46 protein-coding genes, 1 tRNA gene and 1 riboswitch (1 of these 48 running past the window's edge) are annotated in these 54,243 nt (G+C 68.5%); of the genes, 16 read left to right on the forward strand and 31 right to left on the reverse strand.

Annotated elements, in window-relative coordinates; genetic code table 11:
- The 3 genes in view from ACWEO7_RS13425 to ACWEO7_RS13435 are tightly spaced (each overlapping or abutting the next) and all read left to right on the forward strand, a layout consistent with a single transcriptional unit that may run on beyond the window.
- Positions 1-1,889, forward strand: partial view of a serine/threonine-protein kinase gene (locus ACWEO7_RS13425; RefSeq protein WP_452423334.1) — the 3' portion only. The gene continues 667 nt to the left of window position 1, outside the view; 1,889 of the gene's 2,556 nt are visible here — the last part of the coding sequence; its start codon lies off the left edge, out of view; the stop codon is at positions 1,887-1,889.
- Positions 1,886-4,405 carry a protein kinase domain-containing protein gene (locus ACWEO7_RS13430; RefSeq protein ID WP_452423336.1) on the forward strand — a complete coding sequence of 840 codons (2,520 nt, stop codon included), beginning with the start codon at positions 1,886-1,888 and terminating at the stop codon, positions 4,403-4,405. The genes ACWEO7_RS13425 and ACWEO7_RS13430 overlap by 4 nt, the downstream gene beginning before the upstream one ends.
- Positions 4,402-5,118 (forward strand): cyclase family protein, encoded by a 717-nt coding sequence (locus ACWEO7_RS13435; RefSeq protein ID WP_452423338.1) that lies wholly within the window; start codon positions 4,402-4,404, stop codon positions 5,116-5,118. The genes ACWEO7_RS13430 and ACWEO7_RS13435 overlap by 4 nt, the downstream gene beginning before the upstream one ends.
- 4 nt (positions 5,119-5,122) lie before the next feature.
- On the opposite strand, the gene hpt is transcribed toward ACWEO7_RS13435, so the two are convergent.
- Genes hpt through ACWEO7_RS13455 form a run of 4 tightly spaced genes read right to left on the reverse strand, consistent with a single transcriptional unit; the run spans position 5,123 to position 9,428 of the window.
- On the reverse strand, positions 5,123-5,677 hold the full coding sequence (gene hpt, locus ACWEO7_RS13440; protein WP_039794624.1) for a hypoxanthine phosphoribosyltransferase: 555 nt from the start codon (positions 5,675-5,677) through the stop codon (positions 5,123-5,125).
- 1 nt (position 5,678) lies between these two features.
- Positions 5,679-6,806, reverse strand: coding sequence for a tRNA lysidine(34) synthetase TilS (gene tilS / locus ACWEO7_RS13445; protein ID WP_452423341.1), 1,128 nt, complete (start codon positions 6,804-6,806; stop codon positions 5,679-5,681).
- A 59-nt stretch (positions 6,807-6,865) separates the two neighbouring features.
- Complete coding sequence (locus tag ACWEO7_RS13450; RefSeq protein ID WP_450018102.1) at positions 6,866-7,975, reverse strand: zinc-dependent metalloprotease; 1,110 nt, start codon at positions 7,973-7,975, stop codon at positions 6,866-6,868.
- Between the two features lie 13 nt (positions 7,976-7,988).
- On the reverse strand, positions 7,989-9,428 hold the full coding sequence (locus ACWEO7_RS13455; protein ID WP_452423393.1) for a D-alanyl-D-alanine carboxypeptidase/D-alanyl-D-alanine-endopeptidase: 1,440 nt from the start codon (positions 9,426-9,428) through the stop codon (positions 7,989-7,991).
- A 221-nt stretch (positions 9,429-9,649) separates the two neighbouring features.
- Here ACWEO7_RS13455 and ACWEO7_RS13460 point away from each other — a divergent pair, with 221 nt between their 5' ends.
- A complete protein-coding gene (locus tag ACWEO7_RS13460; RefSeq protein ID WP_355079184.1) occupies positions 9,650-10,141 on the forward strand; it encodes an inorganic diphosphatase in 492 nt (163 codons plus the stop codon).
- A 124-nt stretch (positions 10,142-10,265) separates the two neighbouring features.
- Here the strand turns inward: ACWEO7_RS13460 and ACWEO7_RS13465 are convergent, their stop codons facing one another.
- Complete coding sequence (locus tag ACWEO7_RS13465; RefSeq protein ID WP_452423343.1) at positions 10,266-10,508, reverse strand: hypothetical protein; 243 nt, start codon at positions 10,506-10,508, stop codon at positions 10,266-10,268.
- A 187-nt stretch (positions 10,509-10,695) separates the two neighbouring features.
- The gene (locus ACWEO7_RS13470) at positions 10,696-11,517 is read right to left on the reverse strand and encodes a crotonase/enoyl-CoA hydratase family protein (RefSeq protein ID WP_452423344.1); all 822 of its coding nucleotides are present in this window, start codon (positions 11,515-11,517) and stop codon (positions 10,696-10,698) included.
- Between the two features lie 182 nt (positions 11,518-11,699).
- Between ACWEO7_RS13470 and ACWEO7_RS13475 the strand changes: the two genes are divergently transcribed.
- The 3 genes from ACWEO7_RS13475 to ACWEO7_RS13485 all read left to right on the forward strand — a co-directional run bounded on the left by ACWEO7_RS13475 (position 11,700) and on the right by ACWEO7_RS13485 (position 13,124).
- Positions 11,700-12,020, forward strand: a complete 321-nt coding sequence (locus ACWEO7_RS13475) for a 2-oxo-4-hydroxy-4-carboxy-5-ureidoimidazoline decarboxylase (protein WP_452423346.1) — start codon at positions 11,700-11,702, stop codon at positions 12,018-12,020.
- 54 nt (positions 12,021-12,074) lie between these two features.
- Entirely contained in the window at positions 12,075-12,551 is a 477-nt protein-coding gene (locus tag ACWEO7_RS13480; RefSeq protein WP_355079189.1) for a YbaK/EbsC family protein, read from the forward strand.
- Positions 12,552-12,656: 105 nt separating this feature from the next.
- Positions 12,657-13,124, forward strand: a complete 468-nt coding sequence (locus ACWEO7_RS13485; protein WP_452423395.1) for a flavin reductase family protein — start codon at positions 12,657-12,659, stop codon at positions 13,122-13,124.
- A gap of 160 nt (positions 13,125-13,284) precedes the next feature.
- Here ACWEO7_RS13485 and ACWEO7_RS13490 read toward each other — a convergent pair whose 3' ends face one another.
- On the reverse strand, positions 13,285-14,604 hold the full coding sequence (locus tag ACWEO7_RS13490) for an aminotransferase class V-fold PLP-dependent enzyme (protein ID WP_452423348.1): 1,320 nt from the start codon (positions 14,602-14,604) through the stop codon (positions 13,285-13,287).
- Between the two features lie 47 nt (positions 14,605-14,651).
- A riboswitch (SAM riboswitch) is annotated at positions 14,652-14,765 on the reverse strand.
- 534 nt (positions 14,766-15,299) lie between these two features.
- Here ACWEO7_RS13490 and ACWEO7_RS13495 point away from each other — a divergent pair.
- Together ACWEO7_RS13495 and ACWEO7_RS13500 are read left to right on the forward strand one after the other, a co-directional pair.
- Complete coding sequence (locus tag ACWEO7_RS13495) at positions 15,300-19,211, forward strand: Pls/PosA family non-ribosomal peptide synthetase (RefSeq protein WP_452423397.1); 3,912 nt, start codon at positions 15,300-15,302, stop codon at positions 19,209-19,211.
- Positions 19,211-20,554, forward strand: a complete 1,344-nt coding sequence (locus ACWEO7_RS13500) for a M1 family metallopeptidase (protein ID WP_452423350.1) — start codon at positions 19,211-19,213, stop codon at positions 20,552-20,554. Before ACWEO7_RS13495 ends, ACWEO7_RS13500 begins: the two co-directional genes overlap by 1 nt.
- Here the strand turns inward: ACWEO7_RS13500 and ACWEO7_RS13505 are convergent, their stop codons facing one another.
- Positions 20,555-20,740 carry a hypothetical protein gene (locus tag ACWEO7_RS13505; RefSeq protein WP_450018087.1) on the reverse strand — a complete coding sequence of 62 codons (186 nt, stop codon included), beginning with the start codon at positions 20,738-20,740 and terminating at the stop codon, positions 20,555-20,557.
- A 28-nt stretch (positions 20,741-20,768) separates the two neighbouring features.
- Positions 20,769-21,227, reverse strand: coding sequence for a DUF2752 domain-containing protein (locus ACWEO7_RS13510; RefSeq protein WP_356963532.1), 459 nt, complete (start codon positions 21,225-21,227; stop codon positions 20,769-20,771).
- A gap of 235 nt (positions 21,228-21,462) precedes the next feature.
- On the opposite strand from ACWEO7_RS13510, the gene ACWEO7_RS13515 reads away from it, so the two are divergent.
- Positions 21,463-22,515: an alpha/beta fold hydrolase gene (locus ACWEO7_RS13515; RefSeq protein WP_452423352.1), complete on the forward strand. Its 1,053-nt coding sequence runs from the start codon at positions 21,463-21,465 to the stop codon at positions 22,513-22,515.
- 316 nt (positions 22,516-22,831) lie between these two features.
- Entirely contained in the window at positions 22,832-23,260 is a 429-nt protein-coding gene (locus ACWEO7_RS13520; RefSeq protein WP_452423354.1) for a hypothetical protein, read from the forward strand.
- Between the two features lie 8 nt (positions 23,261-23,268).
- Here ACWEO7_RS13520 and ACWEO7_RS13525 read toward each other — a convergent pair whose 3' ends face one another.
- The gene (locus ACWEO7_RS13525; protein WP_452423356.1) at positions 23,269-23,634 is read right to left on the reverse strand and encodes a hypothetical protein; all 366 of its coding nucleotides are present in this window, start codon (positions 23,632-23,634) and stop codon (positions 23,269-23,271) included.
- 29 nt (positions 23,635-23,663) lie between these two features.
- Here ACWEO7_RS13525 and ACWEO7_RS13530 point away from each other — a divergent pair, with 29 nt between their 5' ends.
- Positions 23,664-23,852, forward strand: coding sequence for a hypothetical protein (locus ACWEO7_RS13530; RefSeq protein WP_452423357.1), 189 nt, complete (start codon positions 23,664-23,666; stop codon positions 23,850-23,852).
- Between the two features lie 225 nt (positions 23,853-24,077).
- Here ACWEO7_RS13530 and ACWEO7_RS13535 read toward each other — a convergent pair whose 3' ends face one another.
- The 4 genes from ACWEO7_RS13535 to ACWEO7_RS13550 form a co-directional block, all read right to left on the reverse strand.
- Complete coding sequence (locus ACWEO7_RS13535; RefSeq protein ID WP_452423359.1) at positions 24,078-25,595, reverse strand: MFS transporter; 1,518 nt, start codon at positions 25,593-25,595, stop codon at positions 24,078-24,080.
- Between the two features lie 440 nt (positions 25,596-26,035).
- Complete coding sequence (locus ACWEO7_RS13540) at positions 26,036-27,028, reverse strand: small ribosomal subunit Rsm22 family protein (protein ID WP_452423361.1); 993 nt, start codon at positions 27,026-27,028, stop codon at positions 26,036-26,038.
- Positions 27,029-27,187: 159 nt separating this feature from the next.
- Positions 27,188-28,057: an SDR family NAD(P)-dependent oxidoreductase gene (locus tag ACWEO7_RS13545; protein ID WP_452423363.1), complete on the reverse strand. Its 870-nt coding sequence runs from the start codon at positions 28,055-28,057 to the stop codon at positions 27,188-27,190.
- Between the two features lie 83 nt (positions 28,058-28,140).
- Positions 28,141-29,775: a GMC oxidoreductase gene (locus ACWEO7_RS13550; RefSeq protein ID WP_452423365.1), complete on the reverse strand. Its 1,635-nt coding sequence runs from the start codon at positions 29,773-29,775 to the stop codon at positions 28,141-28,143.
- A gap of 187 nt (positions 29,776-29,962) precedes the next feature.
- On the opposite strand from ACWEO7_RS13550, the gene ACWEO7_RS13555 reads away from it, so the two are divergent.
- Positions 29,963-31,315: a cytochrome P450 gene (locus tag ACWEO7_RS13555; protein ID WP_452423399.1), complete on the forward strand. Its 1,353-nt coding sequence runs from the start codon at positions 29,963-29,965 to the stop codon at positions 31,313-31,315.
- Here the strand turns inward: ACWEO7_RS13555 and ACWEO7_RS13560 are convergent.
- The 5 genes from ACWEO7_RS13560 to ACWEO7_RS13580 all read right to left on the reverse strand — a co-directional run bounded on the left by ACWEO7_RS13560 (position 31,268) and on the right by ACWEO7_RS13580 (position 36,856).
- Positions 31,268-31,343: transfer RNA gene (locus ACWEO7_RS13560), tRNA-Thr, on the reverse strand. The genes ACWEO7_RS13555 and ACWEO7_RS13560 overlap by 48 nt on opposite strands.
- 63 nt (positions 31,344-31,406) lie before the next feature.
- A complete protein-coding gene (locus ACWEO7_RS13565) occupies positions 31,407-32,612 on the reverse strand; it encodes a DNA polymerase III subunit delta' (RefSeq protein ID WP_452423401.1) in 1,206 nt (401 codons plus the stop codon).
- A 272-nt stretch (positions 32,613-32,884) separates the two neighbouring features.
- Positions 32,885-33,391, reverse strand: coding sequence for a mycothiol transferase (locus tag ACWEO7_RS13570; protein WP_450018066.1), 507 nt, complete (start codon positions 33,389-33,391; stop codon positions 32,885-32,887).
- Positions 33,392-33,428: 37 nt separating this feature from the next.
- Positions 33,429-36,275: a type I DNA topoisomerase gene (topA, locus tag ACWEO7_RS13575; protein WP_452423403.1), complete on the reverse strand. Its 2,847-nt coding sequence runs from the start codon at positions 36,273-36,275 to the stop codon at positions 33,429-33,431.
- A 374-nt stretch (positions 36,276-36,649) separates the two neighbouring features.
- Positions 36,650-36,856, reverse strand: a complete 207-nt coding sequence (locus tag ACWEO7_RS13580) for a cold-shock protein (RefSeq protein WP_011206895.1) — start codon at positions 36,854-36,856, stop codon at positions 36,650-36,652.
- A 436-nt stretch (positions 36,857-37,292) separates the two neighbouring features.
- Between ACWEO7_RS13580 and ACWEO7_RS13585 the strand changes: the two genes are divergently transcribed.
- A complete protein-coding gene (locus tag ACWEO7_RS13585; protein ID WP_452423367.1) occupies positions 37,293-39,677 on the forward strand; it encodes a DEAD/DEAH box helicase in 2,385 nt (794 codons plus the stop codon).
- A gap of 291 nt (positions 39,678-39,968) precedes the next feature.
- Here ACWEO7_RS13585 and ACWEO7_RS13590 read toward each other — a convergent pair whose 3' ends face one another.
- The 7 genes from ACWEO7_RS13590 to ssd form a co-directional block, all read right to left on the reverse strand.
- Complete coding sequence (locus ACWEO7_RS13590) at positions 39,969-40,391, reverse strand: Rv3654c family TadE-like protein (RefSeq protein WP_452423369.1); 423 nt, start codon at positions 40,389-40,391, stop codon at positions 39,969-39,971.
- Positions 40,392-40,636: 245 nt separating this feature from the next.
- Complete coding sequence (locus tag ACWEO7_RS13595) at positions 40,637-40,951, reverse strand: TadE family type IV pilus minor pilin (protein WP_355079237.1); 315 nt, start codon at positions 40,949-40,951, stop codon at positions 40,637-40,639.
- Positions 40,952-40,989: 38 nt separating this feature from the next.
- On the reverse strand, positions 40,990-41,175 hold the full coding sequence (locus ACWEO7_RS13600) for a DUF4244 domain-containing protein (RefSeq protein ID WP_355079276.1): 186 nt from the start codon (positions 41,173-41,175) through the stop codon (positions 40,990-40,992).
- Between the two features lie 546 nt (positions 41,176-41,721).
- A complete protein-coding gene (locus tag ACWEO7_RS13605) occupies positions 41,722-42,348 on the reverse strand; it encodes a type II secretion system F family protein (protein WP_452423372.1) in 627 nt (208 codons plus the stop codon).
- Between the two features lie 321 nt (positions 42,349-42,669).
- Complete coding sequence (locus tag ACWEO7_RS13610; RefSeq protein ID WP_452423374.1) at positions 42,670-43,464, reverse strand: type II secretion system F family protein; 795 nt, start codon at positions 43,462-43,464, stop codon at positions 42,670-42,672.
- A complete protein-coding gene (locus ACWEO7_RS13615) occupies positions 43,461-44,645 on the reverse strand; it encodes a TadA family conjugal transfer-associated ATPase (protein ID WP_452423376.1) in 1,185 nt (394 codons plus the stop codon). The genes ACWEO7_RS13610 and ACWEO7_RS13615 overlap by 4 nt, the downstream gene beginning before the upstream one ends.
- A 10-nt stretch (positions 44,646-44,655) precedes the next feature.
- Positions 44,656-45,765, reverse strand: coding sequence for a septum site-determining protein Ssd (gene ssd / locus ACWEO7_RS13620; protein ID WP_452423378.1), 1,110 nt, complete (start codon positions 45,763-45,765; stop codon positions 44,656-44,658).
- Positions 45,766-46,307: 542 nt separating this feature from the next.
- On the opposite strand from ssd, the gene ACWEO7_RS13625 reads away from it, so the two are divergent.
- Positions 46,308-47,117, forward strand: coding sequence for an HAD family hydrolase (locus tag ACWEO7_RS13625; protein WP_452423380.1), 810 nt, complete (start codon positions 46,308-46,310; stop codon positions 47,115-47,117).
- 488 nt (positions 47,118-47,605) lie between these two features.
- Here ACWEO7_RS13625 and ACWEO7_RS13630 read toward each other — a convergent pair whose 3' ends face one another.
- From ACWEO7_RS13630 to ACWEO7_RS13650, 5 genes are read right to left on the reverse strand one after another with little or no spacing between them, the layout of a single operon-like run.
- Positions 47,606-48,352: an oxidoreductase gene (locus ACWEO7_RS13630; RefSeq protein WP_452423382.1), complete on the reverse strand. Its 747-nt coding sequence runs from the start codon at positions 48,350-48,352 to the stop codon at positions 47,606-47,608.
- 51 nt (positions 48,353-48,403) lie between these two features.
- Positions 48,404-50,080: a dipeptide ABC transporter ATP-binding protein gene (locus ACWEO7_RS13635; RefSeq protein WP_452423384.1), complete on the reverse strand. Its 1,677-nt coding sequence runs from the start codon at positions 50,078-50,080 to the stop codon at positions 48,404-48,406.
- Positions 50,077-51,033 carry an ABC transporter permease gene (locus tag ACWEO7_RS13640; protein ID WP_452423385.1) on the reverse strand — a complete coding sequence of 319 codons (957 nt, stop codon included), beginning with the start codon at positions 51,031-51,033 and terminating at the stop codon, positions 50,077-50,079. Before ACWEO7_RS13640 ends, ACWEO7_RS13635 begins: the two co-directional genes overlap by 4 nt.
- A complete protein-coding gene (locus tag ACWEO7_RS13645) occupies positions 51,026-51,952 on the reverse strand; it encodes an ABC transporter permease (RefSeq protein ID WP_452423387.1) in 927 nt (308 codons plus the stop codon). Before ACWEO7_RS13645 ends, ACWEO7_RS13640 begins: the two co-directional genes overlap by 8 nt.
- A gap of 54 nt (positions 51,953-52,006) precedes the next feature.
- A complete protein-coding gene (locus ACWEO7_RS13650) occupies positions 52,007-53,596 on the reverse strand; it encodes a peptide ABC transporter substrate-binding protein (RefSeq protein WP_452423405.1) in 1,590 nt (529 codons plus the stop codon).
- A gap of 393 nt (positions 53,597-53,989) precedes the next feature.
- On the opposite strand from ACWEO7_RS13650, the gene ACWEO7_RS13655 reads away from it, so the two are divergent.
- Positions 53,990-54,243 (forward strand): acetyl-coenzyme A synthetase N-terminal domain-containing protein (locus ACWEO7_RS13655; protein ID WP_397074494.1); only part of this gene is annotated, 254 nt, incomplete at its 3' end.

Consider the following 54,243-nt stretch of genomic DNA (forward strand, 5'->3'; position numbering starts at 1 on the left):
CGCTCGACCGGATCGAGATCGGTCAGCGGATCGACGACTTCGATCTGCTGACCGGTCTGGGCAGCGGTGCGTTCGCCCGGGTCTTTCTCGCGCGGCAGCGCTCGCTGCAACGGCTGGTCGCGGTGAAGATCTCCAGCGATCACGGCACCGAACCGCAGACATTGGCCCAGCTCGACCACGACTACATCGTGCGGGTCTTCGACCAGCGGCTGCTGGACGACGCCGAGGGCGCCGCGCGGCGGCTGCGGCTGCTCTACATGCAGTTCCTGCCCGGAGGCACGCTGCTCGGCGTGCTGCGCTGGGTGCGCGCGACCCCACCCGAGGAGCGCAGCGGCAGGCTTCTGCTGGACGCCGTGGACGCGGCCATGGAGGAGAAGGGCGAGATCCGGCCGACCGACTCCAGCGTGCGCGCCGAGATCGCGGCGCTGAGCTGGCCGGAGACGGTGGCGTGGCTGGGCCGCAGGCTGGCCGAGGCGCTGGACTATGCCTCCTCGCACGGCGTGCTGCACCGCGACGTCAAACCGGCCAATGTCCTGCTCACCGCCGAGGGCGTGCCGAAACTCGCCGACTTCAACATCAGCTTCAGCCGCAACGTGGAGGGCACCAGCCCGGTGGCCTACTTCGGCGGATCACTGGCCTACATGTCACCGGAACAACTGGAGGCGTGCCATCCCGGTTTCGGCCGCAGTGCCGCCGACCTGGATACCCGCGCCGACATCTATTCGCTCGGCGTGGTGCTGTGGGAGCTGCTCACCGGTGCGAAGCCGTTCGACGACCGCACGGCGGGGGCGGGTGACCAAGGCGACGACACCACGCTGGAGGCCATGCTGGAGCGGCGCAGCAGCGGCGTGAACGAGGCCGCGCTGCAGCAGGTTCCGGCCGACTGCCCCGCCGCGTTGCGCCGCATCCTTTTGACCTGCCTCGCCCCCGAGCGGGCCGACCGGTGGTCCAGCGGCGCGATCCTGGCCAGGCAGTTGGAGATGTGCCTGGACGAACGCGCGCGAGAATTGGTCGACCCCGCGCCGAACAGCTGGCGGCTGCGGTTGCGCCCGTACATCGTGCCGGTGGCGCTGGTGGCGATGGCGCTGCCGAACGTGCTCGCCTCGCTGTACAACATTCAGCACAACCAGCACCTGATCATCAGCCGGATGACCGAGGAGGCCCAGCAGACTTTCCTCGTCATCACCGGCGTCGTGAACGCGATCTTCTTCCCGACCGGCATCGCGCTCGTGCTGTATATGGCGAGATACGTGCTGACGGTGACGCGCGGTCTACGCAAAGGACGAAGATACGATCCGGAAACCCTGCGGCGTGCCAGACGCGACGCGTTGCTGATGGGCGATCGGGCCGTGGCGGTGGCCTTCTCGCTGTGGGTGCTGGCGGGACTGATCTTCCCGATCGCGCTACAGGTGTCGACGGGAGATATATCGGCACAGGCCGTGGTGCACTTCTTCTCCTCGTTGGTGGTGTGCGGCGCGATCGCGCTCGCCTATCCCTTCTTCCTGCTGACGTTCTACCTGGTGCGGTGCGTCTATCCCCTGTTCCTCCGGCACGGGGACATCAGCCCTGAGGACGCGGTCTGGCTGCGCGGCCTGGACCGGCGCTGCAACGGTTACCTCGCGGTGGCCGCCTCGGTGCCGCTGCTCGCGGTCACCGGAGTGACCTTCCTGCCCCCGTCCGACATCCCCTCGGTCATCGTCGCGGTTCGGTTGCTGTGTGTGGGCGGCATAATCGCGTTCGTGGGCACCTATCTGCTGTTCCGTGCGCTGGAAGCGGACCTACGGGCGCTGGAGCGGGTGGTCGATCCGGAATCCGCCGAATCGGGGGCCGGCGAGGGCCGATCCGCCCGACCGACCGCGCCCGCGACCGCCGTGGAGACCGACAGGTGAGTTTGCCCCGCACCGATGCCGTCGCCCGTTTCTCCGCCGACTGGCAGCGCAGTCTCCATGGTGATCGCTTGCCGCCGCAGATCCGCGAGTACGTACCCGACGGCACGCAAGTTCGCCTGGGGGTACTCGTCGATCTGATCCGGGTGGATCTGCGGCGACGGTGGGAGCGCGAGGGGCTCGGCAAACGGATCGCCGACTATCGCGAGGAATTCCCCGATGTGGAGACCAGCCCGGAGTTGGTCGATCTGCTGTGCGAGGAATTTCTGGCGCGTCGCCGACGCGGACCGCTGCCGCTGGAGGACTTCCTCGCCGAATACCCGGACCTCGCCGGCGCGGTTCGCGAACACCTCGCCGATCTCGCCGCCGACGACGCCCACGCGGACGCCGACTCGAGCGAAGCGGTCGCCGCGCTCGCCGATCTCGCGCCGGGCCTGCGGATCGATGACTTCGATCTGCTCACCGACCTGGGCGCGGGGCTGCTCGGCCGGGTCTTCCTGGCCAGGCAGCGTTCCATGCAACGGCTGGTCGCCGTCCGGTTCTCGGCGGGCCGGGCGGGCGCGGCGCACACGATGGCCCAGCTCGATCACGCCCACATCGTGCGGGTCTTCGACCAGCGAGTACTCATCGCCGACGCCGCGCAGGCTCTGACCGTCGCGGGTCCTCCCGCGAACGGCCGCCACACCGCGGCGAATGCCACCATCGCCGCGCCACACCCGGACCTCGACGCCACCCTCGCGGCCGTCCCGTCGAGCTGGACAAGCCACCCCGGCAACGACGAGACCATCGTGGCGCCACGATCGGCCGAACCTCGTGACGCGGCCGCGGTTCCGGCTCATCCAGACGCGGTGACCGAGCGATCGAGCGATCCGGACGCGACCGTCGCGGCCCCTCCGGACGACATCGCATCCGCGCCCCCGCGACCGGCCCTCGCACCGGAGTCCAGGACGACCACCCTCCCGCGTCTGGTCTACATGCAATACCTCCCCGGCGGCACGGCGGTCGACCTGCTCGAGCAACGCCGTCGCGGCCCCGTGACCGACGGCGGCGTCCTGCTGCTGCGCGCGGTGGACACCGCCATGGAGGCCAAGGGCGAGATCCGGCCGTCGGATTCGAGCGTGCGCGCCGAGATCGCGCGGCTGAACTGGCCGGAGACAGTGGCGTGGGTGGGCAGGCGGCTGGCCGACGCGCTGGATTACGCCGCACACCATGGCGTGCTGCACCACGACATCAAACCGGCGAACGTGCTGTTCACCGCGGAGGGCATTCCCAAGCTGGCCGACTTCGCCCTCGGTGAGGTACCTGGGCGCACCGCGCCGCACGATCCCGGCGGGACCGACGCACTGGTCTACCGCTCTCCGGAGCAGCTGAGCCGCTACCTCGACCCCGACGCGCCCGCCCCCGGCGACGCCAGCGACGTCTACTCCCTCGGTGTGCTGCTCTGGGAAATGCTCACAGGCGCAACCCCCTTCGACGATCCGCCACTGGAGCAGAACGACCCCGGCACCGAGACTTACACGCGGATGCTCACGGAGCGCCGCGGCGGCGTCTCGGCCGCGGCGCTCGCGCGCCTGCCGGAAGACACGCCGGCCACGCTGCGCCGCGTGCTGCTGGACTGTCTGCACGAAGACCCGCGGCGGCGCTGGCGCGGCGGCGCCGAGCTCGCGGGACAACTCGACCTCTGCCTGGACACCCGCGCGCGCGACCTGGTCGATCCCCCGCCCGGCAGCCTCGCCCACCGTGCCCGCGGGTGGCTGCTTCCGGTCGCGGCGCTGTGCGTCGGCGTGCCGAACGTGCTGGCCAGCTTTTACAACATCCAGCTGAACCAGAGCCTCATCATCGACCGGATGTCGACCGCGGACCAGGAGAAGTTCACGGCGGTCGGATTGATCAACAACCTCATCGCGTTCCCGGTCGCCGCGCTGCTGCTGTTGTTCATGACCCGGCGGCCGCTCGCCATCTCCTACCGCCTCGGCCGTGGCGACGGCTACTCCGCGCGCACGCTCGCGCAAGCACGCCGCGACACCTTGCTGATGGGTGACTGGGCGGTGTGGATACCCTTCGGCTTCTGGCTGGTCGCGGGCATCGTCTGGCCGCTCGGGCTGGCCTTCTCCGGTGTCGACCTGCCGCGCGGCACCTTTTTGCACTTCTTCGCCGCGCAGATCGTGTGCGCGGCGATCGCACTCGCCTATCCGTTCTTTCCGATCATGGTCTACTCGGTGCGCGCGATCTATCCACAGCTGCTGGTGCGCGGCGGTATCGGTCCCGACGACGAACGCCAGCTCCGCGCGCTGGCCAGGCGCGGCAGTTTCTACCTCGGTGTGGCGGCCTCGGTTCCACTGCTCGGCGTGGCGAGCGCGACCTTCGTCGAGGCCGACGACCTGGAGCTGGTGATCGTTCCGGTGCGTGTGCTGAGCGTGGGTGGCATCCTGGCATTCGTGCTGACCTATCGACTGTTCCGGCTCCTGGAAGCGGATCTGCTCGCTCTGGCCAGGGCGATTCCCCAGCGGACGCGATGACCACACCCCGCCCGCTCGGACGGCTGGTGAACCTGTCGCACGTCCACGATCCGGTCACCACACCGCTGTACCCGGAGGATCCGGAATTCCGCACCGACATCGTGGCCACGATCGCGAACGACGGCTACCTCCTGCGCTATATCCAGCAGGGCGAACACACCGGAACCCATTGGGGTGCGCCGATTCACTTCCGCGCGGACGGACTGGCCGCCGACGAACTCGACCTCGACGATCTGCTGCTGCCCGCGGTGAAGATCGATCTCCGGCAGCGCTGCGCGAACGATCGCGACTACGCGATCACGGTCGACGATCTGAAGCGGTGGGAGGCCGAGCACGGCCGGATCCCGGACAGCGCCGCGATCGTCGCCTGGACCGGGTGGGACGCCAAGTGGGGCACGCCGGAGTTCGTCGGCACGGGCGAATCAACCGGTCGGCAACCTGGTTTCGCGGTGCAGACGGTGGAATGGCTGCTGCGCGGCGGCAGGCTCGGCCGCCGCGGCGCGCTGGGCATCGACACGTTCGGCCCCGACGTGGGCACCGACGAGACGTACGCGGTGTCGAAGCTGCTCTACGGCGAGCACCGGATCAGCTTGGAATGCTTGGCGAACCTGGCGGCACTGCCCGCGACCGGGGCGTGGGTGCTGGTGGGCGGACCGCTCTATCGCGGCGGTTCCGGTTCACCGGCAACGATTTTCGGCATCCTGCCGGGCTGACGTCTCAGCCGCCGTAGACCTTGGGATTGAGGGTGCCGATGTAGGGCAGGTCGCGGTAGCGCTCCGCGTAGTCGAGGCCGTAGCCGACGACGAATTCGTTCGGGATGTCGAAGCCGACGTGCGCGACCTCCACCGGCGTGCGTAGCGCGTCGGGCTTGCGTAGCAAGGTGACCACCTCGAGCGAAGCCGGGTTACGGGTGGACAGGTTGCGCTTGAGCCACGACAGCGTGAGCCCGGAGTCGATGATGTCCTCGACGATCAGGACGTTGCGGCCCGCGATGTCCTTGTCCAAGTCCTTCATGATGCGAACCACACCCGAGGACGAGGTCGACGACCCGTAGGACGAGACGGCCATGAACTCCATCTGGGTCGGGATCGGCAGCGCCTTGGCCAGGTCGGTCATGAAGAAGATCGCGCCCTTGAGCACGCCCACCAGCAGCAGATCGCCCTCCGGAGCGTCGGGTGGATACCGCTTGGCGATGAGTTCGGCCAGCTCCTGGGTCTTGGCGGCGATCTGTTCCGCGGTGATCAGCACCGACGCGATGTCATCCCCGTACACGTCAGCTGGATTCCCTTCCGTGGTGGTGAGCCCGTTCGGCCGGTTCGGTCTGCGGCATCGGTCCGATGCCAGCCTCACCCAGCCGCAGTGTCAGCCTGCCATGTTCGCGCCCCGCGACCAACCTGCTACCCGGCCTGCCGCCGCCGACCGCGACGCCGCCCTGCCCGCGCCAAGCCGTAACCAGTTCGTCGACTGCCTGTAAATGCTTGGTGGTCAGGGCTTTCGCACCGTACTCCAGCAGCCATGCCCGAATCGCCCGTTTCCGCAGAGCCGCGGGTGCAGTGGCGAGGGTCTCGATCACCAGCGCCCGCCCATCACCGGCGGTGTGCCGCAGCTCGGCGGCGAGCGCGTCCAGCACCGCCCCGTCCTCCCGCAGTTGTTCGGCCGTACGCGCCAGCGCCGGGGCCACCCCGCCGCCGAGGATCTGCTCCAACAGCGGCAACGCCTCGGTGCGTAGCCGGACCCTGGTGAATTCCGGCGCCGCGTTGTGCGGGTCGTCGTGCGGCGTCACGCCCAGATCGGCGCACACGCGCCGGGTGGTTTCCCGGCGCACGCCGAGCAACGGCCGCCCCCACGGCTCGGCGCACGCGGACATCCCTTGGATCGAGCGGCCGCCGGAGCCGCGCGCGAGCCCGAGCAGCACCGTTTCGGCCTGGTCGTCGAGGGTGTGCCCGAGCAGCACCGGAAGACCGTGGCGCGCGGAGTCCAGCGCGGCATATCGGGCCCGGCGCGCGGCGGCTTCCACACCGCCCTCGGAGCCGACCTGGACCGCGAGCACGCGCGCGGACCGGCAGCCGAGGGCGAGTGCCTGTGCCGCGGCCTCGGCGGCGACGGCGCCGGAACCGGGTTGCAGGCGATGATCCACCACCAAGGCGTCGACCGCGCTCGTCTCGACGACTGCCGCCGCGGTGAGGGCCAGCGAATCCGCGCCGCCGGACAGCGCCACCGCGACCGCCTGCTCACCGGTCTCACTCGGCCCGAATCTGCTCAGCCAATCCCGGACCGCTCGACGAACGGCCAGCACAGCGGCGGTCTCGGGCAATCGCCGGGCGGCGGACGGCCGCCCGGATCCGGATGTCCCGCTCTCCGGCCCGAAGCGCCCGGGTGTCGTTCCTGGCGCACGCCCCATGGGCGCAGCCTACCGGCCGACCGCGCACGGCGAGTCGCCGCCGAGCCGGAAACCCTCGTTCAGTCCAGTACTCGTTCGATCCAGCGCTGCGGCTGCTCGATCTCGTCGGTGCGCGGCAGCGTGTCGGCTTCGGTCCACACCGTGTTGAACCGCGTCATCCCGACGGTGGCGACCACCTCATCGACGAATTTCTTGCCACGCACGTACTGGGCGACCTTCGCGTCCACGCCGAGCAGCGCGCGCAGGAGTCGCTGCACCGGGTTGGTCGGACGCCTGCGGCGCTGGTCGAACGCGGTGCGGATCTGCTCGACCGACGGGACGACCGCGGGACCGACCGCGTCCATGACGTGATCGGCGTGCCCCTCCAACAGGGTGCCGAGCATGAGCAGGCGGTCCAGCGCCGCACGCTGCGGCGGCGCCTGGGTGGCACGCAGCAGCCCGACCACACCGCGCGCGGCCGGATCGTCGGAGGCGGTTCCGCGACGGCGGTCGCGCACCTCTTCGACCAGCCTGGACAGCATGTCGCTCACCGGCTCGTCACCGGCCTCGCCGAGCACCTCGACGTTCGCGCGCATGTATTCACCGAGCCAGGGCGCGGAGGAGAACTGCACCCGGTGGGTCACCTCGTGCAGGCACACCCACAGCCGGAAATCGCTCGCCGACACCCCGAGCGCCCGCTCCACCGCGACGATGTTCGGCGCGACCAGCAACAGAGTGCCGTCCGGCCCCGTGAACGGGTCGTATTGACCGAGGATCGCGGTGGACAGGAAGGCGAGCATGGCGCCCGCCTGCACCCCTGCGGGTTTGCCCGCGAGGAACTTGCGGTCGGCCTGCGCCTCATCCGCCCCGGTGAGCTGGGCCATCGAGTCGGCGGCGGCCGTGATCCACCCCGGCCGGTCGACGATTCTGGCCGCCGGGACCGGCCGGTCGTCCAGCAACCCGCTGACCTCGCGCACCGGCGCCTCGGCCCGCACGGAGGCATCGGCGAGCTCGGCGACCACCTGCTCGGCCGAATAGCGCGACGTGCGCGGACCCGCCGGCACCAGAACGGAGCCGGTCCGCGCGGCCAAACGCCAATCCACCACGCCGGACAGGCCCGAGCGGAGTTTTCGCCGCTCGACCGCGCCGGCGGAGCCGAAATCGGCTGTCTCGGAACCTTGCTGGGTCATGATCAACCACCCGTCACGAGCATCCACAGTTTCGCAGCGTGCCTGCGATCGCGTCCAACGCGGGCCTGCTCACCTCCGGTGGTCGATCGTTCGACATCAGTGCGAAGGTCAGCACCCGCCCATCGGCGTCCAGCACATATCCGACCAACGCGCTGGAGACCGACAGAGTTCCGGTCTTGGCCCGCACCCAGCCCGCCGCCTGACGATCCCGGGTGACGTAACGGCTGGTCAGCGAGCCCGTGGCGCCAGCGACCGGCAGGTTGTCGAGCATCGGCGTCAAGGTCGCCGCGACCCGGCCGTTCTGGGGCTCGGCCTTGGTGCCTGCCGGTCGCACCGCCGTGGCGCCGGTGGGCTCGGCCGCGGTCGCCACGACCCGGTCGAGCAATCGCGCGGGAATCCGGTCGTCTACCGAAAGCCCACTGCTGTCGTGCATATCCAGGCCGGACAGATCGAAACCGGCCTTGCTCAGCGCCGTGCGCACCGCGGTGACCCCGCCGGTGAACGAGGCCTCGCCGCCGGTGGCGGTCGCGATCTCCCGTCCGATCGCCTCGGCGAGCACGTTGTCGGAGTAGACCATCATGTCGCGCAGCCGGTCGCGCAGCGGCGCCGAACGCACCGAGGCGACCTCGGCCGCGCCCGCGGGTGCGGCGCCCGCCCGGACCCGCGCCGGGTCGAGCCCCAGTTCGGTGGCCAGCCGCCGTCCCGCGTCCAGAGCGGGCGTCGCGGTGCGCGGCGAGTACTCGACCAGCGGTTGCAACCGGCCGCCGTCGATCATCACCGGCTCGATCGGGGCGATGGAACCCTCGGGGATGTCGACCGGGTCCCAGCCCTGCGCCATGGTCGGGCCGGTGTAGGCGGAGAGGTCGACGACGATCGTGTCCACCGCGCGGCCCGCGGACTTGATCTGGGTGACCAGGTCGGACAGACGCGGTCCGTTCGGGTAGTACCCCTTGCCGTCCGGCTGCGCGGTGAGCGTCGGATCGCCCCCGCCGACCAGCACCAGTTCGTTCGGCGCCGCACCGGCGACCACCTTCGTGGTCACCCGTTGCTCGGCGGGCAGCGTGAGCAGAGCGGCCGCGGTGGTGAGGATCTTGGCGGTGGAGGACGGGATCATCGGCCGGTTCGCGTCGCCGCTCCACAGCACCGTCCCGCTGTCGGCGTCGGTCACCTGGCCCGCGAACGCGCCGAGGTCCGGATTGGCGATCACCGGGGCCAGCGCGGCGGCGATCCCGGCGGAACTCGGCGCGGAACCGGTCGGCCGGGCCGGGACGACCTGTCCGGACGGCGCGGGCGGCGCGGGCGGGGCGGCGATGGTCAGGCCACCGTGCCGGAACTCGTCGGTCCACGGCCGCACCGCGAGCAGTGCCACCGCGGCGGCCACGGCCAGCACGACCAGCACGGTCGAGATCAACAGCCATCTGTTGCGGCGCCGCCGGGCGGCCAGCCCACCGATGTTCTCGTTGCCACCAAACACGTCGCCGCCGCTCTCCTGACCGATTCCCGCAGCAGCCGCCTGCCGCACCCATGTCCCCGACGACCACACTATCCTCGTTGCGCAACCGTTCCCCTGAACAACCTGGCGAGTCGGCGCACTCCGCAGCGGCCGAGTCGGCAGTCGCCGAATAGCAGCCGAGTCGCAGAACTCGGCACCGATGCATACACAAAGGAGATGGCGTGGAGTTCGACGTCACGATCGAGATCCCCAAGGGTTCCCGGAACAAGTACGAGGTCGATCACGAGACCGGCCGGGTCCGGCTCGACCGGTTCCTGTACACGTCCATGGTCTATCCCGCCGACTACGGCTACATCGAGAACACCCTCGGCGAGGACGGCGACCCGCTGGACGCGCTGGTCCTGCTGCCCGATTCGGTGTTCCCCGGCGTGATCGTGGAGGCCAGGCCGGTCGCCATGTACAAGATGACCGACGAGGCGGGCGGCGACGACAAGATCCTGTGTGTGCCCGCGGGCGACCCGCGCTGGGACCACATCCAGGATCTGAAGGATGTCCCGGAGTTCGAGCTGGCCGCGATCAAGCACTTCTTCGAGCGCTACAAGGATCTCGAGCCCGGCAAGTTCGTCAAGGGCTCGGAGTGGGTCGGGCGGGCCGAGGCCGAGGCCGAGGTGCAGGCGTCCATCCAGCGGTTGAAGGATCAGGGCGGACACTGAACCCCTTCGGGCACAACGAAAGCGGGGAGTCCGGCAGACACCGGACTCCCCGCTTCCGGTCGGTGTCACGAAAGGCGAAAAGGGACACCCGGAATCCGGATGCCCCTTCTCTGTGACAGGTGGCTCAGTAGTAGATGTACAGGTCGTAGCCGTCCCAGGTCTCGATGCACTCCCAGTAATAGCCGCCGGTGCTCGGCGACTCGCCGTCGGCCCGGCACGCGCTCAGCGTGGCGTAGGTGCCGACGTAGGTGCCGCCGTAGGCGACATCCTGGTAAACCGGTGCGGCGGAGGCCGTAGCGGCCGTCGACACCCCGGCGACGGCAGCGGTGGCCAGCAGACCAGCGGCGAAGAAGGACTTGATACGCATCGCTCTTGCTCCTGAATGCGAGATGAAATTTTTGACGCTTCAAACGATATGGGCGATCGGCATCTCGCACAGCCACCCCTAGGGTGAGGGCAACGCAACCCTGAGGCGAATCACCTTGCCCACCCTCGATACCCACCCTTGGGGTCGGTGACGGCGCACTCGCCCGGGTGCGAGCGCGCCGCCGGTGTCAGTGGCCGCGGAATTCGGGCGCGCGCTTCTCGAATACGGCCTTGACCGCCTCGGCGAGATCCTCCGACGGCAGGAACGCGGCGTTCCACGCGGAGACGTAGCGCAGGCCCGCGGCGATGTCGTCCTTGCGCCGCTGCTCCAGTACGTCTTTGACGCCTTGCACCACCAGCGGCGGGTTCGCCGCGATCTCCCGCGCGGTGGCGTGCGCCGCGTCCAGCACCGCCTCTTGGTCCGAGAAGACGTCGTTGACCAGGCCGATCTTCTCCGCGCGCGCGGCGTCGATGTCCTTGGCGGTGTAGGCGAGTTCGCGCAAGTGCCCCTCACCGATGATGCCGGGCAGCCGTTGCAGCGAGCCGACGTCGGCGACGATCGCGACCTTCGCCTCGCGCAGACTGAACTTCGCCTCCGCGCTGGCGTAGCGGATATCGGCCGCCGCGATGAGATCCAGCCCGCCTCCGATGCACCAGCCGGACACCGCCGCGATCACCGGCTTGCGGCAGTCCGCCACGGCCGTGATCGCGGCCTGCATCTTGCGCACGTCGACGAGGAAGTCGGTGCGAGGGGCGGCCAGCGCGCGATCGGCCAGCAACGGGCCGAACGTGCCGCTCATCGCGGGCAGGTCCAGACCGTAGGAGAAGTGTTTACCGGAACCGGTCAGCACGATCGCGCGCACCTCCGGATCGGCGTCCAGCGCCTGGAACACTTCCGGCAGCTCGCGCCAGAAGTCGGGACCCATCGCATTGCCCTTACCGGGGCCGATCAACGTCACCTGCGCGACGTGATCCTTCGTTTCGACGGTGAAAGCCTGCCAATCTGTCATTTGTACAGCGTATCGAGACAAATCGAAGCCCGTGTCCCGACCCGGTGCTGCGCGACTCGGAAAGAAACCTCGCCGCGTGTAAACCCTGCGCAAATTTCGCAATGGTGTACTGGTTCGCGATGGGCAGAACAGCGGATCATGAGCAAGTCAGCAAACCTCATTCACCGGCTTCGGAGGACATCATGCTGATGCATCGCGGGATCGGTCTCGACCGCTTCAACGAAATGCCCCGCGGCCGCGCGGTGCACGCGCTGTACGAGTGCTGCTGCAACGTCACGTGGGCCGCGACACTGGCCGACGCTCGCCCCTATTCCGATCGGGACGCGCTGCTGAGCAAGGCCGATGTCGAACTGCTCGCGCTGTCTCAGCGGGACGTCGACCGCGCCTTCGAAGCGGTTGCGCACGAACCGGACTCGGCGCGAGACGTGACCGAACTCGCGCGGATAACCCGTGGGCGGATCGCCGGGATGCTCGGCCCGGCCGAGGGCTATCCGGAATACTGAGCCGACCGCGTGACTTCCCCGGCGTCCCGACCGCAATCGCTCTACCCTGGTGGGATGCGCAGGTCGTCATTGCCACCGGTCGCCTGCCGAGTCGCGGACACCCTCATCTCCCGGGGCCATCACGGTCTCATCGTGGCCCAGCCGGAGCCCACCCACACCGCCGACGACGCCGCGCGGGCGCTCGGCGTCGACGTGGGCGCGATCACGAAGTCACTGGTGTTCCTGCTCGACGACGACCCGGTGTTGCTGCTCGTCTCGGGCGCGCACCAGGTCGACCTAGCGAAGACCGGCGCGCGTCTGGAAGGGACGCTGACCCGCGCCCCCGCCGACATGGTGCGCCAGGTGACCGGTCAGCCCATCGGCGGCGTCGCACCGGTCGGCCACCCGACCAACCTGCCCACTTGGGTCGACAACGCGCTGGCGCACCATCGGGAGGTATGGGCGGCGGGCGGACATCCGAACACCATTTTCCGCACGTCGTTCCCGGAGCTGCTGCGGATCACCGCGGGTCTTCCGATCGACGTCGACTGACCGGCGCGAGCGTCCCAGGATCGTGGGCCACGAGACCGAGCGTAGTTTCGTGATGTGACCGAAGCGGATCCGAGCGGCATCACCGCGGAGCAATATCGTGCGTCGATGCGCCATTATCCGGCCGGCGTCACCGTCGTCACGCTGCGTTCGCCGCAAGGGCCGGTCGGCTTCACCGCGACTTCCTTCGCCTCGCTGTCGCTGGACCCGCCGCTGGTGTCGTTCAATATCGCGCACACCTCCTCCAGCCTGTCCGGCATGCTGGACGCCGAGTCCGTCGTCATCCATTTCCTCGGCGAACACCAGCAGCACCTGGCTCACCGGTTCTCCCGAACGGCGGAGGAGCGTTTCACCGACCGATCTCTGTGGACCGCTCTCGACACCGGCGAACCCGTCCTGCACGGCACCCCCATCTGGCTACGCGCCACCGTGCACCAACTGATCCCCATCGGCGACCACACCTTCGTCGTCGGGTTGGTCACCCGGGTACACGACAACACCGACGAGAAGCCCTCCGCCGCACCGCTGCTGTACTACAACGGGCGCTATTACCGGCCGACCGCCCTCGGCGACTGACCCGAGTTCGCTACGCCACCCTCGGCCGCACCTGCACCACCAACTCGGCGTCGAGCGCACGGGCCAGCCGCTCCAGCACAGGAAGGCTGGGCACCGTCCCACCCGCCTCGAATGGGATCCTTAGTGCCCTTTTCGACGAGATCGAGGAACAAGCGTTGTTTCAGCCCACCAGGCAGGGAGCCGCGCCGGTGGGGGCGGTGGAGGTGAAGGGGCGCGTTTCCGGGGTGGGGTTCCATACACCGTTCTCGGCGGCGTAGTTCCAGGTGGGGCCCGTCGCCACAAGGGTGGCGATCGCATCGATCAGGCGGTCCACATCGGCGGAGGTGGTGCCGAGGCCGATGCTCGCGCGCAGTGCGCCGTCCAAGCCGAGGCGGGTGAGCAGCGGGTGGGCGCAGAAGCGTCCGTCGCGAACGCCGATACCGTGTTCGGCGGAAAGATAGGCGGCGACCTGGCCGGGGGCGAAATCGTCCAGAGTGAACGCGACGATGCCGACGGAGTCGGGGCTGTCGGTCCAGATGCGCAACAGCCGAACGCCAGGAATCTCGGCCAAGCCGTCGCGGAGACGGTCGGCGAGCTGATGTTCGTGCGCGGCAAGGGTTTCGGCGTCGATGACACAGAGCGCGTCACAGGCGGCGGCCAGCGCGGCTGCGCCGAGCACGTTCGGCGACCCGGCTTCGTGCCGCTGCGGAGCGGGCGCCCACTCGGCCGCGTCGGTACTCACCTCACGCACCGCGCCCCCGCCGGCGAGGTAGGGCCGCGCCGCGTCGAGCCAATCCCGTCTGCCCACCAGCACACCCGCGCCGAACGGCGCGTACAGCTTGTGGCCGGAGAACGCCAGGTAGTCGATTCCATTGGCGCGCAGGCTGATTCGACGATGCGGGGCCAGCTGGGCCGCGTCGACCAGGATTCGGGCGCCGCACTGGTGCGCGACGGTGGCCAGCCGCTCCAGCGGAAGCACCTCGCCGGTCACATTCGACGCACCGGTCACCGCGAGCAGTGCGGCCGGCCTGCTGCACAGCTCGGCGACCAGCCTGCCGATGGTCTCCTCCACCGTGTCGGCGGCCTGCACGACCCGCCTGCCCTGCATGGTCCAGGGCAGGAAGTTGGCGTGGTGTTCGATGTCGAGCACCACGGTGTCGCCGGGCACGCAGGACGCGAGCAGGTTCAGCGAGTCGGTGGTGTTGCGGGTGAACACCACCACTTGATCGTCGGCGGCGTCGAGGAACCGGGAGACCGACCCGCGGGCGGCCTCGTAGCACTCGGTGGAGATCCGGGAGGCGTAGCCCGCGCCGCGATGCACGCTCGCGTAGTACGGCAGCAACTGCTGCACCCGGTCGGTGACCTGCGTCAACGCCGGCGCGCTCGCCGCGTAGTCGAAGTTGGCGTAGGTGGCCGTTCCGCCTTGCACCAGCGGAACGAGCAATTCGTCGCCGGAGACCCGGGCGAGAGCGGCACAGGTGTTGTCGACAGTGGTAGTCATCACGTGAATCCCGTCGGCTAAGGGACCCGCAATCGAATGATTCGTCGAGTCCGCGCTTGCCGCGCCCGGTCGGGCGGCGGCCGGGTCGTCACCCGGAGCACCCCACCGCGGAGGAGGGTTGCCGGCCAGCAAGCCGGGGCTTCGCGCTGGCACTCATGACCTGACCCGAGGGTGGCAGAAGCGCCCCGGCGCTGTCAACCACGTTCGACCCCGAGTCCCCAGGAGCACCGCGTGGAGATAACCACCAGGCGTGAGCCTTTACAAGCATCCCGACGACAGCACGCGAGCCGCTGCCTCGACATCCCACGCGCCCCTCGGCAACTGACGCCTTCGACCGCGCTCCGAGGCGGCGGACCGGTCGCCGGCGCCACGAGCCTCGACGCCGCACGCGCCCATCCCGAGGTCCGCACCGCTTCGATGAGCGGAATCACACCCGCACACGAGCCATCTCCCGGCGAACCCGAGGGACGACGGACCGACCAGCGATCGGCCTGTCGCGGCGGCGAATATCGATCCCACCTGCAACAACGCGCACGGCGCCCGCCGATCCGGCGCCCGCTCCGGTGAACAACGAACGACGACAACCCCGGGTACCGTGGACAACTGGCCATCGTGGCGTTTGCCCTTTGGTAACCCAGCTATGACACAACAACGGGAAAGTGTGAGGCGAGTCGATGGGAGGTGCGCAGAGCACCATGCTCGAGATAGACGTCGACGCGCCCGCGGGCCCGTTGTCGCGTGGTGACCGCGCGCCGGAGGCCAGGACACTGGTCGACATCCTGACCGCGACGGCGCTCGCCCACCCCGACGCCCCTGCCATCGATGACGGCCGAGTAGTGCTCTCCTACCTGGAGCTGGTCGTCGAGATCGAGAAGACCATGGCCCGTCTCGCCACCGCTGGTGTGCGACCGGGCGACCGGGTCGGCGTACGCGTACCGTCGGGCACCCGTGAGCTCTACGTGACCATCCTCGCCGTCCTGTACTCCGGCGCGGCCTACGTGCCGGTCGACGCAGACGACCCGGACGAGCGCGCCCAACTGGTCTTCGGCGAGGCGCAGGTCACCGCGATCGTGACCGCGGCCGGCATCGAGACCACCGCCGCGGGCATCCGCGCGGCGGAAGAGCAGCGCGAGGAAAGCTGGTCGACGCTGCCGAGTCCCCGCGACGACGCTTGGATCATCTTCACCTCGGGTTCCACCGGCACGCCGAAAGGCGTTGCCGTCACCCACCGCAACGCGGCCGCCTTCGTCGACGCGGAAGCCGACCTGTTCCTTCCGGACGCCCCGATCGGTCCGAGTGACCGTGTGCTCGCCGGATTGTCGGTCGCCTTCGACGCGTCCTGCGAGGAGATGTGGCTGGCCTGGCGCAACGGCGCCTGCTCGGTGCCCGCTCCGCGTGAGCTGGTGCGCACCGGCGCCGATCTCGGTCCCTGGCTGGTGCGGCGGCGGATCACCGTGGTCTCGACCGTCCCGACCCTGGCGGCGACCTGGCCGGTCGAGGCGCTGGAGGCGGTGCGCCTGCTCATCTTCGGCGGCGAGGCCGTCCCGCCGGAACTCGCCGAGCGTGTCGCCGGAAACGGTGATGTGGCGCGCGAGGTGTGGAACACCTACGGTCCCACCGAAGCCACGGTCGTCGCCTGCGCCGCGCGGTTGGACGGTCAGTGGCCGATCCGAATCGGATTGCCGCTCAACGGCTGGGATCTGGTCGTCGTCGATGCGGCGGGTAACCCGGTGGCCGAGGGGGAATCCGGCGAACTGGTGATCGGCGGGGTCGGGCTGGCCCGCTACCTCGACCCGGCCAAGGACGCCGAGAAGTACGCGCCGCTGGCCTCCGTCGGCTGGGAGCGCGCGTACCGCAGCGGCGACCTGGTGCGCAACGACAGCGCCGGTCTGGTCTTCCTCGGCCGCGCCGACGATCAGATCAAGCTGGGCGGGCGGCGCATCGAACTCGGCGAGATCGATAACGCTCTGCAACACCTGCCCGGAGTCACCGGCGCCGCGACGGCCATCCGCACCACAAAAGCGGGCAACAAGCTACTGGTCGGCTATCTGACCGGACCCGGACCGGATTTCGATGCCAAGGCCGCGCGCGCGGTCCTCGCCGGACAGTTGCCCGCGCCGCTGGTGCCCCGGCTCGCGGTGGTCGACGAACTACCCACCCGCACCTCCGGCAAGGTCGACCGCGACGCGCTGCCCTGGCCGCTGCCCAACGCCGCCGAGGACGACGACGACAACGACCTGACCGGCACGGCCCTGTGGATCGCCGGACTCTGGGACGCCATCCTCGGCGCGGAGGTCGGCGATCCGGACGCGGACTTCTTCGACCTGGGCGGCGGTTCACTCGCGGCGGCCCAGCTGGTCACCGCCCTGCGCGAACGGTATCCGCAGATCGCCGTCGCGGACGTCTACGACCATCCCCGCCTGGGCGCGCTCGCCGAGCTGCTGGAGCAGACCACGCCCACCGTGGCCGTCGCCGACCGGACGGTGCGGCCGACGCCACCGCTCGCGCAAGCCGCGCAGGTACTCGCCACCATCCCGCTCACCACCCTCACCGGCCTGCAGTGGCTCACCTGGCTGGCGATCGTCGGCAACATCGCGGCCTGGTCCGGGTCGCTGCCATGGCTGCCACAGCTGTCCTGGTGGTGGACGCTGGTCGCGTTCCTGCTGTTCATCTCGCCGCTCGGCCGGATGGCGATCTGCGTGGCGGGCGCGCGGCTGCTGCTGCGCGGTGTCCGGCCGGGGCGCTATCCGCGCGGCGGCTCGGTGCATCTGCGGTTGTGGGCGGCCGTGCGCCTGTCCGAGGCCAGCGGCGCGGAGAATCTGTCCGGCGCCCCCTGGATGGTGCCGTTCGCCCGCGCGCTGGGCGCGAAGATCGGCAAGGGGGTCGACCTGCACAGCCTCCCGCCGGTGACGGGGATGCTCGAACTGGGCGACGGTTGCAGCGTGGAGCCGGAGGTCGACCTGTCCGGCTACTGGATCGACGGCGACGTGGTGCATCTCGGCCCGATCACCGTCGGCCCCGGCGCGGTGGTCGGCTCGCGCTCGATCTTGTTGCCCGGCACGAAGATCGGTAAGAACGCCGAGGTGGCGCCCGGCTCCGCGGTGGCGGGCAAGGTGAAGGCGGAACAGGAGTGGGCCGGTTCGCCCGCGGTGAAGGTGGGCAAGGCCCAGCACCGCTGGCCCGCGCACACGCCCGATCGGGCCCGGCGCTGGGTCGGCGTCTTCGGCGTCACATCGGTGGCGTTGGCCGCCATGCCGATTCTCGGCATCGGCGCCGGTGGCGCGTTCCTGGCTTGGTTCATTCGCGACACCCGCACGCTCGCGGGTGGCGTCGCGCGCGCATTCGCCGTGCTGCCCTTCGCGACCCTGCTCAGCCTGGGCGTCTACGCCGCGACGACCATCGTCGCGGTCCGGCTGCTGAGCATCGGTCTGACCGAGGGCTATCATCCGGTGCGCAGCCGGGTCGGCTGGCAGGCATGGGCCACCGAGCGCCTGCTGGATTCCGCGCGCACTTTCCTGTTCCCGCTGTACGCCAGCCTGCTCACCCCGCTGTGGCTGCGCTTGCTGGGCGCGAAGGTGGGCAAGAGCGTCGAGGCCTCCACGGTGCTGCTGTTGCCGAAGTTCACCACCGTCGCCGACGGGGCGTTCCTGGCCGACGACACCATGATCGCCGGTTACGAACTCGGCGGCGGCTGGCTGCACATCGGTGCGGCAAAGGTCGGCAAGCGCGCCTTCCTCGGCAACTCCGGCATGACCGCCCCCGGGCGCCGGGTCCCGAAGAACGGGCTGGTCGCGGTGCTGTCGGCGGCGCCGTCCAAGGCGAAACCTGGCTCGTCCTGGCTGGGCAGCCCACCGGTCCGGCTGCGCCGCGCCGCGGAGAACGCCGACACGGCGCGCACCTTCGATCCGCCCGCCCGCCTGCGCGTCGCCCGCGGCATCGTCGAGACGTGCCGCTTGATCCCGGTTCTGGTGACCTTCGCGATCGGTCTCGGCGTGCTGTGCACCCTCGCGTGGCTCGCGCAAACCTTCGGCCACCTGACCGCCGCGCTGCTCAGCGGACTGGTGCTGCTGGCGGCGGGCGGCATCGCGGGGGCGGTTTCGGTGGCCGCCAAGTGGTTGCTGGTGGGGCGGATCCGCGCCGAGGAGCATCCGCTGTGGAGTTCGTTCGTCTGGCGCAACGAGGTTTCCGACACGTTCGTCGAAACGGTTGCCGCACCATGGTTCGCGCGCGCGGCGACCGGGACGCCCGTACTGAACCTCTGGCTTCGCGGCCTCGGCGCAGGCATCGGGCGCGGGGTATGGTGCGAGTCCTACTGGCTACCGGAGGCGGACCTGGTGACTCTCGGCGACGGCGCGACCGTGGAACGCGGATGTGTGGTGCAGACCCACCTCTTCCACGACCGGATCATGGCCATGGACACCGTCGCCCTCGGCGCGGGGGCCACCCTCGGCCCGCACTGCGTGGCACTGCCCGCCTCGACGCTCGGCGACGGCGCGACCATCGGCCCGGCTTCCCTGGTCATGCGCGGCGACGCGGTGCCCGCCTCGACGCGCTGGTGGGGCAACCCGATCGCGCCCTGGTTCACGGGCGATCCCGGGGCGCGCTGATGGCGGGCAAGTTCTACGAAGCCCCCATCGACGAGTACCTCCCGCAGAACGGCAACCGGGGGTATCGCGTTTCCCGGTACGAGCTGGAACTGTCCTACCGGGTGTCCGCCAACCGGCTCACCGGGCGCGCCGAGATCACCGCCGTGACCACCGAGGCGCGCACCCGGTTCGCACTCGATCTCGGCCAGGCGCTGAGCGTGTCGAAGGTGTCCGTCAACGGGGTCAAGGCCGCGAAATTCGCCCATCAGCACGGCAAGTTGGTCGTGACGCCGCAACAGCGGATTCCGGCGGGCGGCGTGCTCGCGCTGGTGGTGCAGTACGGGGGCACCCCGAAACCGGTGCGCGGGCCGTGGGGCGAGGTCGGGTGGGAAGAACTCACCGAAGGCGCGATCGTGGCCAGTCAGCCCAATGGCGCGGCGTCCTGGTTCCCGTGTGACGACCACCCGAGTTCCAAGGCCAGCTACCGGATCTCGATCACCACCGATTCGCCCTACTACGCGGTGGCCAACGGAACTCTGCTGCGCAAGCAGACGAAGGCCAGTCAGACCACGTGGGTGTACGAGCAGGCCGAGCCGATGTCGAGCTACCTGGCCACCATCCAGATCGGTCACTATCGCAAGCACCGCATCGGTTCTTCGCACGCGGTGCCGATGCAGGCGATCCTGCCTGCGCGGCTGCGCGCCAACTTCGACCACGACTTCGCTCGTCAGCCGAGGATGCTCGAGGTCTTCAGCGAGAAATTCGGCCCCTACCCTTTCGCGGACTACACCGTCGTGGTCACCGACGACGAGCTGGAGATCCCGATCGAGGCGCAGGGCATCTCCATCTTCGGCGCCAACCACTGCGACGGCCGCCGCGGCGCGGAACGGCTGGTCGCGCACGAGCTGGCCCACCAGTGGTTCGGCAACAGCCTGACCATCCGGCAGTGGCGGGACATCTGGCTGCACGAAGGCTTCGCCTGCTACGCGGAATGGATCTGGTCGGAGGCCGCGGGCGGGCCGACCGCCGATCAGCTGGCCCGCGCCGCACGGCACAACCTGGCCCGCGAGCCCCAGGACATCGTCATCGGCGATCCGGGACCGCAGCGGATGTTCGATGACCGCGTCTACAAGCGGGGTGCGCTCACCCTGCACGCTTTGCGCCTGGAACTCGGCGACTCGACCTTCTTCGACCTGCTCCGGGAATGGACCATTCGCTACCGCCACTCATCGGTGACCACCGAGGAGTTCACCGACCTGGCCGGGCACTACAGCCTGGTGTCGCTACGCCCACTGTGGGACAGCTGGCTGCTCGCCGAGCGACTACCGCAGTTGCCTCCCTACGGCGGCGCATCGACGGCCTGATCAGAACACCAGATAACGCGCGGCGAGTTCCTCGACCAGCGGATGGTCCTCTGGCACATTGGCCAGCGCGTCCAGATCGGTCTCTACGGCGATCTGCCGGGGGTCGTCGTGCTCGGTGTCCCGCGGGTCCTCGATGAGCTGGCGCAGCAGTTTCTGCTGCACCCTGGTCTTCAGCGAATCTCTCATACCTGGGGGCTGCCCGTACATTCGCGTGTTACACCGGTGTGAACAGGGTTCCCCACGGCGTATTGCGTACCACCGTGTAGATCGCCAGCAATGCGAAGAACGTCCACATGGTCGTCCGGCTGATCGACGGCAACCGCATCTTCCGGCCGCGCCACCCCTGAACCGTCCAGTCCAGCACCCACACCGCGAACGCGAGAACCAGCGGAAGCGCGAGCAAGTTGCTGTGCAGAGCATCGATGACGTGCCCGTCGGTGAGGTTGTGCACGGCGCGCATCCCGCCGCAGCCGGGGCAGTAAAAGCCGGTCAGCGCGTACACCGGACAGGTGCCGTAGGAACCCTCGACGTGCGGATCGCGCAGGTGCAGCAATACGCCGACGCCCACACCGACACCCGCCACCAGCAGCGGAAGCGCCGCCCCGCGCCACCCGGTCTTGGGCTCGGTTCCCGGGTCCGTCACGGGCCCGGAGGCAGGGTGCGCGATGTCCACGAGTCAACCGTAACCGGGCGATGAGGTGCGCCGCCACGGCAGCGCCCCGATCTCGGCATCGCGGTCCGACATCCCAAACGAAGCGCGTCCGACTTTTTCTCTCGAAATGATCTTTTGCCGTACCGAATCCGGGGGTATTCCCCGATATAGACCAGGAAGACCGTCGTACGGCGCTAACACTAGCAAGCACCGCTGCTTGCACTGTACGGTGACGGTGGACACAAAGGAGTGCCTGATGCTGGTGAAGTCGATGAGGACGCTGGCGGACGCGCATAACGGTGCGCTCACCGCCGATTACCGTGCCGGACTGCGGTCTCGCACCTTCCGTACCGCGTCGTTGAACGCGCCGACCGCTCGTCACGCGGTCATTCCGGTCACCACCAAAGACGGCGCTCGCTTGCGAGTACACGCGTACGGCCCGGCGCAGGGCGATGTCATCGTCCTGATCCACGGCTGGAGTTGCAGCATCGAGTACTGGAACCCGCAGATCAACGCGTTCGCCGACCGGTACCGCGTGGTCTGCTACGACCAGCGCGGCCACGGCGCGAGCGAACTCGGCAAGTCCGCCCCCAGCAAGGAGTCGCTGGCCGACGATTTGTCGGCCGTGCTGAACGCCACGCTGCGCCCAGGGCAGCGGGCCGTGCTCGTCGGCCACAGCATGGGCGGTATCACCGTGCAGGCATGGGCCGCTCGCTATCCGGAGCAGGTCCGTAAGCAGGCCGCAGCCGCCGTCCTGTTGAACAGTACGTCGGGCAACATCCGCTACGACACGGATCTGCTTCCGCTGCTGAACAAGCCGTTGACCTTGGCGGACCGCCCGATCACGGTGTTCGGCGCCACGGTGCGAATCCCCATGATCGTCGCCGAGACGCTGCTCACCGCCCCCGTACCGCTGCCGGGCGGCTGGCCGACGAGCGCGCTGCTCAAGGCGCGCGTGATGAACCCGCACGCGACCGCGGACCAGGTTGATTTCGCGCTTGGCATCGTGCGCTCGTGCCGGCCGCTCACCCGTGGCAGGCACGCCGCCGCACTCGCCGACATGGATCTCGCCGAATCGGCCGCCTCCCTCACCGTGCCCACCACGGTGATCGCGGGCGCACACGACCGTTTGCTGCCCGAGCGCATGTCGCGCCGCATCGCCGACGCGCTCGCGGAAACCGGTCATTTGGCCGCCTACCACGTCTGGCCCACCGGTCATCTGGGCAATATCGAAGCCGCCGACCGCTTCAACGCGGAATTGGCCGCCATCGCCGAGCGCGCCCACCTGCGCTCCGCAGCCGCCGGCTGACCCGGAGAACGTTCTCCTGGACCGGTCAACGGCGCCCGGTCCAGGAGCGGCGTCTCCCGAAGCACGGTCGGCGACCCTGTCCGCTCCGCGGCGACGTCTCCATTCAGTTTGCTAATGCGTTACCGAATCGATCGCGCCCGCGGAAAAAACCGTCGCTCATCGGAAATTTCCGGCGCGCCGACGCCGAATCGCCGCCGCGCACCGCACCCTTCGTACGCTCCCGTTAACACTCGGCGAACTCAGGTCGACACAGCAGGCAGACAATTCGTGTCCGACGAAGGGAGCAGCGGTGAATGTCCGGCATGGTGTAGCGGTCATGGCTCTGGCCATCGGCACACTCGGTGTGACCGCCCCGGTGGTATCCGCGCTTCCTCTCGGCGTCCCCCCGGCACGAACGCTCTGCGACGGTGGCGGCGCGGGCATCGGCATGATCGCCGCCTACTACGACCCCGACCGCAACTACTCCGGTCTGCCCACGCTGTGGATCCGCCCCGAGTTCGTCTTCGCGCCCGACCGCCCCGGCGGCTCCTGCGGCGTGGAAGTCACGGTTTCCTGGCGCAATTCCGACACCGGCGTGTACGGCACCCTGCCACCGATCCGGGTCGACGACAGCACACCGGCCGAGGAGAACGTGGCCGGCTCATGGATACCGGTGCCCATTCCCTCCGGGCTGGGCCGCGTGGAAGTCCTCATCGCGACGGACGCTCCCCACGTCCCCGGAAAGGGAGTCTTCGTCGTGACGTAGTCGGCGGCTCAGCCGGTGCTGCGGCGTGACTTCATCATCCGAACCCATTGAGCGATGGCCGCCACGGCCGAGAACATCGCCGTCGCACCGGCGAACAGCGCGGTACCGGTGAGTTTCGCGGTCTCGAACTCGACCTTTCGCAGCCCCGGCAGCGGATATTGCCCGTTGCCGGAAGCCCATCGGATCACGTAGCCGACTTGCGTGCCGAGGTCGGTGGGCGGGCCGGAGCCGATCATGGAGCGCAACTCCGGCCCCTTGCTGTTGAGATAGACCAGCGTGAAGGCGATGAAAACCGCCACCGCCACCGCCGAACCGGTCGTCAAACGCGCGAGTGCCTCGGTGCGGGACCAGAGATTGGCCAACGCCGCCAGCACCGTGAGGAAGATCGCGATGGTGGCGGAAAATGGCCCATGTGCCGCTGAGATTGGAGTGGGCGGGCGGATTCTTCGACCAGAGCCCCACGAGCGTGGTGGTGATGTGGGTCTGGCCGAAGGCGTTGCTCCAGATCGTGCCGTCCGGTCCGCCGGTGGCGAGCCACGGCTTGAACAGCAGGGTGAACGTGATGATGCTTCCGACCGCGGCACACAGGTAACCCGAGTTGTCCCGGAGCAAGACCACCAGCGGTTGCGCTGCCGCCCGGATTTGGGGCAACCGGGTCTGGAGTTTCGGCGGCCGCCCCCGAAGTTTCGGCAACCGCGACCGGAGTTTGGCGACGTCTACCCGGCGTTTCCGAGTACCGCCCGGCGAGCGACCCGTCGCCCCCGCCTGTTGCTGCCGATCTCGACTCGCTCGCCAAGGAGTTGGCTGCACCATGTCGCTAGTCGCCCTTCATCGATTCGACAACTGATGGGCCGCCAGATATCGGCTCGCTGGTCAGCGGCTCCTGCCCGGCTGGCTCCTCATGTCGACCGTCGACGGCCACCCCGGGAGCAGTCGCTGTCGGTTTCGCCACGGACAGCGGATCCGCGATGTCCTCCAAGGACTGCCCCTCGGCGTTCACTCCGAAGAACCAGGCGACCAGGCCACCGAAGATCATGAACCCGGCGCCGATGAGGTACCCCACCGTGAGCGGGAACCGGTCGGGGTTCGGGTTGTCCGCGCCGCCGACCAGATGCCCGAAGAGGAACGGCGCGACGACCCCGCCCGCGCCCTGCGCGATGGCGAAGAAGAACGAGATGGCCTGACCACGCAGTTCCAGCGGGAAGATCTCGCTGACCGTGAGATAAGCAGACGACGCCCCCGCCGAGGCGAAGAAGAAGATGACACACCAGAAGATGGTCTGGGTGGCGGCGTTGAGAATGCCCGCATTGAATGCCCATGCGGAAACGAAGAGCAACAAACCGGAGCCCACATACGTGGCACAGATCATCTTCCGGCGGCCGATACTGTCGAAGAGCGGGCCGAGTACCAGTGGGCCGATCAGATTACCGACCGCGAACGGGAAGAAATAGTAACCGGTGTGATCGGCCGGCACGTCGTAGAAATTGATCAGCACCAGGCCGACGGTGAAGAAGATCGCATTGTAGAGAAAAGCCTGCGTGGCCATCATCGTGAATCCGAGAAATGAACGCGATGGGTATCGTCCGAAGAAGATCCTGGCCATCCGCAGGTAGGAGAGCCGATCGGTGTCCACGATGTCCAAGGCTTTGCTCTCGTCGACCGCGGGGAGCTCGATCCCCCGACTTCGCAACTGCCCTTCGATCTCGTCGACGGTCCGCTCCGCTTCCTCGGCCCGTCCGTGGGTGAGCAGCCAGCGCGGGCTCTCCGGAATGTGCCTGCGCAGGAAGATGATGATGAAGCCGAGGACGGGTCCGATGAAGAATCCGATGCGCCATCCCCAGCCGGTCGGGATGAATTGCTCGTTGAACAGGATCAGGCTCGCCGCCGCTCCCAATGCCGCGCCACCCCAGTAGGTGCCGTTGATCGCGATGTCGACCCGGCCCCGATATCTGGACGGCATGATCTCGTCGATCGCCGAATTGATCGCCGTGTATTCGCCACCGATTCCGGTGCCCGCGATGAAGCGGAACAAGTACAGCGACCATGCGTTCCATGAGAAACCGGCCAACCCACTACCGATCAGATAGATCGCCAGGGTCAGGATGAACAGTTTCTTGCGACCGAGCCGGTCGGTGAGCCTGCCGAACACGAGTGCGCCGACGACCTGACCGGCCAGGTACCACGAGGCCATCGCGCCGACCTGCCCGGAGGTCAGATGCAGCGTTTCGACGTCTTGCAGCGGTCCACCCATGCTGCTGACGATCTGGATCTCGATTCCGTCCAGGACCCAGGAGACCCCGAGCCGACGACGATGAGCCAGTGGAACTTGGTCCACGGAAGCCGGTCCATCCGAGCGGGAACCAGACTTCGTACGACCTTGGTTTGCGTTTCCAGCACTTGACGGATCTCCTCGATTTCAGAAGAAGGCCGGACCGTCGGGGGCCTGCGCCGCGCCGCGGACCGAGCGCCACACAGGGATCACCTCGCCCCCTCACGAACTCGACCAATGGGCGGGACCGACGCCCGGAACGCGGAAGCCCCAGCACAGCGCGGTCGTGAGCCGGGATCGCGCCTCGACATCTGCACTGGTGTCGCTCCTCAACGGTCTGAGCGGAACACGGTTACGCCCGATTTACGTAAATATTGGATCGTTGTGAATTGTGCCACTGGTTGGCGGCTCAATAAACCCCGGCGTCGTGTTCCGCCCGCAGGCGACACACGGCGCAGCTTGCCGAGCGGCGGGTCAGGCGGGGATCAACTTTCGGGCAGTGGCGATCAGTCCGCCGAGCGGTGGGATGGTGGCCAGGCGTCGCCCCATTCCACGTCCCTTGCCTCGCGGTACGCCTCGCCCTGTCGCTTCGAGACGAGGGTTTGCCGCACGCCGTCGTCGGCCGTGCAGACTTCCAGCGTGACCAGGCCCTTACGTTTGAGCGGATGTCGCAGGATTCGACCCGCGGCGGGGGCGTGCGCGGTCCGAGAGGCGATCACATAGGAGAACTTCTCGTCTTCATGGCCGAGTTCGCCGCCCTTCAACCGCCGGTGCAGGGACGTCCGGTTGATTCGCGTGCTGAAATGGCACCAGTCCGTCCCGGCGGCGAGCGGGCACATCTGTTGGTGCGGGCAGGGGGCCACGACCGTCAGACCGGCTTCGATCAAGACGTCGCGGGCGGTGAGAATCCTGCGATGGCCGTCCGGGGTTCCCGGCTCGATGACGGCCACTACTTCCGCCCCCTCAGCCGCCCGGGCCACCAGATCGGCTTGGTCTGCCTCGGAAAGTTCGCTCAGCACATACGAAATCGTGACGAGGTCCGCTCCGCCGAATGCTTCCTGAGCGGCGAACGAGGTTTGCCGCCACACGGCGGAGCGCATCGCCGCGGAGGTGGCGTCGGCCGCGAGCTTGCGCCCCAGTTGGAGTGCTTCGTCCACCTGATCCAGTACGGTCGCCTCGGCCAAGGAAGGGAACAGTTCGCTCGCTGCCCACAGCGCCGCGCCGGTGCCCCCGCCGACGTCGAGCAGCGTCTCGGGCCGAAAGCCGGGCGCCTGCTCGGCGAACCGCTCGAGCGCACTGTGCACAGCAGCCCACGTCGCGGGCATGCGATAAGCGGCGTAGGCGGTGACGTCGGCGGTCGAGACGAGAATCGGCGCCGCCGCCGGGCGCGGGTCCCGGTAGCGCGCGATCAGCCGGTCGACCGAGGTGGCAAGCTGCCGCTGGGGAACGCCCGCGCATGCCCGGTCGAGGGCCTCGACAAGTTCGACGGGCAGTTCCACCCGAGATAACTCCTCTGGTCTGTAATGGCCGCCCGCCATTCTGTCATTGCGGTGCCGACCCTACTTTCCTGGCGCTGCGCGGCAGCGTTCCACCCAAGGCGAGATCTCGGTGACCCGTTCGTAGCACCCGAGGCCCGGCCCGCACCTCCGGTCCGGTGTTCAGCGGCGGAACCTACGTTCCAGAATGCGCTGGGCTTGGTCGCGGTGAACGGCAGACCAGGCTTGGACCCGGATTGCCCACCACGGGGCGATGTCGCGGGGTTTGGCCGTGACGGCGTGCGAGACGAGGTCGGAGGCTTCGTCGACAGTCAGACCGGGGGTGCGGCTGAAGTCGGTGGGCGCGCTCATTCTGGTGTGGACCAGGGGCATGTAGATCGATGTAGTGGTGACATCGTCGCAGGCGATTTCGGCGGCCACGCTGCGCAGCCAGACGTCGAAGGCCGCTTTCGAGGCGATGTAGGCCGACCAGCGAGGACTCGGCGGCAGGAGCACGCCCCAGGTGGAGATATTCACGATATGCCCCTGCTTGCGTGCACGCATATGGGGCAACAGAGTAAGCAGCAGCCGCACCGGGCCGAGATAGTTGATGTCGATGGTGCGGGTGAAATCGTGGAAACGATCGTAGGACTCGGCGATGGGCCGCCGAATCGACTTTCCCGCATTGCTGATCACGACATCTATGTGTCCATACTCGGCCAGCAGTGTCCGGCCGAGCAGGTCGACGGCATCCAGGTCGGTCAGGTCGGTCGTGTACGCGCGGGCCGTGCCACCGTCGGCCGCGATGTCGGCGGCCAGCTGTTCCAGTTCCGGGCGGGACCGGGCCACAAGCGGCACCACCGCCCCCGCCGCGGCCAGCTTCCGCGCACTGGCCTTGCCGATACCGTGCGAGGCCCCCGTCACCAACACCACCTTGCCGGCGACAGCCGCCCGCAGTGCTTCCTCGGTGGGCCGGGCTGTCGGATACAGCAACCGGATCGCCAGCCGTTCGGCGAGTGACCGTCCACTGTTCGTGGCCGGAGTCTCGTTCACAGCTCGACTGTATAAGGGCTGATCCGAGAACTCACGTGTCGCGGCTAACTCGACCCGGGCCGGCGTCGATAGGCGCTCGCCCACTACCCCCCGGAACGAATGATCTGTTCGATATTGCGCTCCGCCAGCGCGCTGATCGTCAATGAAGGATTCACTGTGCCGGTGCTACCCGGCACAGCTGCTCCGTCCATCACGTACAGGTTCCGATAGCCACGCACCCGGCCGTATCCGTCCGTCGCGCGGCCGATCACTGCTCCGCCCAACGGGTGGGAGGTGAACGAGGCGTCCGCGTCGAAGGCGGGTCGAGAGATGGGCTGACAGTTGCAGGCCGCGTTGTTGTTGACTTCCCTCGCTCGCGCGAGATAGCCGGCAGCGCCGTCGGCCGGCCACCGCAGATCCACGCGCCCGTCGGCGGGGTCGCAGACGAACCGGCCGCGGGTGTCGTCGAGCACGATGCCCAACGATGCGAGAAGGGTGGTGTCGAAGGGCGTCGTGCCGGGGATGTACCAGTTCTCCAGCGACACCGGTGTACCCGCCTCGTCCAGAATCCGGCTCGCCGACGGCGTGCCCTGCGTGCCCACCTCGAGTGTGCTGAGCGGCCGCGCCAAGGCGACATCGCCGTTGCTGCCCCAGCCTTCGCCGACGTGCTCGTTCAGGTTCGGCAGCGCGCCGGTCTCCCGCGCACGCACCAGCAGTTCGGAGGTGCCGATGGAGCCCGCGGCCAGGAACAGCATGTCGCAGGTCAGCATCCGGGTGCGGAGCACTTCACCGGTCGGGTCGAGTTTGGTCACGGCGACGCTATAGCGACCCGACGCTCCCGGTTCCTCGGCGATGGCATCCACGCGATGGCCGGGGTAGATCCGGGCACGGCCGGTGCTCTCGGCGTAGCGCAGGTAATTCTGGTTCAGATCGAATTTCGCGCCGTTGGAGTTGCCCAGGTTCGAGCAGCCGACCGTCGCCGACGGCCTCGATCGCCCGGCCAGTTCGGCGCGGATGACATCCCAATTCCAGATGCCGTCGATTCGTTGCGGCGTATAGCCGGCCGCGCGGACCTGTTCGTCCCAGGCCCGCGAGTGCGCGAACGCGAAAGAGTTGTAGATGTCGTCGGGTATCACGCTGGGCCGCAATATTTCTCGGACCTTGGGGTAATAGACCTCGTGCATCTCGCGATAGTCGACCACGCCGCGGAACACATGGTCGAAGAACCGCTGCTCCGGCTCGATCATCACCCCGGTGAATACCACCGAGCCACCGCCCACACACGCACCGCGCCACACGTCCATGCCCGGGTAATTCGTGACATCGAGGACCCCGCCGAACGGATCGATCTGCAGCGGAATCCGGTTCACCCCGGTAAAGGTCGTGCGATGCCAGAAGCCGCGGCCGTCCGGAATCGTGTCGGTGGCGAAGATGTCACGCCACGGATCACTCGGCCATCGCGACCCGCGCTCGAGCACCGCGACCTCGATCCCCGACTGCGCCAGACGCAGCGCGGTGACCGACGCCCCGAACCCCGATCCGATGACGATCGCGGGCACATGATCGGCTGGATCCGGCAGCGGCGCGAAGATCTCCGGCACCAACATGCGATACATCGATGTTCTCGGGCTCGGGCTGAAATCGTCGGCCCACGCCGCAGACGCGGCCGTGCTCGCACCGGCGACACCGAGCATCGTCGCGGCCAAGCCGGCACTCTTGACGAAACCACGCCGGTCCATCGTGCCCCTCGTTCGATCCGAACGTCGCTCTACAACACTTCAGCACTCGCATGGACACCATGCGTAGTACCTTCCTGGCCCAGCTCATCGGCACCGCCTTGTCGGCGACAAACGTTAACGCTAATAGTTCAGCAATGTAATAGCTACTCTTTATCATGAGGAGTGGGTCGGGAGTGAGGAGGCGGCGATGTTGACTCGCGCCTGGATTCGGTGGCTACTCACTCATGGCCTGTTACGGACCTATCTCCGATGGGCCGCACGCCGGGGTGACCCGCTCGGGCAAATCGCCGTCGGCCAGGATCGCTTGCTCGGCTCATCGCCGTATATCGAGGAGATCCGGCGGCGCGGCCGAATTCCTGGGATGTCGGGCGTACACGTGACGGCAGACTACGAACTGTGCCGACTCATCTTGCGAGACCGGCGCTTCGGGGTGGTCACCCCCTTCCATCCAGCCCTGCCCAAGCCGATCCGCTGGATGCTGGCCAAGACGGATCTGGGACTCCCCAACATCGGGGAGCCACCATCGATGCTGGTGGCCGATCCGCCGGATCACACGCGGTACCGGCGCATGGTCCGGCAAACATTCGGCCCGAAGGCGATCGCCACGCTGGAGGATCGAATCGCCGAAGCCACCAACGACCTGCTCGAACGCCTGGAATCGAAGCCTCGCCCCGATCTGATCAGCGACTTCTCCGAACAGCTGCCGGTCACGATCATCGCCGAGATCCTCGGGTTGCCCGCCGACATGCATTCGACCCTGCTGAAATGGGGAGGCACCGGTGCGCCACTGCTCGAACGAGGCCTGAGCTGGACCACCTACCGCCACGCCATCGAAGACCTGGGCGAGGTCAAGCAGTACTTCGACCAGCACTTCGACGAGCTCGCCGCCGAACCGAACGACGACGTCCTCAGCATGCTGGCGACAGATCGCGAGCTCACCCGCCGCGAGCAGGTGGCGAATGCGGCGCTGCTGCTGGACGCCGGCTTCTTGACGACAGTGAACATGCTCGGCAACGGAATCGTCCTACTGATAGACCATCCGGACCAGCTGGAACTGCTGGCCGCCCAGCCGGATCTGTGGCCGAACGCGGTCGAGGAGATCCTGCGCTACGACGGTCCCGTGCGAATGACCGGCCGGGTCGCGAACTGTGACGTCGAGATCGCTGACCAGCACATCAAGTCAGGGTCCCTGGTCCTGCTGTCCTTGGCGGGCGCCAACAACGATCCCGCGGTCTTCCCCGCTCCCCACCTATTCGATGTGACCAGGGACAACGCCGCGGAACATCTCGCGTTCGGCAGTGGGATCCACGGCTGCCTGGGAGCCAGGTTGGCGCGGCTGGAAGGCGCCGTCGCACTGCGGACCCTCTTCGATCGGTACCCGAATTTGAGCCTGGACGGGCCGCCGATCCCCCATCCCCTGCGAAATCTGCACGCCTACCGCTCCATGCCCGTCAAGCTGACTGCCGACCAGCCGAGGCGAAACTCGGAAAACTGGAGCCGCCTGGGGGAATCGAACCCCCGACCTTTTCATTACGAGTGAAGCGCTCTACCGACTGAGCTAAGGCGGCGTGCCTTTCGGCCAGGGAAGTCTATCGTCTCGCGGGCCCGATCGCGAAAACGGGTGGTCACGGTCACTGCGCGCGGGCCGCGATGAGGGCGGCGGCCATGGCCGCGAGGGCGAAACGGGGTTTGACGTTCTGGTCGAGCGCGGTGCGGCAGGCCAGAACGGCCTCGATGGACTTCAGCAGGCCCTCCGGGCGCACGCGGTCGGCCAGATCGTGAATCTCGTCGGACAGGTCGGGGTGGGTGAGCGCGACGCCGGAGCCGAGCCGGGTGGCCCCGAACCGCACGGCCAGTGCGTCCCGATAGACGCCCGCGACGTCGATCAGGGCACGATCGAGGGCGTCGCGGCCGGTGCGGGTCGCGCGGGACTTCTGCCGCCGCTCGAGGTCCTTGAGCACGCCCGCGGAACCGCGGGTGGCGCTCGCCGCGCCCTTGCCGGTGCCGCCCGCGCCCAGCGCAGTCGCGAGTTCCTCGCGCTCGCGTTCATCGCGGGCCGCGCTCATCTGCTTGGCCTCGTCGTCGGCCGCGCGCACCAGTTCGTCGGCGGCGGCGTAGGCCGCGCCGGGCTTCCCGGACGCGGTGACCAAAGCCAAGGCACGCTGACGGCGGGCGCGTGCCTCCTCGTCGGTGGCGAGCCTGCGGGCACGGCCGACATGTCCGCCGCTGATGGACGCGGCCCAGGTAGCGGTCTTCTCATCGAGGTTGTCGCGCTCGCGGAGCACTCGCGCGATGGCGGGCACCGATGGCGTCACCAGATGCACATGGCGGCAGCGGGAACGCAACGTGATCGAGATGTCCTCCGGGTCCACCGAGGGCGCACAGAGCAGGAACACCGTCCGGTCCGGCGGCTCCTCGACGACCTTGAGCAGCACGTTGCCCGCCGCCTCGGTCAAGCGGTCGGCATCCTCGATGACCACCACCTGCCAGCGCCCCGTGCTGGGCCTGCGCGAGGCCACCTGCACGATCTCGCGCATCTCCTTGGTGCTGATGCTCAGCCCCTCCGGCACCACCCGGCGAACGTCGCCGTGCGTGCCCGCCATGGTCGTGGTGCAGGCGTGACACCTACCGCACCCGGGCGTCGCCGGATCCGTGCACTGCAGCGCCGCCGCGAAACACAGCGCGGCAACGGATCTGCCCGATCCGGGCGGGCCGGTGAACAACCAGGAGTGCGTCATCGCACCCTCGACCACGCCCCCGCGCGCGGCGACCGCGGCGGCCGTCAACTCGGACTCGACCGCCTCCTGGCCGACCAACCGATCGAAGACTCCCGCCACGTCGTACACCCTAGCCGCCCCTCCCGACAGATCCCGGACGGTCTCGGACACCACGCTCGCCACCATCGACGGCCCACATACACCAGGCCCGGACACACCGTCCGGCTCACCCGCGCACGCCCGGTCAGCCGACACCACTCGACTCCGCCACGCACCGCTCGGCCCGTCACACGCTGTCCGACTGAGCCGTGCACACGCCGCTCGGCGGGAGCCGGCTGTGTCGGACCGCTATGGATCTTGTCAGCCCATGCGGCCGCAAGCCCTGTTCGGAACTAGGAGGCGCGCTGCTGCGTACTGTTCGCCCCGTCCAGCTCCTCCCGGATGATGTCGGCGTGCCCGGAGTGATGCGCGATCTCCCGCAAGATGTGCAGCACCGTGTAGCGCACCGACTGCCAGATCCGCTCCGGAGCCCACGGCGCCGTCGGCGTGGGAATCGAGGTGTCGAGACTGTCCACCGAACGGATCAGCTCGGCCGTCTCCGCCGCCACCTCGTCCCAGCCGGCCAGCAGGCCGGTCACGGTCTCCTCCTCCGCCATGACGTACTCGCCGCCGAACTTCGAGACATCCAGCTCCGCGTTCTCGTCCCGTCGCACGATCACCGAGGTCCAATGCCGTTCGCAGCTGACCAAGTGGTGCAACAGCCCGCCGAGGGTCAGCTCGCTGACCGTGGTCCGCCGCCGCGCCTGCTCGTCATCGATGCCGCGCAGCGTGATCCGGAAAAGCTCGCGCTGGTCGGCGAGCATCGCGATCAGATCCTCGCGCTCCTGTTCGGTACTCATGGCGCTCAGGCTACGGCTGTGGCCACGAGCCGGGAACTCACGACTTCCCGACGCCGGTCTTCTTCGCCGCCGCCTTCTGCGCCGTGGTCTTCTTGGCCACCGTCTTGGTGGTGGTCGCCTTCTTGGCGGCGGTCTTCTTCGCCGCGGTCTTCTTGGCGGGCGCCTTCTTCGCCGCGGCCTTCTTGGCGGTCTTCTTCACCGGTCCGCGCGCACGCCGGTCGGCGAGCAGTTCCATCGCCCGCTCCGGGGTGATCGATTCGATCTCGTCACCCTTGCGCAGTGTCGCGTTGGTCTCGCCGTCGGTGACGTACGGGCCGAAGCGGCCGTCCTTGATCACCATCGGCTTGCCGGTGGCGGAGTCGTTTCCGAGTTCCCGTAGCGGAGCGGCGCTCGATGCCTGCCGTCCACGGCGCTTCGGCTCGGAGTAGATCTTCAGCGCCTCCTCTAGCGTGACGGTGAAAATCTGATCCTCGGTGTTCAGCGAACGCGAGTCGGTGCCCTTCTTCAGGTACGGCCCGTAACGTCCGTTCTGCGCGGTGATTTCCTCGCCGCTGGCCGGGTCGGTGCCGACCACACGCGGCAACGACAGCAACTTCAGCGCGTCGTCGAGTGTGATGGTGGCCAAATCCATGGACTTGAACAGCGAACCGGTGCGCGGCTTGGGCGCCGCGGCCTTCTTCGCGGTCTTCTTGGCGGCCTCTTGTCCCTCCTCGGCCTGCGGTTCGGGCAGGACCTCGGTGACATACGGACCGAAACGTCCTTCCTTGGCGACGATTTCGTGCCCCGACTCGGGATCGACGCCGAGCGAACGGCCCTCCTGCGGAGTGGCGAACAGCTTCTCGGCGACCTCAGGCGTCAGCTCGTCCGGCGGGAGATCGTCGGGGAGATTGGCCCGCTGAGACACCGCATTGCCTTCGGGGTCATCGGGATCGGTGACCATCCGCTCCAAATAGGGCCCATACTTGCCGACCCGGACGACGACGTCTCGATCGGCGGCATCGCTGAACAGCTTGATGGAGTTGATCTCGCGGGCATCGATGTCATCGAGCCGCTCCCCCACCATCTTCTTCAGACCGCCGGACCGCGCGACCGAGCCCTCCACGCCGTGATCGCCGCCGAAGTAGAAGCTGGACAACCAGTTTCCGCGCTGCTCGCGGCCACCGGCGATGGCGTCGAGGTCGTCCTCCATGGCGGCGGTGAAGTCGAAATCGACCAGTCGGCCGAAATGCTCTTCGAGCAGGCCGATCACCGCGAACGCCACCCACGACGGCACCAGCGCGCTGCCGCGCTTGTAGACGTAGCCGCGGTCGAGGATCGTCTTGATGATCGACGAATACGTCGACGGGCGGCCGATGCCGAGCTCTTCGAGCGTCTTGATCAGCGACGCCTCGGTGTAGCGGGCGGGCGGATTCGTGCTGTGCCCGTCGGGATTCAGCTCGACGGCGGTGACCGCCTGGCCTTCCTCGAGCGCGGGCAGCCTGGACTCGGCGTCGTCGGACTGGCCGCCCGCCTCCTCGTCGACGCTCTCCACATAAGCCTTCAGGAAGCCGGGGAACGTGATGGTGCGGCCGGAAGCGGAGAACACGCACTCTTCGCCGGTGCCCGCGACTCCGGTGATGCGCAACGTCAGCGTGGTGCCCCTGGCGTCGGCCATCTGGGAGGCGACCGTGCGCTGCCAGATGAGTTCGTAGAGGCGGAACTCGTCGTTGTCCAACCGCGCGTGCAGTTGGCCGGGCGTGGCGAAGGTGTCGCCCGCGGGCCGGATGGCCTCGTGCGCCTCTTGCGCGTTCTTCACCTTGCGGTTGTATTGCCGCGCGGTCGGATGCACGTACTCCGAGCCGTAGAGCTGGGTCGCCTGCGCGCGCGCCGCCGCGATGGCCGACTCCGACAGCGTCGTCGAGTCGGTGCGCATATAAGTGATGTAGCCGTTCTCGTACAGTCGCTGCGCCACCCGCATGGTCCGCTCGGAGGTGAAACGGAGTTTGCGCCCCGCCTCCTGCTGCAATGTCGAGGTCATGAACGGCGGATAGGGCTTGCGGGTGTACGGCTTGGCCTCCGCCGAGGAGACCACCAGGTCGGCGCCGTCCAGCGCCTCGGCCAGCCGCCGCGCGTAGCCCTCGTCCAGCACGACGACGCCGTTGGTGGACTTGAGCCGTCCGTCCGATCCGAAATCGCGGCCGGTGGCGACCCGTGCGCCGTCGACGGTGACCAGTCGCGCGCCGAAGGTTCTCGGGTTGGTGGCGTCGCTCGCCTCGCCGTTGCCCGCGTCCAGCTTGGCGGCGATGTCCCAGTACTCGGCCGAACGGAACGACATCCGCTCGCGTTCGCGCTGCACGATCACCCGGGTAGCCACCGACTGCACGCGACCGGCCGACAGCCGCGGCATGACCTTCTTCCACAGCACGGGACTGACCTCGTAGCCGTAGAGCCGGTCCAGGATGCGGCGGGTCTCCTGGGCGTCGACCAGATCGTTGTCGAGGTCACGGGTGTCCGCGGCGGCGGCCTGGATGGCGGGCTCGGTGATCTCGTGGAACACCATCCGCCGGACCGGCACCTTGGGTTTGAGCGTCTCCAGCAGGTGCCAGGCGATCGCCTCGCCCTCGCGGTCGGGGTCGGTGGCCAGGTAGAGCTCGTCGGCGTCCTTCAGCAGGCTCTTGAGCTCGGTGACCTTGGCCTTCTTGTCCGGGCTCACGACGTAGATGGGTTCGAAGTCGTTGTCGACGTCCACGCCGAGACGCGCCCAGGACTGCCCCTTGTACTTGGCCGGGACATCGGCCGCACCACGCGGCAGATCCCGGATATGGCCGACCGACGCCTCGACCGTGTAGTTACGACCGAGGTACGGCGCGATCTTGCGGGCCTTGGTCGGGGACTCGACGATCACGAGACGACGCAGGGGACGCCCCTGGTCGGCTGCACCGAGGTCTCGTGTTGCCACCGGCGAATACACCTTTCCTGATCGACCCGCGCTGCGTCTTTTCCGCTACGCGCGGCTGGGGTGAGCGGCTGCGACGGCTGAACATCGCACCAGACACGTTTATACCGTGACGCCGCGTGTGGTCGAGTGCTTGCGACTCGAACCACCGAGCGTACGCCCGTGAGTTCGAATCAGTATGCCTTGCCGTTTCGCCACACCTGCGCCGCGGCATGCTCGGCGGACCGTTCCGCCGGCGCACGCGGGCCGTGACTACCCCAGATATAGCTCGTCCCTCACCCCGTTGCCGGTGGTGAGGGACGAGCTGTGGATCCCTGCGCCGCTCAGCTGAGCGCACGCACTCCGGTGGCCTGCGGGCCCTTGGTGCCCTGGCCGACCTCGAACTCGACCTTCTGGTTCTCCTCGAGGGTGCGGAAACCCGAACCCTGGATCTCGGAGTAGTGGACGAAGACGTCAGCGGAGCCGTCCTCCGGCGCGATGAAGCCGAACCCCTTCTCCGCGTTGAACCACTTCACAGTTCCCTGTGCCATTCTGTTCCTTCTCTTTTCTTACCGGAACGGCGGACAACTGGGTTCGTCCACCGGGTCCGTTCCGACCGCTGTACTGTTGGTTCCCCCTGCAGGAAAGCACCAAGCACACCGTTCGCAACATCGATCCTGCTGACGGTTTGGACTTTGGATCCGTCCCTCGAACACAGAAGCTTGCGACCAGGAACCAGTGAACCATGTCTTCGGGCAATTCAACAGTCGAGTTACCGACAATTTGCAAAAAAGTTGATCTTGCGAATGCGCAGGTGAGGGACACAATGGCGGAATCCAGACTTGGGGTTCGTTTGCCTGGTGATAACCGAGTCGACGTTCAGCAAAGAAGCTGTGACCCAGGTCGCTATTTGGTATCGAAAAGGCAGGTGGAGGTTCCCGGACACACACGTTTCACACTCCCCGAGCGTGTTGCGGGGTTCCGATCGTGAATCCGCCCGACTTCGCGCTGCGCGGACGGCCGGGAACCGAGCTCGGCTACGGGACATCGTTGCTGAATCGTGTCCTAGCCGGAGGCCTCGATGGCGACCCCCGGCTCACGCATGTGGCCGAGTTGCCCGCACGAGCCGCCGAACACTCCGAATGGCCCGTCTGGGCATCGCCGGAAGTGATTGCGGCATTGCGTGAGACGGGCGTGGCGGCGCCATGGCGGCATCAGGTGGACACCGCGGAGCAGGCGTTCCGCGGACGGCACGTCGTCGTGAGCACCGGGACCGCCTCGGGCAAATCGCTCGGCTATCAGCTTCCGGTGCTCACGACGCTGCAAGCCGATCCGAAGGCCACCGCGTTGTATCTGTCGCCGACGAAGGCGCTCGGCGCCGATCAGCTGCGCGCGGTCGGCGAGCTCACCCACGAAGGTCCGTTGCGCGATATACATCCGGCCACTTACGACGGCGATACGCCTGCCGAGATCCGGCAGTGGGTACGCGCCAACGCGCGCTGGATCTTCACCAATCCGGACATGCTCCACCTCGGCATACTTCGATCGCACCAGCGCTGGGCGCGGGTGCTGCGCAGGCTGCGTTACGTGGTGGTCGACGAATGCCACGCCTATCGCGGTGTTTTCGGCTCGCACGTCGCGCTGGTGTTGCGCAGGCTGCGGCGGATCGCCGCACGATACGGCGCCGATCCCGTGTTCGTGCTCTGCTCGGCGACCTCAGCCGAACCGGCGGAGGCCGCGTCGCGCCTGATCGGCGCGCCGTGCACCGCGGTCACTCGGGACGGATCGCCGCAAGGACCGCGGACTATCGCGCTCTGGGAGCCACCGCTGCTCACCGCCGTGACCGGCGAGAACGGTGCGCCGGTGCGCAGGTCCGCCACCGCGGAGGCGGCGCGGATCATGGCGGATCTGGTGGCCGAAGGCGCGCGGACCTTGACCTTCGTGCGCTCCCGCCGAGCCGCGGAGCTGACCGCGATGGATGCCAAAAGGCTCTTGGGCGAGGTCGATCCGGACCTCGCCGCACGCGTGGCGTCCTACCGGGCGGGTTATCTCGCGGAGGATCGACGTGAGCTGGAAACCGCTTTGTCGGACGGATCGCTGCTCGGCGCCGCGACGACCAGCGCACTGGAACTCGGCGTCGACATCGCGGGACTGGATGCCGTGGTCATCTCGGGTTTTCCCGGAACGGTCGCGTCGTTCTGGCAGCAGGCCGGGCGGGCGGGACGGCGCACCCAAGGGTCACTGGTGCTGCTCGTGGCGCGGGACGATCCGTTGGACACCTACCTGGTCCATCACCCCGAAGCGCTGCTCGGCAAGCCCGTCGAGGCCACCATCACCGACCCGCGCAACCCCTATGTGCTGGGTCCGCAACTACTGTGCGCCGCGCTGGAGTTGCCGCTGACCGACGCCGAGGTGGACGAACTGGGCGCCCGTGAAGTGCTGGCCGAGCTGACCGTGAAAGGACTGATCAGGCGGCGTGGAACGGGAGATCGCGCGCGCTGGTACGTGACCGCGGAGACGCAGCCGCACGACGCGGTGGACGTCCGGGGCGGAATCGGCGCACCGGTGGCCATCGTGGACGGCGAGACCGGCAGGCTGCTCGGCACCGCCGATGCGGGGCGGGCCAGGGCGACGCTGCACCCGGGCGCCGTGCACCTGCACCAGGGCGAGACCTATGTAGTCGACGAGCTGGATCTCGATGACGGCGTGGCCTTTGTGCACGCCGCCGAGCCCGGGTGGACCACCAGCGCGCGCCAAGTGACCTCGATCGTCATCGACGCGGTGACCGAGCACCGTGCCCACGGTCACGTGACGGCCGGCCTGGCCCGGGTGCGGGTCACCAGCCAGGTGATCGGCTATCTGCGCACACTGATCACCGGCGAAGTGCTCGACCTGGTCGAACTCGACCTGCCGCCGCAGACGCTGCCGACCAAGGCGGTCATGTACACGGTGACACCGGAATTGCTGGCGCTGGCGGGGATCGCGCCCCAGGACGTCCCGGGGGCGCTGCACGCGGCCGAGCACGCGGCGATAGGGCTGTTGCCCCTGGTGGCGACCTGCGACCGGTGGGACATCGGCGGTGTCTCCACCGCCGAGCACCCGGATACCGGACTGCCCACCGTCTTCGTCTACGACGGCCAGGCCGGCGGGGCGGGATTCGCCGAGCGCGGGTTCGCCCAACTGCGCCAGTGGCTTACGGCGACCTTGTCGGCCATCGAGTCGTGCGGCTGCGCGGCGGGCTGCCCCTCCTGCGTCCAATCACCCAAGTGCGGCAACGGGAACCACCCACTGGACAAGGCGGCAGCGGCGCGCCTGCTCACCGCCGTACTCGCCGAACTGTCCGCTGGTGCGGACGCGCTGCTCGATTCGTGACAGCGCAGAGCCGGACATGTGACCAATTGTCGACCTTGCCAGCGCACACGCTGGGAGGGCTGGGAGAACTCCCAGTGGAATGACGCCGCTTCACCCCTGCCGAATAAAGAGGAATAGATTCATGTTAACTAGACTATTGCCACTTCATCGTTTGTCGACATGCGCATTCCGCCCTTTTAGATATCCCGGGTCCACGCGGGCATTTCCCTGAGTCCGCTTTTAAACCTGCCAGTTAAGTTTCCGATTTCCGCCACTGGAAGCGACGTGGGGCCGACTGTGTATCGAACTCCATCACTCTTCAACCGGTCCGGCCCGTGCGCTCGCTCGAACGATCCGATCGCCGTACAGACCTATTGGTACATTCCTTTCCACAGCCACCGTCGCGTCCCACTCCACCGCCTCGCAAACACGGATTCGCGCACCCATCCGCCGTGCCACCTGGTCCGCGTCAGCACATGCGATGTCGACGCCATCGACCAAGGCTCCCGCCGCGGTCAGCGCTGCCGAATCGGCGGCCGCCTGCGCCCGATGCCGCGCCACCACCACGGCCCCCACCTGCGCGATCAAGAGCGTCACCCCGATCAGGGCTACGAGCGCCAAGCAAGCGAACACGGTGGCCAGCCCCTGTTCGTCGCTTACCCGAACCCGCAGCATGCGAGGGACACGCCGCGGGCTGCGCTCGCTGATCCGAACCCGCTCAGCGTTTCCTGTCATGTCTCGCTCCGGGCAGCGTCGCGAACCGGAATCCGACCCCACCGCACATAACGCTCCGGCGGTGGCGGTTGGTGTGTGAACACCACCCCCAAGGTCGAACCGTGGCCACCGTGTACGGCGTAGCCAGCCGACCCGCGGAGCTTCCGCAAACGCCGCCGACCGTGCACTCCCTTCGGTGCGCCACCCTGCACCGGAGTGACGGGCACCGACGCCCACGAGAAGCCAGACCACCATCAGCACCGCCTTCATTCGGTGGCTCCGGGCTCGAGGGTCGCGACCGCCTCCGCGCGGAGGGTGAGCAGCGGCAGAAGCGGGGTCCGCGCGGAAACCACGGCGATCACACGAGTGCCCTCGGTGCGGAGTGCGATGTCGGCCGACGGCGGGGCGATGCGCTCCGCCGCCGGGCGGGCGTTCGCGTGATCGCCCCGTGCGGCGAGGCGGGCGGCCTCGCCGGCGGCATCGACACAGCGGACCTGGGTCGATGCCGCCAGCAGAGCCCCGAGACAGAGCACGACGGTAGCGACGACCGAGGTCAATGCGAGCGCGGCCTCGATCGTCACCCCTCCCCGATCGTCGCCGAGCCACGGTGTGGCGACAGCTACACCGATGTGTTCAGTGCCCGGTCGATGATCTTCGTCAGCGCGTTCACGATGCTGTCGCCCGTCACCACCCCGTACAGCACGGCGCCGAATGCCGCCGCCGCGATCGTGCCGATCGCGTACTCCGCCGTGCTCATGCCGTCCTCCGCGACCATCGCCCGCAGCGCCCGCGCACGCAGGCTCATATATACAGCCCGCACCCTGCGGCCCACGGACTTCACAACCCCCTGGATACGCACCCGATTCCTCCTTTCCGGCCCGTGCGGCCGGTCCGCACGAGCACGCTTCCTCCGAGGCAGTGCGCGGCGCTGACGTCCGAGCACGGTCTCTTTCGCTTCGGTCCACAACGAACCGCCGACGGGTGGCGATCAGCGGCAGCGACGGGTTCGATGCGCGACCGAACGCCGGATACGGCTCAGCGCGCAAAGCAGCCACCGAAGCGCCGAGTGCGCGGCACACCGCCGAGCTGCCGGGCCATAGGCGGACCGACCGGCCCCGCGACGGCTTTCCCGACCGGTGGCGCCCGCGACGGTGTGGGGGCACCGAGCCCCCCACCTGACCCGCTCTCGTGAACGACGTGGGCGCGCCCGTCCGCCGTTCTCCCGATGCGATTCGAGGGGGGTCCGCGAGCGCGGGCCGCCCGGTCACGGTCCGCCGAACCTGCGCGAAAACCCCGCGTGAACGCTTCGGTGCGGACACCATGGGCGGCGTGGCCACTGCCCGGTGCGGGGTTACAGCAGCCCACCGCCTAGGACTCGGCCCGCCAAGCCGATGACCACCGGCACTATGCCGAGGCAGACGAAGGCCGGGAGGAAGCACAGCCCCAAGGGGCCGCCGATCAGGACGCCCGCGCGTTCCGCTTTCGCGGCCGCGATGTCTTCCACCGCGGCCCTGCGCTGCTCGGCCAGTTCCATGACCGCTGCCGCCAGCGACGATCCGGACCGCGCCGAACGGCGCGCCATCCGGGCCAGCGACTCGATCTCGTCGGCTCCTGGGCGCCCGTTCGCATCCCGCGCCACTTGGTGCCAGGCCGTGGCCGCGTCGGCACCTAGCGCGAGCAGGTCCGCCGCCCGTCGCAGTGCTTCGCCGAGTGGTTCCGGCGCCTCCGGCGCTACGGCGCGCGCCGCCCCTGCCATGGGAAGCCCAGCACGCAGGCAGGCGGCCAGCAGGTCGAGCACCGAGGCGACAGCCAGCGGATCGGTCTCCCGGTTCAGCCGGCGCGGCGTCTCGGCCGGTGCGTTGCGCGTCCGGCCGAGGGCATACAACCGCCTGCTCACGGCCACTCGTCCCGGCAGCGAGGCGAGTGCGGCCGCCAGCAGCAGCAACGGCAGTACTGCCCCAGAAGTGAACGCCATCATCAGCCTTCCTCAGCGATCCTGTTGTGCGACGACCTCGTGCACGCCCCACAGTCAGGCCATGCGACGGCACACCACGCGTCACCTGCGGGCCGTCGCCGAAGAGCGGACCGATGAGGCTGACCCGTCGTCGCTCGGCAGCGCGACCGTAGATTCGGCCGGTCTGCGGGTAGCCAGGGTCGAACGCGCCGTCGAGGTGGTGCGCATCCGCCATGCGCTGCAGTCCGATTGGATCGCGCGCAAACCGCCTCTCCCCGCCGATCGCAACCGGCTTCGAGTTCGACAACTGCTTCGACCGGCCGCGACCAGCCATCGAAGAAGACTTCATATCAGCACCTTTCGGGTGATGGCATCGGTCCACAGCAGGCCCGCGCAGGCCAAGCCCGCGCCGACCGGCAACAGCACCGCCCCCGCGGACGAGGCGAACAGGACGTGCAGCGGCGCGGCGCCCATCATTTGGCCGAGGGCGATGCCGAGGAGCGGCAGACACGCCAGGACACCGGCGGTGGCCCGTGCGCCGGCCAGCGCGGCGGTGGTGCGGCCGTGGAATCGGATGCGTCCCGCGAGATCCGTTCGGGCCGCGGACAGCAACTCGGCCAGCGCCAAGCCGTGCTGCTCGGCCACCTGCCACGCGCCGGCGACCCGGGCGAGTTCCGCGGCGATCGGGGAATCCGGCCTGCGCAGACCCTCGGCCGCCGAGCCACCGAGTCGGCTGCGGGCGGCGCCAACGCTGAACGCGCGGGACGACTCGCCCCACACCTCACGTGCGGCGGCCTCGGCGGCGGCGCTCGGATGCGCCCCCACCCGCAATTCCGCGATCACAGCCTCCAAGGCATCGAGTAGGTACCCTTGCTCGGCTTTCCCGCGCCGGTCCCGTACCGCCCGGCGAGCCCGTAGCCCGACGGTTCCGGCGACCAAGCCGGCCGCGAGGAAAGGACCCGTACCGAAGACGGCGAGCACGATCACCACGCCCACGCAGGCACAGGCTCGGAACAGCGTGCCGCGCTTCGGTATTCGATACTCGACGCGCGCGGTGAACAGCTGTCCGAACCGGCGCTGCGACCGGGGCGCCGGAACCAGGACCAAGGCCAGCGCGAGACACACCACCGCGCCACTCAACGGTCGAGCCGTTCGGCGAGCAGGCTGGACAGGTCCGCGGCGGCGGGGGCCGCACCCGTGGTATGCCAGGCGGGCGTGATCCGCACGCCCGCATCGCCGGTGCGGTGCACGAGGCCGACCTCGCGCAGCCCCCGCGAGCCGTCGGATCGGCGGTGCACGTGCAGGACGACCTGCACCGCGGCGGCGAGTTGACTATGCAAAGCCGCTCGATCCATGCCGCCCAGAGCGGCGAGGGCTTCCAGCCGGGCGGGGACTTCTTGCGGTGAGTTGGCGTGCACGGTGCCCGCCCCGCCGTCGTGTCCGGTGTTCAACGCGGTCAGCAGGTCGACCACCTCGGCGCCCCTGACCTCGCCCACCACGATCCGGTCCGGCCGCATGCGCAGCGCTTGACGGACCAGGTCACGGACGGTGACCTCGCCGACGCCCTCCACATTCGCGGTCCTGGCCACCAGCCGGACCACGTGGGGATGCGGTGGCGCGAGCTCCGCCGCGTCCTCGACGCAAACGATCCGCTCGGACGGGCCCACCGTGGCGAGCAGGGCCGACAGCAGCGTCGTCTTCCCGGCTCCGGTGCCGCCGACGACCAGGAACGCCAGCCTCGCTCGGATGATTCGTTCCAGCAGGAGTTTCGCGTCGGCGGGCACCGAGCCCGCCACGGCGAGCGCGGACAGCCCCTGGGTGGCCGGACGGAGTACCCGCAACGACAGACAAGTGCCGCCGTGCGCGACCGGCGCGAGGACCGCGTGCAAGCGGACCCCGAACGAATCCCCTGATGCCGCAGCCATTCCGGACAGCCGACCGTCCACCCATGGTTGTGCGTCGTCGAGTCGGCGGCCCGCCGACAGTGCCAGGCGCTGCGCCAGCCGCCGGACCGCGGCCTCATCGGAGAAGGTGATCGAGGTCTTCTCCAGACCGTGCCCGCGATCGATCCACACCGCGTCCGGACCGGTTACCAGGACGTCGGCCACTCGCGGATCGTGCAGCAGCGGTTCGAGTACGCCCGCGCCGGTGAGTTCGGTCTGCAGCAGTCGCAGAGCCCGCAGCAGGTCGGTGTCACCGAGCACCCCGCCCGCTTCGGCCCGGATCGCGGCGGCGACCTGAGCCGGATCCGGGTCGCCGGTCTCGCTCGCCAGGCGCTCCCGCACCCGGTCCAGCAGCTCGCTGGTCAGTATCGCGCTCATCGCCCCCTCCTCACCGCCGTTGTCCCGGTGGTGCACTCAGCACGCCGAGGACGGCGTCGGCCGCATCGCGCAGCGGCCCGCGGCGGCCTACCGACATCCCGCCACGCTCCAACCGATGCGCGAGACCGGACTGGGCGCGGACGGCGGCGAGCAGCGGGAGATCGAGCACTTCGGCGACCTCGGCTCCGCGCAGGCCGCCGGGCGCCGGACCGCGAACGATCAATCCCTGGTTCGGGTTTCGCCGCGCGATATGGGCGGACACCGCTTCGGCGGCGGCGACCGCGCGCAGCCGCGCCGGAACGACCAGAACCACGAGGTCCGCGGAGTCGAGCATCTGGTCGGCATGCGGCCCGCGCTCACCGGAAATATCGCAAACTATGAAATCGCCTGCGACACGGCCCGCTTCGATGACAGCGCGGACCGCGGGCGCGCCGAGCTCACGTGGCAATCGTCCCGCACCGCAGCGCCCACAGGACAGCACCGCGAGCCCGGGCGCCGCGACGGGTAGGGCGCCGTGCAGCGCGGTCGCGGAGACGCGCCCGTCCTCCACCACCAAGTCGGGCCAGCGCAGTCCCGCCGCGTTCTCGGCACCGAGCAGCAGGTCGAGACCACCCGCGAAGGGTGCGCCATCGATTAGCAAGGTCTCGCGCCGGAACCCCTCCGCGGCGGCGCGCAGCGCGACCGCGACGGCGAGGGTGGACGCGCCGGCCCCGCCGCCCGCGCCGACGACGGCGAGCACCACGCCGTCCCCCGCACGCTGCTCGCCGTATTCAGCAAACATCTCGATGAGCCCCACCGCCGCGCCGGGCAAGGCGATAGCCCGCTCCGCGCCGACCGCGGCGGCGGCCTGCCAGTCGAGCAAACCTGGCTCACCATCGGTTACCACCACGACGCCGGCGCGGCGCAGGTAGCCCGCGGCGGCCGCCTCGCGCGCCGTATCGGTGTCCAGGATCACCAGTGGAGCGCCGGTCCAGGCATGTCGGCCGACGAGTCGCGTCCGCTCATCGAGTGGCCGTTCGGCGGCCGCCGCGATACGCCGGACTTCGTCGCGCAGACGGTCGTCATCGATGAGCACAAGGGCGGGCGCCGGCCCGCTCGGCTCCGATGCATCGAGGTTCATGCAGGTCAGCGTCGCGGACCCGGAGCAGGGACAGAAGGGGCGATATGCCGAATGTGGACAACTCCGGGGTTGTGGACAGCTATCCGAACCGGATGCCGTACCGCACTGTCCCTGAAATAGAGGACGGCCCCAGCCGGGGGGGGAGGAGGCTGGGGCCGTCGGGGTTCAGCCCCGGGGGGTCGGGCTGAACGCGCCTGGACCATGTCCAGGTGCCAGCAATACTACACCTAAGCCCCGGCCACCACGCAAGTCTGCCGACGGACATCTTTGTGGCCGTCGTGGCTTCGGCGTCTGCGGGGCAAACTTCGTCGCCGCACCGGCCACAGCGCGCCACGGCGGGGAACACGCGTGCCGACCAGCGGCATCCGTGGTGCAGCCGCCGCACATCTGCGGCCGATCGAAGGCAGGACGGCCACACAACAGGCGCGGTGGCCGGAAAGCGCTGCCCACAACCCGCGGTCGAACCGAACACGGGACACAGCAGCCGCACCACACCTGACGCCTGACCGAGCGGAGACCATACCGCCGCCTATCCTGGTCGAGTGGACAAGTCAGCCACCGCAGGTGGACGCGTCGCGGCCTTCTTCGATCTGGACAAGACCGTGATCGCGAAGTCGAGCACGTTCGTATTCAGCAAGCCCTTCTACGCGCAGGGGCTTTTGAACCGCCGCGCCGTCCTGGAAAGCAGTTACGCCCACTTCCTGTTCCTGCTGTCGGGAGCCGATCACGATCAGATGGAACGGATGCGCGCCCACCTGACCAGCATGTGCGCGGGCTGGGACGTCGAGCAGGTGAAATCCATTGTGGCAGAGACGTTGCACGAGTTGGTCGATCCGCTGATCTACGCGGAGGCTGCCGACTTGATCGCCGACCACAAGATCCGGGGGCACGACGTGGTGATCGTCTCGGCCTCCGGCGAGGAGATCGTCGGCCCGATCGCCGAAGCGCTCGGCGCCTCACATACCGCCGCCACCAAGATGGTCGTGGCGGACGGAAAGTACACCGGCGAGGTCGAGTTCTACTGCTACGGCGAGGGCAAGGTCGCCGCCATCGAGAAACTCGCCGCAGACGAGGGGTACGACCTGTCCCGCTGCTACGCCTACTCCGACTCGATCACCGACCTGCCGCTGCTCGGCGCGGTGGGCCACCCCACTGCGGTCAATCCGGATCGCAATCTGCGCCGTGAGGCCACCGCGCGGGGCTGGCCGATCCTGACCTTCTCCAACCCGGTATCGCTGTGGGCGCGCTTCCAAGCGCCGTCCTCGACGACGCTCGCGGCCACCGCGGCGGTCGGCTTGAGCGCGGTCGTGGCCGGCGCGATCAGCTACCGGATGCTGCGCCGCCGACGCTGAGATCGGACGCTCTAGCAGCCCGTCCCAACTGGGTCGCCAGCGGCTTGCCGTTAACTCAGCCAACTTGACCGATGGGGCTGCGGACCAGGCATTTAACCACGAAACGCCGAGAAAAACGCCGATTATTCAATGTTCTCGCATCCCTTGATGTGAGTGCAGTCACAGTGTAGAAAGGTAACTACGGAAGGACGGAAGGCCAAGGCAGCACCGGAAGAGAAGGCACTGTCTCCCGACCCTTCTTCCCAGCACGGGCACCAGGCACCCACGCGGAGCGCGCCGCGACAAGGGCAGAAGCGTTGTGGGCCTGCGAAATTCGGATAGTCGACGGCGAAGGCCTCGCACAGGTTGCGGGGATGAACCGGCCGATATCCGGATTGTCGCCGAGGCCGCAGAACACAACCCACCTAGCACGCTTGGTAACCGGGTAGTCCGTGCTAGCGGGCGGTGAGGTCGAAAGACAACGCCGCCCGCTTTGACGTGTACGGGGGTTATCCCGCCGCCGAGTCTGCGATCGACGTGGCCTCGCGCGCGCCATCCTCGAACGCCCCGCAACAGAAGATCACCCAGCCGCCGACCGCCTCCGCCTCCCCGGTTCCGAATCCCGCGGCCGCGTCCAGATACGCCTGACGCCTGCGCAACCAGAACACCTCCGGTACGCCGAGGCTGTGCGGATCCAGCCCACTCGACACCGCAACCAGCCGGGAGGCCGCCCGCGCGACTACGCCATCGGCCGTGCCGAACGGCCGCAGCGCCAATAGCTCACCGTGTACTACGGCGGCGAGCACCGGCGCGGGCGCTCGCGAACCGAGCACCGTCTGCGCCAGCAGATCCAGCCGCTGCGCGACGCCGGAGTCGCCGCGCGGCCTGCCGAGCGCCTCTTGCTCCGGGATCAGATCGGCCGCGGCGAGCAGATGCAGCCGCGCCAGCGCCTGCAGCGGGGCACGCTGCCAGGTGCCCACCAGATTCCGCAGCGCGTCGCCGTCCAACGCCTGCCCGACGCGCAGCGAGCCGGCCAGGATCGGGTCCACCACCCGGCCGTCGGCGGGAATGTCCGTGCTGCCGCCGTCGATGGCCGCCGAGGACCGGGCCGCACGCACCGCCGCCTCGGCCGCCGTGGTGGGCCACCCACGCCGGTTCGCCTTGTGCCGGTGCACCTCGGCGAGCGCGTCGCGGGCGCGGTCGGCCGCGTCCCGGACACCGGGAAGATCGACGAGGGGCTGTAGCGGATCGGTCACGGCATACGAGGCTACTTGCGCTCGCGCGGACCGATCCGCGCGCCCGGCTCGCTATCCGGCCAGCAGATCGCGTCCCGGTATCGCGTCGAGCAGCTTGCGCGTGTACTCCTGCCGGGGATCGTCGAACACCTCGTCGGTCGTCGCCGCCTCTACAACCTTGCCGCGCTGCATGACGAGCACGTCGTCGGCGATCTGCCGCACCACGGCCAGATCGTGGGTGATGAACAGATACGCCAGCCCGAGCTCGGCTTGCAGCTCGTTGAGCAGGCGGAGGATCTGGGCCTGCACCAGCACGTCGAGCGCGGACACCGCCTCGTCGCACACCACCACTTCGGGCCGGAGGGCGAGTGCCCGCGCGACCGCCACGCGCTGACGCTGCCCACCGGACAGCTCGTTGGGGTAGCGCCGCAGCACACCGGCAGGCAGCGCGACCTTGTCGAGCAGTTCCCGCACGGTCGCCTCCCTTTCCTCGGCGGTACCGATCCGGTGGGTGCGCAAGGGCTCCTCGATGGTGCGGTAGATCGTGTACATCGGGTCGAGCGAGCCGTAGGGATCCTGGAAGATCGGCTGCACCCGGCGGCGGAAGGCGAAGGATTCCTTACGATCCAGGGTGGTCACGTCCTTGCCGTCGAATGTGACGGCGCCGGAGGTGGGCGCGTGCAGTCCGAGGACCATCTGCGCCACCGTGGTCTTGCCCGAGCCGGATTCGCCGACGATCGCCGTGGTCGACCCGCGCCGCAGCCGGAACGACACATCGTCCACCGCGACGAACTCGGTCGACTTCCACGGCGTGCGATCGCGAATGTGGAACGTCTTCGTCAGCTGCTCGGCTACCAGCACGTCGTCCGGCACCACCGTGTCGGCTGCCGCCACCTGCACGGCTTGCGCGTGGATCTCGGCCCGACGCCGCACCGCCGACCGCCGCTGCGCGGCCAGCGACGGCGCCGAACTCACCAGCCGTTTGGTGTACAGGTGCTGCGGATCACGCAGAATCCGCAAAGCGGGCCCGGACTCCACGACACGGCCGCGATACATCACCACCAGGTGTTCGGCACGCTCCGCCGCCAAACCCAAGTCATGGGTGATCAGCAGCACCGCGGTGCCGAGCTCGGCGGTGAGCCGCTCGAGATGGTCGAGGATCTGCCGCTGCACGGTCACGTCGAGCGCCGAGGTCGGCTCGTCGGCGATGAGCAGTTGGGGCCGGCAGGACAGGCCGATCGCGATCAACGCACGCTGGCGCATGCCGCCGGAGAACTCGTGCGGATACTGGTTCACCCGGCGTTCGGCGTCGGGCATGCCCGCTTCCTCGAGCAGCTCCACCGCTCGCTTCTCGGCGGCTTTGCCCTTCGCGATTCCGTTGGCTTCGAGCGTCTCGCGGATCTGGAAGCCGATTTTCCACACCGGATTCAAATTCGACATCGGGTCCTGCGGGACCAGGCCGATGCCGCTGCCGCGGACCGCGACGATCTCTTGTTTCGAGGCCGCCGTGAGTTCCTTGCCGTCGAACCTGATCGAACCGGAGGTGACCCGGCCCGTGCCGGGCAGCAAGTCGATGATCGCGTGCGCGGTGGTCGACTTTCCCGAGCCCGATTCCCCGACGATGGCCACGGTCTGCCCCGGATAGACCGACAGGCTCACGTCCCGGACCGCGGGCACCGGCTTGCCGTCGGCGGTGAAGCTCACGTTCAGATCGGTGATCTCCAGCAGCGGTCGGCCGGCCTCGCTCATCGCTTCCTCGCCTTCGGATCGAGGGCGTCGCGCACGGCGTCGCCCAGCATGATGAAGCTCAGCACGGTAAGCGCCAGCGCCGTCGCCGGATAGAACAGGATGGCGGAGGTGCGGATCTCCTTCTGCCCCGTGGCGATGTCCGCGCCCCAGGACACCACGGTGCGCGGGAGACCGACGCCGAGATAGGACAGCGTCGCCTCGGTGACGATGAAGACGCCCAGCCACAGCGTGGTCACCACGATCAGCGGTCCCGCCGCGTTGGGCAACACGTGGCGCACAAGCGTCTGCGGTCGGGAGACGCCCAATGCTTTCGCGGCCGTGACGTAGTCGCTGTTCTTCGCTTGGATCACGGCGCTACGGGCGATTCGCGCCGCCTGCGGCCAGGTGAACGAGGCGAGGATGACGATAACGGTCCAGATCGTCCTTGCGTCCAGCAGCTGCATGATCACGATGGCGGCCAGCATCAACGGAATCGCGTAGAAGACCTCCGCGACCCGCGAGACGATCGAGTCCAACGGTCCGCCGTAGAAGCCCGCCAGCGCGCCGAGCGTTCCCCCGATCAGCACGAACAGCAGCGTCGCGCCGACTCCGGCGAGCACGGAAGCCCGCGCTCCGTAGACGGTGCGGGCGTAGATGTCGCACCCCTGCTTGTCGAAACCGAACGGGTGCCCCGCGCCGCGCGGGTCCATGCTGAAGTCGCCGTTGCAGTACCGCGGGTCCTGATCGGTGAACAGCCCCGGCCAGATCACCACGATCAGCACGAACACGATCAGCACCGTCGCGACGATGAAGATCGGGTTGCGCCGCAGCTGCCGCCACGCGTCGCGCCAGATGCTGGTCGGCGCGCCCGCATCCAGCACGGCGTCGGTGGCGAGCACCTCGACGTCGTCGGGTGGCGCGACGAAATGCTCCTGGCCGCGACGCGGACTCGCGGCCTCGGTGCGGTCAGGCATAGCGGATCCTCGGGTCGAGCGCGGCGTAGAGCAGGTCCACGAGCAGATTGGTGAGCAGGAAGATGACGATCAGCACCGTGACGAAGGAGACGACGGTCGGCGGCTCCCCCCTGGTGATGGCCTGGTAGAGCGTGCCGCCCACGCCGGGAATGTTGAAGATGCCCTCGGTGACGATCGCGCCGCCCATCAGGGCGCCCAGATCCGCGCCGACGAACGTGACCACCGGAATCATCGAGTTGCGCAGGATGTGCACGGTCACCACGCGTGGCCTGCGCAGGCCTTTGGCGGTCGCGGTGCGTACGTAGTCGGCGGACATGTTCTCCGCCACCGAATTCCGGGTCAAGCGCAGGACGTAGGCGAACGACAGCGAGCCGAGCACGATCGCGGGCACCAGCAGTTCGCCGACGGTCACCTTCCCGGAGACCGTCACGGGCGCGATGCCCCACTTCACGCCGAGCAGGAATTGGGCGAGGAAGCCCACCACGAAGACCGGGACCGCGATCACGACCAGGCTGATCACGAGCATCGCGGAGTCGAACAGCTTGCCTTTGCGCAGTCCGGCGATCAGGCCGAACAGCACGCCGAAGACCGACTCGATCAGCACCGCCATGAAGGCCAACTTGATCGTGATCGGGAACGCGCGCGCGAGTTCGTCCCGCACCGGCCTGCCGGAGAAGGCCGTGCCGAAGTCCAGCGTGACGATGCCCTTCAGATACAGCAGGTACTGCACGAGGAACGGCTCGTCGAGGTGGTAGCGCGCCCGCAGTTGCGCCTCCACCGCGGGCGTCATCGGCTTGTCACCGGCCAGCGCGTGGATCGGGTCGCCCGGGACGAGGAACACCAGGGCGTAGACGAGCAGGGTCGCACCGAGGAACACGGGGATCATCTGAAGCAGACGCCGCCCGACATACCAGGCCATTTCGCCTCCTGAACAGGACCGCCGAGCGTCACCCGGACACCCGGCGGCCGGCGGCTACTTCTCGATGTTCTCGAAGTCGAACAGTCCGTTCCAGGCGAGTTCGGCCTTGCGCACCCGGTCGGAGCGGCCCGCGGCGGCCACATAGTCGAACACCGGGACGTCGGCCAGGTCCTTGATCAGCAGGGCCTGGGCCTGCGCGATGATCTTGTAGGACTCGTCCTGGCTCGGCGCGGCCAAGGCGGCATCGAGCAGGCGGTCGAATTCCGGGTTCTTGTAGTCGACGTTGTTGGTGTCGGAGTAGCTGTAGTACTGCGAAGTGAGGAACTGCAGCATGGTTGGGTAGTCACCCTGCCAGCCGTAGCGGAAGGCCTTGTTGATGGTGCGCGCGTTCACTTCGTCGCGGATGTTCTTGAACGTCGGGTACGGCACGCCGATGGCGTCGATGCCGAGGGTGTTCTTGACGCTGTTGGCCACCGCCTCCACCCAGGCCTGGTGGCCGCCGTCGGAGTTGTAGGCGATCTCGTAGCGGCCCGACCACGGCGAGATCGCGTCGGCCTGTGCCCAGACCTTCTTGGCCTCGTCGGGGTTGTACTTCAGCACCTCCGAGCCGGGCAGGTTCGGTTCGAAGCCGGGCAGCGTGCTCGCGGTGAAGTCGCGCGCCGGGATCCGGGTGCCGTGGAAGATGTTCTGCGCGATCTGTTCCCGGTTGATCGCCATCGAGATCGCCCGGCGTCGCAACAGCCCTTCCTGGCCGGCGAAGTGCGCGACGTTGGACTGGATGCCGATGTGCTGGTTCTGGGCGGTCGGCTCGGTGATCGCGCGGTCACCGAGATCCCGTTCGTAGGAGGTGAGCGCGCTGTCGGGCACGGTGTCGAGCGCGTCCAGGTTGCCCGCTTGCAGGTCCGCGTAGGCGGTGTCGAAGGACTGATACATCACGAAGCGAAGCCCTTTGTTCTTGGCCGGGCGGCCGCCGGGGTAGTCCGGGTTGGGCGCCAGATCGATCTTGACGTTGTGCTCCCACGCCCCGGCCCGGGCGAACTTGTAGGGGCCGTTGCCGATCGGGTTCTCTCCGAACGCTTTCATGTCCTTGAACGCGGCCTCCGGCAGCGGATAGAACGGCGCGTACCCGAGTTCGGTCTCGAAATCGATCGAGGGCGCCTTCAGCTCGATGGTGAAGGTGCGGTCGTCGATCACCTTCAAGCCCGACATCGTCTGTGCCGTAGGCTTTTCCGCGGACACCTCGTCGAAACCGACGATGGGACTGAACACATAGCTCTGCAACTGGGCGTTGGTGCCGAGCGCGCCGTAGTTCCAGGCGTCGACGAACGACTTCGCCGTCACCGGGGTGCCGTCGGTAAACTTCCAGCCGGGTTTGATGGTCACCCGGTAGCTCTTCCGATCCGTGGTCTGGATCGACTCCGCCATCTCGTCGTGCGCCTTGCCGCTCCCGTCGTAGTACTTCAGGCCCGCGAACAGCCGGTCGACCACACGACCGCCCATATTCTCGTTGGTGTTGGTAGGCACCAGCGGATTCTGCGGCTCGCCACCGTTGACCGTGACGATGTCGGCGTCGGCGCCGTCGCCCGAGGAACATGCGGACAGCCCGAGGCTCGTGGCCAGTACGACCGCCGCGGTCAGCGCCATCGCTCTGTGGAATTTCAACGCGTCCTCCCGGTGCGAGAAGGGGGTGGCCGATCGGCACCCGCAGGAGGCCCGCCAGCGCAGGCCGACGCGATCCCCCTGTGTGGTTGGCAGAGTAACCACCGGCGCGGGCACTGTCACCTGATTGATCCGAGTTCGTTGTACTTGTTACCGATCCGGCAACATCGCCGAAACACCCCGAATTTCGTGCGGAAACGGCCGCGCGGCCGGAACAACGCGTTCGCCGAGGTGACCGCCGCGGGGAGCAGGCGCGCGGCGGCGTGACCCGGGCGAAACCCGATCGACACACCGCACGCGGCATGGGTCACAGTTGATTACTGTCGAACTCGGCCGCGTCGAATCGTGCGCTCAGGCTACGTGGAAAGAAGAGACGAGATGACCGAAACCAGCGCCGAACACAGGGACTCGTATCCGCCGAACGCGGAGTTCGCCGCCCAGGCGAACGCCGACGCCGGACTCTACGAGCGGGCGGCGGCCGATCGCGACGCGTTCTGGGCCGAACAGGCCGGGCGGCTGCACTGGCACGAACCGTTCACCCAGGTGCTGGACTGGAGCGAGGCTCCGGTGGCGAAATGGTTCGTCGGCGGCAAGCTCAACGTCGCCTACAACTGCGTGGACCGCCACGTCCT

Source organism: Nocardia sp. NPDC004260 (assembly GCF_053603155.1).

Coding starts and splice junctions, on each gene's coding strand:
- ACWEO7_RS13435 (WP_452423338.1), top strand. CDS start 4,402: ATGACCACACCCCGCCCGCTCGGACGGCTGGTGAACCTGTCGCACGTC.
- tilS (WP_452423341.1), bottom strand. CDS start 6,806: ATGGGGCGTGCGCCAGGAACGACACCCGGGCGCTTCGGGCCGGAGAGC.
- ACWEO7_RS13450 (WP_450018102.1), bottom strand. CDS start 7,975: ATGACCCAGCAAGGTTCCGAGACAGCCGATTTCGGCTCCGCCGGCGCG.
- ACWEO7_RS13465 (WP_452423343.1), bottom strand. CDS start 10,508: ATGCGTATCAAGTCCTTCTTCGCCGCTGGTCTGCTGGCCACCGCTGCC.
- ACWEO7_RS13470 (WP_452423344.1), bottom strand. CDS start 11,517: ATGACAGATTGGCAGGCTTTCACCGTCGAAACGAAGGATCACGTCGCG.
- ACWEO7_RS13475 (WP_452423346.1), top strand. CDS start 11,700: ATGCTGATGCATCGCGGGATCGGTCTCGACCGCTTCAACGAAATGCCC.
- ACWEO7_RS13480 (WP_355079189.1), top strand. CDS start 12,075: ATGCGCAGGTCGTCATTGCCACCGGTCGCCTGCCGAGTCGCGGACACC.
- ACWEO7_RS13485 (WP_452423395.1), top strand. CDS start 12,657: ATGCGCCATTATCCGGCCGGCGTCACCGTCGTCACGCTGCGTTCGCCG.
- ACWEO7_RS13490 (WP_452423348.1), bottom strand. CDS start 14,604: ATGACTACCACTGTCGACAACACCTGTGCCGCTCTCGCCCGGGTCTCC.
- ACWEO7_RS13495 (WP_452423397.1), top strand. CDS start 15,300: ATGCTCGAGATAGACGTCGACGCGCCCGCGGGCCCGTTGTCGCGTGGT.
- ACWEO7_RS13500 (WP_452423350.1), top strand. CDS start 19,211: ATGGCGGGCAAGTTCTACGAAGCCCCCATCGACGAGTACCTCCCGCAG.
- ACWEO7_RS13505 (WP_450018087.1), bottom strand. CDS start 20,740: ATGAGAGATTCGCTGAAGACCAGGGTGCAGCAGAAACTGCTGCGCCAG.
- ACWEO7_RS13515 (WP_452423352.1), top strand. CDS start 21,463: ATGCTGGTGAAGTCGATGAGGACGCTGGCGGACGCGCATAACGGTGCG.
- ACWEO7_RS13520 (WP_452423354.1), top strand. CDS start 22,832: ATGGCTCTGGCCATCGGCACACTCGGTGTGACCGCCCCGGTGGTATCC.
- ACWEO7_RS13530 (WP_452423357.1), top strand. CDS start 23,664: ATGGCCCATGTGCCGCTGAGATTGGAGTGGGCGGGCGGATTCTTCGAC.
- ACWEO7_RS13550 (WP_452423365.1), bottom strand. CDS start 29,775: ATGGACCGGCGTGGTTTCGTCAAGAGTGCCGGCTTGGCCGCGACGATG.
- ACWEO7_RS13555 (WP_452423399.1), top strand. CDS start 29,963: ATGTTGACTCGCGCCTGGATTCGGTGGCTACTCACTCATGGCCTGTTA.
- ACWEO7_RS13570 (WP_450018066.1), bottom strand. CDS start 33,391: ATGAGTACCGAACAGGAGCGCGAGGATCTGATCGCGATGCTCGCCGAC.
- ACWEO7_RS13580 (WP_011206895.1), bottom strand. CDS start 36,856: ATGGCACAGGGAACTGTGAAGTGGTTCAACGCGGAGAAGGGGTTCGGC.
- ACWEO7_RS13590 (WP_452423369.1), bottom strand. CDS start 40,391: ATGACAGGAAACGCTGAGCGGGTTCGGATCAGCGAGCGCAGCCCGCGG.
- ACWEO7_RS13600 (WP_355079276.1), bottom strand. CDS start 41,175: ATGAGCCTGCGTGCGCGGGCGCTGCGGGCGATGGTCGCGGAGGACGGC.
- ACWEO7_RS13605 (WP_452423372.1), bottom strand. CDS start 42,348: ATGATGGCGTTCACTTCTGGGGCAGTACTGCCGTTGCTGCTGCTGGCG.
- ACWEO7_RS13615 (WP_452423376.1), bottom strand. CDS start 44,645: ATGAGCGCGATACTGACCAGCGAGCTGCTGGACCGGGTGCGGGAGCGC.
- ssd (WP_452423378.1), bottom strand. CDS start 45,765: ATGAACCTCGATGCATCGGAGCCGAGCGGGCCGGCGCCCGCCCTTGTG.
- ACWEO7_RS13635 (WP_452423384.1), bottom strand. CDS start 50,080: ATGAGCGAGGCCGGCCGACCGCTGCTGGAGATCACCGATCTGAACGTG.
- ACWEO7_RS13640 (WP_452423385.1), bottom strand. CDS start 51,033: ATGCCTGACCGCACCGAGGCCGCGAGTCCGCGTCGCGGCCAGGAGCAT.
- ACWEO7_RS13645 (WP_452423387.1), bottom strand. CDS start 51,952: ATGGCCTGGTATGTCGGGCGGCGTCTGCTTCAGATGATCCCCGTGTTC.
- ACWEO7_RS13650 (WP_452423405.1), bottom strand. CDS start 53,596: ATGGCGCTGACCGCGGCGGTCGTACTGGCCACGAGCCTCGGGCTGTCC.